The organism is Bacillus halotolerans (assembly GCF_001517105.1).
In the GTDB taxonomy this organism is placed as follows: Bacteria; Bacillota; Bacilli; order Bacillales; family Bacillaceae; genus Bacillus; species Bacillus halotolerans.
Genome location: NZ_LPVF01000010.1, coordinates 115,343 through 173,013, shown reverse-complemented (window position 1 = coordinate 173,013; position 57,671 = coordinate 115,343). Strand labels below are relative to the sequence as shown.

At 36.7% G+C, this 57,671-nt stretch carries 55 protein-coding genes and 15 pseudogenes (2 of these 70 running past the window's edge); 44 read left to right on the top strand and 26 right to left on the bottom strand.

The annotated features are described in order from the left end of the window. The 10 genes and pseudogenes from AU387_RS11520 to AU387_RS11480 form a co-directional block, all read left to right on the top strand. Positions 1-1,386 carry the 3' end of a phage tail tape measure protein gene (locus AU387_RS11520; RefSeq protein ID WP_059335731.1) on the top strand. 3,102 nt of this gene lie to the left of the window's left edge, so the window shows 1,386 of its 4,488 coding nt (coding positions 3,103-4,488); its start codon lies beyond the left edge, outside the window; the stop codon is at positions 1,384-1,386. Beyond that, complete coding sequence (locus tag AU387_RS11515) at positions 1,380-2,219, top strand: phage tail family protein (RefSeq protein ID WP_059335730.1); 840 nt, start codon at positions 1,380-1,382, stop codon at positions 2,217-2,219. Before AU387_RS11520 ends, AU387_RS11515 begins: the two co-directional genes overlap by 7 nt. A 14-nt stretch (positions 2,220-2,233) precedes the next feature. Beyond that, positions 2,234-3,934: a phage tail spike protein gene (locus tag AU387_RS11510; RefSeq protein WP_059335912.1), complete on the top strand. Its 1,701-nt coding sequence runs from the start codon at positions 2,234-2,236 to the stop codon at positions 3,932-3,934. Between the two features lie 51 nt (positions 3,935-3,985). Further along, positions 3,986-6,552 (top strand): annotated as a pseudogene (locus AU387_RS11505) (peptidase G2 autoproteolytic cleavage domain-containing protein). 12 nt (positions 6,553-6,564) lie between these two features. After that, positions 6,565-7,953, top strand: coding sequence for a phage baseplate upper protein (locus AU387_RS11500; protein WP_063623056.1), 1,389 nt, complete (start codon positions 6,565-6,567; stop codon positions 7,951-7,953). Next, complete coding sequence (locus AU387_RS11495) at positions 7,950-8,312, top strand: hypothetical protein (protein WP_059335729.1); 363 nt, start codon at positions 7,950-7,952, stop codon at positions 8,310-8,312. Before AU387_RS11500 ends, AU387_RS11495 begins: the two co-directional genes overlap by 4 nt. Further along, the gene (locus AU387_RS21270; protein WP_082687894.1) at positions 8,312-8,485 is read left to right on the top strand and encodes an XkdX family protein; all 174 of its coding nucleotides are present in this window, start codon (positions 8,312-8,314) and stop codon (positions 8,483-8,485) included. The genes AU387_RS11495 and AU387_RS21270 overlap by 1 nt, the downstream gene beginning before the upstream one ends. 51 nt (positions 8,486-8,536) lie before the next feature. Then, a complete protein-coding gene (locus AU387_RS11490) occupies positions 8,537-8,749 on the top strand; it encodes a BhlA/UviB family holin-like peptide (protein ID WP_031600555.1) in 213 nt (70 codons plus the stop codon). A 14-nt stretch (positions 8,750-8,763) separates the two neighbouring features. Then, entirely contained in the window at positions 8,764-9,027 is a 264-nt protein-coding gene (locus tag AU387_RS11485; RefSeq protein ID WP_059335728.1) for a phage holin, read from the top strand. A 55-nt stretch (positions 9,028-9,082) separates the two neighbouring features. Then, the gene (locus tag AU387_RS11480; protein WP_059335727.1) at positions 9,083-9,904 is read left to right on the top strand and encodes a peptidoglycan recognition protein family protein; all 822 of its coding nucleotides are present in this window, start codon (positions 9,083-9,085) and stop codon (positions 9,902-9,904) included. A gap of 680 nt (positions 9,905-10,584) precedes the next feature. On the opposite strand, the gene AU387_RS11475 is transcribed toward AU387_RS11480, so the two are convergent. Next, positions 10,585-11,043 carry an SMI1/KNR4 family protein gene (locus AU387_RS11475; RefSeq protein WP_059335726.1) on the bottom strand — a complete coding sequence of 153 codons (459 nt, stop codon included), beginning with the start codon at positions 11,041-11,043 and terminating at the stop codon, positions 10,585-10,587. A gap of 14 nt (positions 11,044-11,057) precedes the next feature. Continuing rightward, on the bottom strand, positions 11,058-12,827 hold the full coding sequence (locus AU387_RS11470; RefSeq protein WP_059335725.1) for a T7SS effector LXG polymorphic toxin: 1,770 nt from the start codon (positions 12,825-12,827) through the stop codon (positions 11,058-11,060). 247 nt (positions 12,828-13,074) lie between these two features. Between AU387_RS11470 and AU387_RS11465 the strand changes: the two genes are divergently transcribed. Beyond that, positions 13,075-13,746, top strand: a complete 672-nt coding sequence (locus AU387_RS11465; RefSeq protein ID WP_059335724.1) for a hypothetical protein — start codon at positions 13,075-13,077, stop codon at positions 13,744-13,746. A 354-nt stretch (positions 13,747-14,100) separates the two neighbouring features. On the opposite strand, the gene AU387_RS11460 is transcribed toward AU387_RS11465, so the two are convergent. Next, positions 14,101-14,838, bottom strand: a complete 738-nt coding sequence (locus AU387_RS11460; RefSeq protein WP_232460812.1) for a tyrosine-type recombinase/integrase — start codon at positions 14,836-14,838, stop codon at positions 14,101-14,103. 586 nt (positions 14,839-15,424) lie between these two features. On the opposite strand from AU387_RS11460, the gene AU387_RS11455 reads away from it, so the two are divergent. From AU387_RS11455 to AU387_RS22075, 6 genes are all read left to right on the top strand, one after another. Beyond that, a complete protein-coding gene (locus tag AU387_RS11455) occupies positions 15,425-15,790 on the top strand; it encodes a lactococcin 972 family bacteriocin (protein WP_059292721.1) in 366 nt (121 codons plus the stop codon). 91 nt (positions 15,791-15,881) lie between these two features. Next, positions 15,882-18,053 (top strand): DUF1430 domain-containing protein, encoded by a 2,172-nt coding sequence (locus AU387_RS11450; protein WP_059335723.1) that lies wholly within the window; start codon positions 15,882-15,884, stop codon positions 18,051-18,053. Beyond that, positions 18,050-18,670, top strand: coding sequence for an ATP-binding cassette domain-containing protein (locus tag AU387_RS11445; RefSeq protein ID WP_059335722.1), 621 nt, complete (start codon positions 18,050-18,052; stop codon positions 18,668-18,670). The genes AU387_RS11450 and AU387_RS11445 overlap by 4 nt, the downstream gene beginning before the upstream one ends. 13 nt (positions 18,671-18,683) lie before the next feature. Continuing rightward, positions 18,684-18,893: a bacteriocin-like WGxF protein gene (locus tag AU387_RS11440; protein WP_059335721.1), complete on the top strand. Its 210-nt coding sequence runs from the start codon at positions 18,684-18,686 to the stop codon at positions 18,891-18,893. A gap of 263 nt (positions 18,894-19,156) precedes the next feature. Continuing rightward, positions 19,157-19,993 carry an SMI1/KNR4 family protein gene (locus AU387_RS11435; protein WP_059335720.1) on the top strand — a complete coding sequence of 279 codons (837 nt, stop codon included), beginning with the start codon at positions 19,157-19,159 and terminating at the stop codon, positions 19,991-19,993. Positions 19,994-20,696: 703 nt separating this feature from the next. Next, positions 20,697-20,882, top strand: a complete 186-nt coding sequence (locus AU387_RS22075; RefSeq protein WP_232460811.1) for an HNH endonuclease — start codon at positions 20,697-20,699, stop codon at positions 20,880-20,882. A gap of 143 nt (positions 20,883-21,025) precedes the next feature. On the opposite strand, the pseudogene AU387_RS11425 reads toward AU387_RS22075, so the two are convergent. Then, positions 21,026-21,887 (bottom strand): annotated as a pseudogene (locus AU387_RS11425) (thermonuclease family protein). Positions 21,888-22,065: 178 nt separating this feature from the next. On the opposite strand from AU387_RS11425, the pseudogene AU387_RS11420 reads away from it, so the two are divergent. The 9 genes and pseudogenes from AU387_RS11420 to AU387_RS11380 all read left to right on the top strand — a co-directional run bounded on the left by AU387_RS11420 (position 22,066) and on the right by AU387_RS11380 (position 29,028). Then, positions 22,066-22,322: pseudogene (locus AU387_RS11420) on the top strand (SunI/YnzG family protein). Positions 22,323-22,388: 66 nt separating this feature from the next. Further along, positions 22,389-22,943 carry an SMI1/KNR4 family protein gene (locus AU387_RS11415; protein ID WP_059335719.1) on the top strand — a complete coding sequence of 185 codons (555 nt, stop codon included), beginning with the start codon at positions 22,389-22,391 and terminating at the stop codon, positions 22,941-22,943. 96 nt (positions 22,944-23,039) lie between these two features. Next, a complete protein-coding gene (locus AU387_RS11410; RefSeq protein ID WP_059335718.1) occupies positions 23,040-24,755 on the top strand; it encodes a ribonuclease YeeF family protein in 1,716 nt (571 codons plus the stop codon). Between the two features lie 8 nt (positions 24,756-24,763). Then, positions 24,764-25,261, top strand: coding sequence for an SMI1/KNR4 family protein (locus tag AU387_RS11405; RefSeq protein WP_059335717.1), 498 nt, complete (start codon positions 24,764-24,766; stop codon positions 25,259-25,261). Between the two features lie 63 nt (positions 25,262-25,324). Then, positions 25,325-25,903: an SMI1/KNR4 family protein gene (locus AU387_RS11400; RefSeq protein WP_059335716.1), complete on the top strand. Its 579-nt coding sequence runs from the start codon at positions 25,325-25,327 to the stop codon at positions 25,901-25,903. Positions 25,904-26,415: 512 nt separating this feature from the next. After that, the gene (locus AU387_RS11395; protein WP_059335715.1) at positions 26,416-26,967 is read left to right on the top strand and encodes an eIF2A family protein; all 552 of its coding nucleotides are present in this window, start codon (positions 26,416-26,418) and stop codon (positions 26,965-26,967) included. Between the two features lie 19 nt (positions 26,968-26,986). After that, positions 26,987-27,235, top strand: a complete 249-nt coding sequence (locus AU387_RS11390; RefSeq protein WP_232460785.1) for a DUF2651 family protein — start codon at positions 26,987-26,989, stop codon at positions 27,233-27,235. 222 nt (positions 27,236-27,457) lie between these two features. Next, positions 27,458-27,790: a YolD-like family protein gene (locus AU387_RS11385; RefSeq protein ID WP_059335714.1), complete on the top strand. Its 333-nt coding sequence runs from the start codon at positions 27,458-27,460 to the stop codon at positions 27,788-27,790. Beyond that, positions 27,783-29,028: pseudogene (locus tag AU387_RS11380) on the top strand (Y-family DNA polymerase). Before AU387_RS11385 ends, AU387_RS11380 begins: the two are co-directional and overlap by 8 nt. Before the next feature lie 43 nt (positions 29,029-29,071). On the opposite strand, the gene AU387_RS22070 reads toward AU387_RS11380, so the two are convergent. From AU387_RS22070 to AU387_RS22065, 6 genes and pseudogenes are all read right to left on the bottom strand, one after another. Beyond that, positions 29,072-29,539, bottom strand: a complete 468-nt coding sequence (locus AU387_RS22070; RefSeq protein ID WP_241495294.1) for a DUF2726 domain-containing protein — start codon at positions 29,537-29,539, stop codon at positions 29,072-29,074. A 455-nt stretch (positions 29,540-29,994) separates the two neighbouring features. After that, a pseudogene (locus AU387_RS11370) lies at positions 29,995-30,245 on the bottom strand (phage holin). Positions 30,246-30,265: 20 nt separating this feature from the next. Next, positions 30,266-30,658: a hypothetical protein gene (locus tag AU387_RS11365; RefSeq protein WP_059335713.1), complete on the bottom strand. Its 393-nt coding sequence runs from the start codon at positions 30,656-30,658 to the stop codon at positions 30,266-30,268. 114 nt (positions 30,659-30,772) lie between these two features. Beyond that, positions 30,773-31,876, bottom strand: a complete 1,104-nt coding sequence (blyA, locus tag AU387_RS11360) for an N-acetylmuramoyl-L-alanine amidase BlyA (RefSeq protein ID WP_059335712.1) — start codon at positions 31,874-31,876, stop codon at positions 30,773-30,775. Between the two features lie 927 nt (positions 31,877-32,803). Next, entirely contained in the window at positions 32,804-33,373 is a 570-nt protein-coding gene (locus AU387_RS11355) for a hypothetical protein (RefSeq protein WP_232460783.1), read from the bottom strand. Then, positions 33,354-33,530, bottom strand: a complete 177-nt coding sequence (locus tag AU387_RS22065) for a hypothetical protein (RefSeq protein ID WP_227492934.1) — start codon at positions 33,528-33,530, stop codon at positions 33,354-33,356. Before AU387_RS22065 ends, AU387_RS11355 begins: the two co-directional genes overlap by 20 nt. A 327-nt stretch (positions 33,531-33,857) precedes the next feature. Between AU387_RS22065 and AU387_RS22060 the strand changes: the two are divergent. The 5 genes and pseudogenes from AU387_RS22060 to AU387_RS21255 all read left to right on the top strand — a co-directional run. Continuing rightward, a pseudogene (locus AU387_RS22060) lies at positions 33,858-34,592 on the top strand (T7SS effector LXG polymorphic toxin). A 7-nt stretch (positions 34,593-34,599) separates the two neighbouring features. Next, positions 34,600-34,749: pseudogene (locus AU387_RS21260) on the top strand (GNAT family N-acetyltransferase); the annotation flags it as partial. A 215-nt stretch (positions 34,750-34,964) separates the two neighbouring features. Continuing rightward, positions 34,965-35,325: pseudogene (locus AU387_RS22055) on the top strand (hypothetical protein). Positions 35,326-35,776: 451 nt separating this feature from the next. Further along, positions 35,777-37,066, top strand: coding sequence for a Na+/H+ antiporter NhaC family protein (locus AU387_RS11340; RefSeq protein ID WP_059335711.1), 1,290 nt, complete (start codon positions 35,777-35,779; stop codon positions 37,064-37,066). A 174-nt stretch (positions 37,067-37,240) separates the two neighbouring features. Then, a pseudogene (locus AU387_RS21255) lies at positions 37,241-37,616 on the top strand (DinB/UmuC family translesion DNA polymerase); the annotation flags it as partial. 221 nt (positions 37,617-37,837) lie between these two features. Here the strand turns inward: AU387_RS21255 and bglS are convergent. Further along, positions 37,838-38,569: a beta-glucanase gene (bglS, locus tag AU387_RS11335; RefSeq protein WP_059335710.1), complete on the bottom strand. Its 732-nt coding sequence runs from the start codon at positions 38,567-38,569 to the stop codon at positions 37,838-37,840. Between the two features lie 113 nt (positions 38,570-38,682). Here bglS and AU387_RS22050 point away from each other — a divergent pair. After that, positions 38,683-38,877, top strand: a pseudogene (locus AU387_RS22050) (hypothetical protein); the annotation flags it as partial. A 49-nt stretch (positions 38,878-38,926) separates the two neighbouring features. Here the strand turns inward: AU387_RS22050 and phrK are convergent. The 4 genes and pseudogenes from phrK to AU387_RS11320 all read right to left on the bottom strand — a co-directional run bounded on the left by phrK (position 38,927) and on the right by AU387_RS11320 (position 41,598). Next, positions 38,927-39,049 (bottom strand): phosphatase RapK inhibitor PhrK, encoded by a 123-nt coding sequence (gene phrK, locus AU387_RS11330; protein ID WP_059335709.1) that lies wholly within the window; start codon positions 39,047-39,049, stop codon positions 38,927-38,929. Next, positions 39,046-40,161 carry a response regulator aspartate phosphatase RapK gene (gene rapK, locus AU387_RS11325; protein WP_044155774.1) on the bottom strand — a complete coding sequence of 372 codons (1,116 nt, stop codon included), beginning with the start codon at positions 40,159-40,161 and terminating at the stop codon, positions 39,046-39,048. The genes phrK and rapK overlap by 4 nt, the downstream gene beginning before the upstream one ends. Positions 40,162-40,313: 152 nt before the next feature. Next, positions 40,314-40,460 (bottom strand): annotated as a pseudogene (locus AU387_RS21250) (phage holin); the annotation flags it as partial. A gap of 856 nt (positions 40,461-41,316) precedes the next feature. Further along, a complete protein-coding gene (locus AU387_RS11320; RefSeq protein ID WP_059335708.1) occupies positions 41,317-41,598 on the bottom strand; it encodes an LCI fold-containing protein in 282 nt (93 codons plus the stop codon). Positions 41,599-41,982: 384 nt separating this feature from the next. Here AU387_RS11320 and AU387_RS22045 point away from each other — a divergent pair, with 384 nt between their 5' ends. Together AU387_RS22045 and AU387_RS22040 are read left to right on the top strand one after the other, a co-directional pair. Next, positions 41,983-42,189 carry a YopX family protein gene (locus AU387_RS22045; protein WP_024121544.1) on the top strand — a complete coding sequence of 69 codons (207 nt, stop codon included), beginning with the start codon at positions 41,983-41,985 and terminating at the stop codon, positions 42,187-42,189. Then, a complete protein-coding gene (locus tag AU387_RS22040) occupies positions 42,176-42,376 on the top strand; it encodes a hypothetical protein (protein ID WP_059335707.1) in 201 nt (66 codons plus the stop codon). Before AU387_RS22045 ends, AU387_RS22040 begins: the two co-directional genes overlap by 14 nt. Before the next feature lie 140 nt (positions 42,377-42,516). On the opposite strand, the gene AU387_RS11305 is transcribed toward AU387_RS22040, so the two are convergent. Both AU387_RS11305 and AU387_RS11300 read right to left on the bottom strand, forming a co-directional pair. Continuing rightward, on the bottom strand, positions 42,517-42,792 hold the full coding sequence (locus AU387_RS11305) for an LCI fold-containing protein (protein ID WP_024121546.1): 276 nt from the start codon (positions 42,790-42,792) through the stop codon (positions 42,517-42,519). 553 nt (positions 42,793-43,345) lie between these two features. Further along, on the bottom strand, positions 43,346-43,720 hold the full coding sequence (locus tag AU387_RS11300; protein ID WP_059335706.1) for a YoqO family protein: 375 nt from the start codon (positions 43,718-43,720) through the stop codon (positions 43,346-43,348). Positions 43,721-43,832: 112 nt separating this feature from the next. On the opposite strand from AU387_RS11300, the pseudogene AU387_RS22035 reads away from it, so the two are divergent. After that, positions 43,833-43,940: pseudogene (locus tag AU387_RS22035) on the top strand (hypothetical protein); the annotation flags it as partial. A gap of 161 nt (positions 43,941-44,101) precedes the next feature. Here AU387_RS22035 and AU387_RS21765 read toward each other — a convergent pair. Further along, positions 44,102-44,254 carry a hypothetical protein gene (locus AU387_RS21765; protein ID WP_044155769.1) on the bottom strand — a complete coding sequence of 51 codons (153 nt, stop codon included), beginning with the start codon at positions 44,252-44,254 and terminating at the stop codon, positions 44,102-44,104. Positions 44,255-44,384: 130 nt separating this feature from the next. On the opposite strand from AU387_RS21765, the pseudogene AU387_RS11295 reads away from it, so the two are divergent. Beyond that, a pseudogene (locus AU387_RS11295) lies at positions 44,385-44,759 on the top strand (hypothetical protein). Positions 44,760-44,861: 102 nt separating this feature from the next. Here the strand turns inward: AU387_RS11295 and AU387_RS11290 are convergent. Beyond that, a pseudogene (locus AU387_RS11290) lies at positions 44,862-45,485 on the bottom strand (ATP-dependent DNA ligase); the annotation flags it as partial. A gap of 293 nt (positions 45,486-45,778) precedes the next feature. On the opposite strand from AU387_RS11290, the gene AU387_RS11285 reads away from it, so the two are divergent. The 4 genes from AU387_RS11285 (at position 45,779) to AU387_RS11275 (ending at position 48,182) form a co-directional block, all read left to right on the top strand. Next, positions 45,779-46,420: a glycoside hydrolase family 11 protein gene (locus AU387_RS11285; protein WP_059335705.1), complete on the top strand. Its 642-nt coding sequence runs from the start codon at positions 45,779-45,781 to the stop codon at positions 46,418-46,420. A gap of 519 nt (positions 46,421-46,939) precedes the next feature. Then, complete coding sequence (locus AU387_RS22220) at positions 46,940-47,077, top strand: formylglycine-generating enzyme family protein (protein ID WP_254503620.1); 138 nt, start codon at positions 46,940-46,942, stop codon at positions 47,075-47,077. Between the two features lie 583 nt (positions 47,078-47,660). After that, complete coding sequence (locus tag AU387_RS22025) at positions 47,661-47,822, top strand: hypothetical protein (RefSeq protein ID WP_232460782.1); 162 nt, start codon at positions 47,661-47,663, stop codon at positions 47,820-47,822. Continuing rightward, positions 47,823-48,182 (top strand): hypothetical protein, encoded by a 360-nt coding sequence (locus AU387_RS11275; protein WP_232460781.1) that lies wholly within the window; start codon positions 47,823-47,825, stop codon positions 48,180-48,182. A 40-nt stretch (positions 48,183-48,222) separates the two neighbouring features. Here the strand turns inward: AU387_RS11275 and AU387_RS22020 are convergent, their stop codons facing one another. After that, positions 48,223-48,456: a hypothetical protein gene (locus AU387_RS22020; protein WP_081638311.1), complete on the bottom strand. Its 234-nt coding sequence runs from the start codon at positions 48,454-48,456 to the stop codon at positions 48,223-48,225. A gap of 72 nt (positions 48,457-48,528) precedes the next feature. On the opposite strand from AU387_RS22020, the pseudogene AU387_RS21820 reads away from it, so the two are divergent. From AU387_RS21820 to AU387_RS11260, 3 genes and pseudogenes are all read left to right on the top strand, one after another. Next, positions 48,529-48,904, top strand: a pseudogene (locus AU387_RS21820) (hypothetical protein); the annotation flags it as partial. Positions 48,905-49,213: 309 nt separating this feature from the next. Beyond that, positions 49,214-50,116: a CPBP family intramembrane glutamic endopeptidase gene (locus AU387_RS11265; RefSeq protein ID WP_059335704.1), complete on the top strand. Its 903-nt coding sequence runs from the start codon at positions 49,214-49,216 to the stop codon at positions 50,114-50,116. Between the two features lie 430 nt (positions 50,117-50,546). Continuing rightward, the gene (locus AU387_RS11260) at positions 50,547-50,930 is read left to right on the top strand and encodes a UPF0715 family protein (RefSeq protein WP_059335703.1); all 384 of its coding nucleotides are present in this window, start codon (positions 50,547-50,549) and stop codon (positions 50,928-50,930) included. Positions 50,931-51,128: 198 nt separating this feature from the next. On the opposite strand, the gene alr is transcribed toward AU387_RS11260, so the two are convergent. After that, positions 51,129-52,310, bottom strand: coding sequence for an alanine racemase (gene alr, locus AU387_RS11255; RefSeq protein ID WP_059335702.1), 1,182 nt, complete (start codon positions 52,308-52,310; stop codon positions 51,129-51,131). Positions 52,311-52,853: 543 nt separating this feature from the next. On the opposite strand from alr, the gene AU387_RS11250 reads away from it, so the two are divergent. Then, positions 52,854-53,765 (top strand): VanW family protein, encoded by a 912-nt coding sequence (locus AU387_RS11250; RefSeq protein WP_059335701.1) that lies wholly within the window; start codon positions 52,854-52,856, stop codon positions 53,763-53,765. 299 nt (positions 53,766-54,064) lie between these two features. Here the strand turns inward: AU387_RS11250 and AU387_RS11245 are convergent, their stop codons facing one another. From AU387_RS11245 to AU387_RS11225, 5 genes are all read right to left on the bottom strand, one after another. Beyond that, on the bottom strand, positions 54,065-54,856 hold the full coding sequence (locus AU387_RS11245) for a DUF817 domain-containing protein (RefSeq protein WP_059335700.1): 792 nt from the start codon (positions 54,854-54,856) through the stop codon (positions 54,065-54,067). Between the two features lie 133 nt (positions 54,857-54,989). Further along, positions 54,990-55,211 (bottom strand): helix-turn-helix domain-containing protein, encoded by a 222-nt coding sequence (locus AU387_RS11240; RefSeq protein ID WP_003181209.1) that lies wholly within the window; start codon positions 55,209-55,211, stop codon positions 54,990-54,992. A gap of 10 nt (positions 55,212-55,221) precedes the next feature. After that, on the bottom strand, positions 55,222-55,704 hold the full coding sequence (locus AU387_RS11235; RefSeq protein ID WP_044155761.1) for a DUF2975 domain-containing protein: 483 nt from the start codon (positions 55,702-55,704) through the stop codon (positions 55,222-55,224). A gap of 314 nt (positions 55,705-56,018) precedes the next feature. After that, on the bottom strand, positions 56,019-56,693 hold the full coding sequence (locus AU387_RS11230) for an SOS response-associated peptidase (RefSeq protein ID WP_059335699.1): 675 nt from the start codon (positions 56,691-56,693) through the stop codon (positions 56,019-56,021). 562 nt (positions 56,694-57,255) lie between these two features. Beyond that, positions 57,256-57,671: the end of a peptidase G2 autoproteolytic cleavage domain-containing protein gene (locus AU387_RS11225; protein ID WP_059291754.1), read on the bottom strand. It continues 2,005 nt past the right edge of the window; the window shows 416 of its 2,421 coding nt (coding positions 2,006-2,421); the start codon falls outside the window, past its right edge; it ends in the stop codon at positions 57,256-57,258.

Genomic DNA, 57,671 nt, shown 5'->3' with positions numbered 1-57,671 from the left:
ATTCCTGAATGGAAGCCTAAAGGGTACAGCGGCAACTCTGAAATGCAGGTAGCGCCAGGCCGGGCATATGCAAAAGGGACAGACTTTCACCCAGGCGGAAGGGCGTTAGTCGGTGAAGAAGGATTTGAGCTTGCTCATACACCAGGCATCGGAACGTATGTGGTTGGAATGGGCGGTCCGCAGGTTTGGGATTTACCGCGTGGTACATCGGTTCTCCCACATAGTCAGTCAAAAGAAGTTATGGCAACCGGTCTTCCTGGTTATGCAGGCGGTGTCGGCAGCTTCTTCAAAGACGCCCTTAATGGCTCAAAGAAGCTTGTAAAAGGAGCCATTTCAGCAGGGAAAGGCGTTGTCAATAAAGCGAAAGATGTTGCCTCGGGTGCTATGGAAATGATCCTGAATGGTCCTGAGAAAATGATTAAGAACTTGTTTAAAGGCTTTATTCCTTTTAAGTCAGGGAAAGGTGTGGACTCATTAGGAACTGGAATCCTCCAAACATTAAAAAATGGAGCTGGTCAGTTTTTAAAAAGCATTCTTCCGGATGCCGGGCTTTTCACAGCAGATGCTTATAAGGGAGCGACAGGGTCTGCCCAGGTTCAAAAATGGGTAGCGGAAGCTGTTGGCATTGCGGGCGTACCATTCTCATGGGTTCCTGGCTTAATCACCATTGCAATGAAGGAGTCTGGAGGAAATCCCAATGCAATAAACCTTACTGACTCAAATGCAAGAGCCGGTCATCCTTCTCGTGGGCTGATGCAGACAATTCCAAGTACGTTTTCATCCAATGCGTTTCCTGGACACAATAACATTTTGAATCCGGTAGATAACATTTTGGCTGCAATCAATTACATCAAAGGTCGCTATGGGGATATATCCAATCATCCAGGATTAAAATCAATGGCTCGCGGCGGCCCGTATGTGGGATATGCAAAAGGAGGGACCTCACCGGGGCACGGCGGCTCTAAATGGGCGATTCTAAACGAACGGGGCTTTGATGAAACCACGATTACAACAGACCCGACGTATCGCGAACGCAACATCGGTTTATGGGCGCGTGTAGGGCGTGAGCTTGGTGTTCTTCCATCACTTCAACAAGGGATGATTTCAAAGGCTCTTGTACTGCTTCAAAAAGCTTCAATGGCTAAAGCTGAGGCAGTGCCGCACCCCAATGTGAATGTTGACATGAGCCGTGTGGTTGAGAATCAAGAGAAGCAAATCAGCATGATGAGCCAGCAAATAGACGCTCTTCAGCAAAACATTCAGCTTTTGCAGCAGCTTGTTTTGAAAGATAATCACACGTATATAGACGGAACTAGAGTTGATCAAACCAGTGCGGACCGATATAACAAAAAACGTTACAGAAACGGGGGTAAGCCTGCATGGTAAAACTGTTTATTGATTTCAATAACGGACTAGGGGAGCAGAGCCTTGACAGCTTACTCCCTCAATTTGAAGTATTAAGCTTTTTGCCGGAAGCTCCAAAGATTAATCGGGAAACAATTACGATCCCTCGGCGGCACGGACTGATTTTGCCGCAGCATCCACGAGATGTGACTTACGGGGAAAGAAAAATAGATGTTGAAATTTATTTGAATGCTCGCATACATGAGAATTTTTATATGTATCGGCATCAGCTTTATGCACTGCTGGTTAAGCCGTTCCCTTATTATATTTCTTCTGATCTTTTGCCGAATCGCCGTTTCTTAGTTACCTGTGATGGTAATTTCAGTATTTCAAAAGAGAAGGAGAAAACTTATAACGATTTTTCTGTTGAATTTACTAATATCACAGGTATGGCAGAGTCGAAATATACAACAAAAACGGCTCAGAATCTTAACGGTGAAAATTGGAATCACGGGATGAATCTCCGATCGGATGATAACTTGGACTATTATTTTAAGAACAAAAAACGATTCTCTGTTTTTAATGCAGGAGACGTGCAAATCAATCCACTTGATCATGACTATAACGTTATCTTGAAAGCTGCAGGGAAAAATATCACTTTAATCAATCATACAAATGGTGAGAAATTAACGATTGAGCATGAAATCAAAAAGACACAAGAAGTCTCTTTCTTAAAACAGTACACCATAATCAATAACAAACCGGTTAAAACATCTGGCCGTCTGCCGAGTCTTGAAATTGGATGGAATGAGTTTGAAGTTCAAAATACAAATGACTTCAACATTCAATTTGATACTCGGCTTTATTATTTGTAAGGGATGGTGGTTTGGTGGCTAAAGAGGATTTCATAAAAGAAATAAGTGTCGATGCTCAAATCGTTTATAAAAATCATCATATCCTTGCATCGCTAATTATTGCGCAAGGGTGCCTTGAGAGCGCATGGGGAACAAGTGAACTTGCGACAAAAGGGCACAACCTATTTGGCATGAAGGGCGAATATAACGGACAATATGTCACTATGATGACATGGGAAGTGATCAATGGCGAAAATGTTCAAGTGCCAGCAAAATTCAGGAAGTACCCTTCATGGAAAGAGTCGATTGAAGACCTGGCTAACTTGTATCTCAATGGTGTAAGTTGGGATAAGGACCATTACAGGGCAGTTGTCGGAGAAACGGATTATCAAAAAGCTACGGCTGCACTCGTAAAAGCTGGTTATGCAACTGATCCAAATTATGCAACAAAGCTCAACAGCATTATTTTCACATACAAATTAACCCAATATGATACAACTGAGGGGGTGCCCAATAATCCGGATCCAAGTAATCCAGATCCGATCGTAGACCTGCCAAGTAAAGAGTTTGACGGAAAAGACATAACATTAAATATGAGCCTCCCTAAAGATGTATATTTTCCTCAGTTACATGTCGCAAGTCAGGATAATACACAAGCTATTGAAGTTATCGGAGCTGATCCGGACTTATTAGACGATACGACAGGGAAAAAGGATATTGAATTTACGATCACCCGGACAGCTGATAATGGCACCGAATATGACTTGCTTGTGAATGACAATATTCTTTATCTGGATGAGAAAAAATTCAATCATCAAAAGTATTTCATCACAGATATAGAGATTAACCAGGAAGGGACGCTCTCTAAAAAAGTAACAGCAAGCCACGTTTTTGTTGTAACGCTGAATAATCACTATGTAGAAGATACAATCAGTGGGACGTTTACCGTCAGGAAGATGCTTGATTTTGTTTTTAAAGGCACAAAATTAAGGTACATCTTTAAGGACAAAGAAAGTGAGTTCTCTAGCGTTGAACAGGACAATTTTGGAGATAGATTCGGAAATGAGCTAATGGATGAAATTGTCGAAGACTATGGTTTGGAGCTGGATGTTGATAATTATAAAGTCTATGTTTATAAGAAAATGGGAAAGCGAATAAATCATACACTTGATACTCGTTATAATATGCCTGGTATCACAATCAAAACCTCTTCTCAAGGGTGCTCTACCAGAGCGAGGGGTTATGGTGCAATTAAAGAAAACAGCAGCACCGACAGCAAAAAAACGCAGTATGTTTTTGACCCGGTATTGTACAAGCATCCAGATGAAGATAAATTTTTGATTGATGGTATGCCAAGATGGGCAGAACCATTGAGGGATGAAAAATATAAAAAAGAGTCCAGTATGTTGGCAGCTCTAAAAAAGTATGTTAACCCATATCCACAGACGGAAATAGAAGTGGATTATGAATATATCTACGAGCCGAAGCTATTGAAGATACAAGAAGATTTTTGGAAGGGAGACACGCTTCATATATTGGCTGATACCTCATATGGTGTCACCTACGAAGACGATGTCCGGCTTTTGTCGATTCAATATAAGCCGTTAAATCCTTATGCAAAACCTACATTGACTTTTGCCAACTTCCGAAAGGATATACAGGATATCCGGATGGAACAAGAAAAAAGATTAAAAGATCAAAAACGCTACATGCAAAAACTCAGAATGATGATCTAAGACACTCTTTCCAGAGTGTTTTTTGTTTTGTCTAGAAAGGAGAGTGATCTCATGGCATTCAGATTAATTAAAGATTATGACACAACCCGAAACGCAAGATATATCGCACAGCAAAGAGCAGACACAGAAACTATAGAAGATGGGTTGAACAGTCTTGATGATGCGATTAAAACGCATAAAACGTCTCAAACTGCTCATACTTCCGATCAAATTACCCATCAAGGTTTTTCTCTCCGAACTTATGTTGAAAGCCTTTATAATCGTATGCGTAATTTGATTCTTAATGCTGACGGAACAAATGTAAAAGAGGTCGTCGATGCCCGTGTTGATACTGACGGCAATATTGCGCCCTTATTAAAAGAACGGCTTGACCGTGATTACATGAGATTGAATAAGCGAATAAAACGTGTAGTTCATGTGGATGATTACGGAGCCGTTGCAGACGGAGCGACAGACAGTTCCGATGCAATCGTGAAGGCCATGGGTAACGGTAAAGTGAAAATTAAACTGGGGCCGGGCGTCTATGTTGTTCGCGGTGTAAAGCTAAGAAGCAACGTCATCTTTGAGGGTGACGGAATGGATATTACCACTCTTATTCTTCATGATGAGACACCATCAGATGAATGGGTGATTACGAACGCTGATCATCAGGGCGGTAACAAAAATATCGTAATTCGTGATATGACACTTGATTGGAATCGTGAACGGCAAAATGGAACCATGAAAGCCATAGGTGGAGTAAAATCCAGCTGCTTATTGTTAGCACAGGTAAAAAACGCTTGGGTTCAAAGAGTTCGAACTGTAAACCCGGCGTTACATGGAATCGATATTTCCGCACCTACTTACGATATTTCGGATAGTGACTACACTAAAAACGGTTGTGACTCAATTTGGATTGATGGATGTATTTGTGAAGGATACGGAGACGATGGAATTACAACTCATTACAGCAAAAATATCTTCATCACAAACAATAGGTGTTTATATCCTTCTGGAACAGCCCATGCCCTTGGTAAGCCAATTCAAATGGTATTGAAGTAGATGATGGCTCTAAAGACGTGTGGTTATTTAACAATTATACGGAAGGGAATGTCCGAGGGGTGGAAGTAAAGGCACATGCGAAGTGGCCGGCACCTTCTAATGTTCATGTTTACGGTCATCAATCATTCCGTGATGTGAGAGCGTATGATCTTCGTCATATCGGACATCATTATGCAAATGAGCCATGGAGTGAAACAGCAAGAGATGTCACTTTAGTAGACTGTACAGCTAAGGAGCCGATATTCAATGATTTGTACGCTGGGCTAGAGCCGAAAGCGCTTGTGATTTCTGCTTATCAGCGTGTTACAGTACTGGGCTTTACAGCACTTGGTGATCCTACCTATGACTATAAAGGGACCCCAGTTATCGCCTTCCAGTATAAAAGCCGCAAGATTAACATTAATGGTTTGAACATTTCTGGATTTGCGAAGGCGGGTTCGGATGTCCGTATCTATGGCGGTGATCAAAGAACGGACGATGTTCGTATTTCGAATTTTACTATCCATGATTCAGCACCAGAGGGAATTTCCATCGGCGGCGGGGTTTACTATGTCACTTTAATGAACGGTATCGCTCATACAAGAGGCGGAAGTATAGGGATTTCGTCACCAAACAATCAGGCTGATATAACAGCAGTTCGGGCTGTTGGCTATACTAATGCGGCAGTTTTAGCAGGTCAAAAATATAGTTCGGTACCTACAAACATAAAAGGCGGCTTCCGGGCTGCTGCCAGATCGGGCTCACCTCTAACGGATACAAGTGCAATCATAGCTGGATCGGGAACGATTATCGCGAAGGGCGAACGGAATTTCATTGCGGGTATTGCTGGCGGAGCGTCCACAGAAGGATCGCGCAATGGTGTTATGTTCTCCTATAACTCTCATACAAAAGGAGAAAGCGGTTCTTCGGTTGTTATGGCTTCTAAAAATGTAATAAATACCAAAGAATACAGCATCGCTTTAGGGCATGGTGACGGTAATCCATCAGAAGGAAACAAAAAGATCGAGTTAGATGCAATTGGCGGAAATGTTCGCGCTACAAACCGTGTGGAAAGCGTCTCTGACCTTAAAGACTTCGCAGAATACTTTGAGACAACTGACGGCCAGAAAATTGAAGCTTCCTATCTTGTAGCTTTGGAAGGCGAAAAGATTCGGAAAGCTGACGTTGGCGATAAGATTCTCGGTGTCGTATCGAAGACGGCCGGGCTTGTTCTCGGCGGTGCTGCTTTCGATTGGAAAGACCGGTACTTGAGGGATGAGTTTGGCGGCATTATTTATCGAGAGGTTTACGACGGTGAACGGGTTATAACGGTCCCGGCGGAAAATCCAGACTACGATCCTTCTGAGGAATATAAGCCTCGTGAAGAACGAGACGAGTGGCATGTTATCGGCCTTATCGGTCAGGTGTTTGTTCGTATTGACTCTACTGTCCGGGTAGGTGATAGCGTATCTGCCATGAATGGAATAGCGACAAAAGCTGAGTCCAATGGATACGGAACTGTTATGAAAATTGAAATGCCATACGACGAAGAAAAAGGCTACGGAGTAGCAAAGATGATCGTTACACCGCAGCATTAAGGAGGCTAAACCTTGATTTATAAAGACGCAAATGTGACTTATGATATCAATTCCCGCAAATCAGACGGGAGAGCAACAAACATCCAATTTATGACTCAAGACACGGGCAGCGCCAAGCTGTCCTTTTCTTTTACAAAAGACGGGGTACCACTTCCATTGTCTGCGGTCGATGCAAAAATCGTTTTACTTTATCCGGACGGCTCTTTCTATAAAAAGAGTCTTACTATCATAGACAAAGTGAACGGAAAAGCAGAGTATATTTTGTCTGATGCAGAATTAAAACATCCCGGTATTGTGAAGGCAGAATTAAAGCTTTACTACACAAATGGTCAGGCTCTGGCTACTTCCTTTTTTACGTTTACGATATCAAAGACATTGGAGGATCAGAATATTGTCCCGGTAGCGGAATATTACATTGATGATTTTGAGATGTTACGGGACGAGATCAGCCAAACTCTCGATGAGATAAAAGCGAAGTTCGATGAATTTGAAAACATTGAAACGAAAGCTGGCGCCCAAGAAAAAGTAGACAAGGCCGAAGCGAACGCAAAAGCTTACACGGATGTGCACGCGAATAATAAAACGATCCACATTACGGCAGATGAGAGAACAACCTGGAACGCAAAGGAAACGACATCGGGATCGAAAAGTAAAGCTGATAAAGCGTTAGTTGTCGCAAAAGCCTACACAGATGAACACACAGCGGACACTGTTAAGCACATTACTGCAGCTGAGCGTACGAAATGGAATGGTGCTCAATTATCAAAAATTACCGCAGATCATGGCGGTGTGTCAATCGCCGCGAATGAAGGAGAGGACATACTCAAAAAAATAGTTGATCAGGGCCGGACAATGGGTACTTTTTACGCGCACGGAAAAGCGATTAATGCTCCTTCAACAGTTTCAACAAGAGGAATATTTCATCTTACAGGCCTTGCTTCTGATGGGAAAGGTATGTATGGATGGGTTTACGCTACAGATTACAAGAATAATGTCTTTACAAACTACTATGACGGCAGCACAACGTATTGGCAGGGGTGGAAACGATCCTTAAACACAGATGACTTATTGTATTCGTACGCTAACATCACTTTAAAGAATGGTGCAACAGCCGGAACACGGACACCTATTTATGCAAAATGGGGACCTTTAACGTTATTACGTGGGCATGTGAAAACAGAACCAGAAATCATATTTGGCTCAATTCCTTCTTCATATGCTCCAATCGGTGGGGCAGTTGTAACAGTTCCACTTAGCGGAACAGGTGGGACGGCCAACCTCATTGTATATGAAAATGGAGATTTGAAAATCAAATATCCAGACCCTGCAGATTCAAGTAAGCTTGGCGGCGGATACTATATTGATGTCGTCATCGGGTTTCAAGAAGGAGGTACTGCATGATACAGGTTTACCGGTATGATGAGAACTTTATTTTTGTCGAGCCGATTCCAATTGAAGAGCCGGGGGAGGATGGAGAGTATGTAATTCCTGAAAATTGCACAACAATTCAGCCTCCATCTTTCATTAAACCTATGTTTCACCCCGAAGAGCAAAAATGGTCAGAAGTAGCAACTCAAGCAGAAAAAGATGAGATTTTAAAACAAGTTGAAAAAGGAAGAGTTCCGTCACCTTTAGATGAATTAAAGTTTCAAAACGCTCAAATCATGGTGCAGCTGGCTGAAGCCCAGAACTTGATAGAGTCTCAGTCGAAAATGATCGCGAACTTGTTATTAATGCTGGCTGAAGGAGGGAAAGCGTGATGGATTGGTTCAAAAATATCCAAACCATTTATGGATGGGGAAGACAGTATTACACAAATGCTGACGTCGCCCGTTTTGTTGTCTTAAATAGAATCACAGAAGAACAATATAAAGAAATTACTGGCTTGACCTATCCAGACACTGAGCCAGTTGTCATAGATTTAGGAAGTTAACAAACACCCATTGAGGTGTTTTTATTTTGCCATGAGGGAGGTGAGGGCTTTATGGAAATGGATATTACACAGTATTTAATCACTCAGGGGCCCTTTGCTGTGTTGTTTTGCTGGCTTCTATTCTATGTCATGAAAACGAGTAAAGAAAGGGAAGCAAAACTCTATAATCAAATTGATTCCCAAAATGAAGTCTTGGGGAAGTTCAGTGAAAAGTATGATGTTGTAATTGAAAAGCTAGACAAAATTGAAAGCAAAGTACAATAGGAGGAATAAACAATATGAAAAACTATGACAAAGGCACGGTCATTCGGACGGTGCTTCTTTTGATTGCACTTATTAACCAAACAATGCTGATGCTCGGAAAGTCACCTCTGGATATTACAGATGCACAGGTAAACCAACTGACGGATGCTTTGTATACTGCCGACTCTCTGATCTTCATGATCGGTACGACACTTGCTGCATGGTTTAAAAACAACTATGTGACAGCAAAAGGGCACCAACAAAAAGCAGTTCTTAAACAAAACAATCTAACAAAATGACGCTGCTGGATAAACCGGCGGCTTTTTCTATTATAAAATAAAGGAGAGAACACTTATGACAATCACAGTGAAAAAGAATCTTGTATCAGAAGCTAAATACGCTTTAAAATGCCCGAACTATATGGACGCTGAATACATCACCATCCACAATACAGCGAATGATGCGTCAGCTGCTAATGAGATCAGCTACATGATCGGAAATACTAGCTCGACAAGCTTTCATTTTGCAGTTGATGACAAAGAGGTTATTCAAGGGCTGCCGTTAAATCGTAACGCATGGCACACAGGAGACGGCACAAACGGCACCGGGAACCGTAAGTCTATTGGCGTTGAAATCTGCTACAGTAAGTCAGGAGGCCCTAAATACAAGGCAGCAGAAAAGCTGGCAATCAAGTTTGTGGCGCAGCTGCTTAAAGAACGAGGATGGGGTATTGATCGTGTGCGGAAGCATCAAGATTGGAGCGGAAAGTATTGCCCGCATCGTATCTTGTCAGAAGGGCGCTGGGATGAAGTCAAAGCTGCAATTGATGCTGAATTAAAAGCGCTTGGCGGCAAAACATCTAGCAAGAAAACAACTTCATCTAAGGCAGTTAAAAAATCAAGCTCAAGCAAAAAGAAATCGTCCTTTAATCTACCTTCCGGCATTTTCAAAGTGAAGAGCCCATTGATGCACAGCGATGCAGTTGAGCAAATTCAAACAGCGTTATCGGCATTGCATTTCTATCCGGATAAGAAAGCCAAAAACTTTGGGATCGATAGCTATTATGGACCGAAAACCGCCGATGCCGTAAGACGGTTCCAGCTAATGAATGGATTAAAAGCTGACGGTATTTATGGGCCGAAAACAAAGGCGGAAATTGAAAAGCTTTTAAAATAAGTTTGTGAATTGACGAGGTTGAAAAATCTCGTATTTTTGTACCAATAAGAATAAAAAGGATGATTTAAGCATAAAAATCAACCCTCGATGAATAAACCGGGGGTTTTTTTATGCAAAAAAAGAAAGCCTATTAGATCAGACTTTTGCAGTTTTCTAGTTAACATACTATAAGAAATTCTTAAAAAAATGTTATCTAAAAAAGTTTTTTATAGCCTCTAAACGTATGTTATGACTACATTCTTCACAAGTATATTTTCCTTTCATGTTTTCTTTAACTTGCTTATATTTCAATGTGCCTTCATATACTCTAAATCTTTTCCTGCAACTTATACAAATTACTTCATAATAAAAAATCACAAATCCCTCCTTTTCTCAAAATTAATATATACACAAAGGACTTAATAGGAGAATTTTCATTGGAACTTTGATCGACCTATTCAAGATGAACGTAATGCTTCTCCAAAGTAAAAAGACATTAAGTTGCACATACAGCCAGCAATAACTACTATATGTGTTCCATACTTCATTTTAAAACAAAATGAGTGCAGTTTTCTATTCTATACAGGGGCTTAGGCAGGACAATATTTACGGACCTAAGACTAAAGCGAAAATTGAAGCGAAATTGAAGTAATAAAAGAGCCTCTCATATAATGAGGGGCTCTAAATTGCAATCTTTTGACTTAATCGTTCCAGTCTTCATCATCAATCCAGTCGTCTTTCGCTTCTTCAAGCTCTTCTATTAAAAACTCTAGGAATGTGCTACCAACTTGTTTACCATATCCCTCTTGGTTATCCCAAAGGATGACAGGGCATTCTCCTTCTTTCATCTTGTTAGTGTCAAGACAATAAGAAAATTCATCAACATATTCGATCACTACAAGACCATCGAAAAGGTTATAATATTTTTTATATTCATTGGTCTGTTCGACAACTTCAGCACCGTGAGAGTCATATCCGAGTATCATTGTCCCGTATGCTCCCCCTGAACCATACTCAGTTAAAAACCATTTATAGCTGTCTGGAAGGGTTACATTAAGATCCTCTTCTATTTCTCTAACCTGATCTTCAGTGACTCCCCCGGTGAGAATTGAATTTTCTTTATTTTCATCAAAGAAAGTTTTCACTTTTGAATAATCCATTAAACTTTCACCTCTTATTCTTGGTTCTCAAATTGCTGAGCTCTCCATCTCCAATACCTTCTCCTAAAGCTTTTATATTGTTTATCAAGTACTGGATCGTTTCTAAAACTTTGTCCATTCTCTTTTAATCCATGCAAAACATCACTGTACTTATTGTGCCAGCTTTCAGGTATCTCGAGCATATTGCCAGGCTCTTCTTGAATCAAATGATGCAAATTAATTTGGGTACCATCTTTTGCAAAAGGAGCATTACCATTTTTCATTAGTTGAAGATTCGTAAGGCCTTTCCGATTTTTTTGATTAAGATCAATATCTTTCATTGTATAGACTCTACGGCTTACATCTCTAGGTTGCCCTTTAACTTTTACCTTGCCGCCTATTTCGTATGCTTCATATTTTTCTTTATTTAACCAAGGGACATTTACTTTCTGACCTGTAAATGGCTTTCTTGTTTCATCTAATTTTTTAGCAAGCTGAAGCAGCCTGTCTTTTGCGCTCACATCATTGATGACATTATAAGGCATGCCGCCTGCTACAACAACATCTTCTCGCATGACAAACGGTTTGATTGCTGTTAGTGGATCAGGAGTTTCATCCAGTTTTTTAGACACTTTTTTAACTGCTGCTTTTCCGGCTGTTTTCACTCCAATTTTAGCAACTGAACCAGCACCTTTTAAACCAAAGATGTTTACTGCTACATATGTAAACCAGTGAGCCTTTGATTCTGTGTCTCCGTTCTTTACATCTCTAACATAGGAGGTTATTATTGCATCTTTAATTGAATTAAACGTGGAATCATAGTGATAAACTGCAACTGCAGAATTAATAAACATGTCGACAGGATGATTGTGTGCCATATAGTCTAATGTTTCAGCTGTCATATCATAAAGAGCTGTAACAGTACCTTTGGCTCCAGCCATTAGCTCACGTGTGTTTTCAATCTGTGTGAAATATCTTTGTTGTTCTGCAGTCAGATTTTCATATCCTATTGTTTTGGCCATTGAATAGAATTCATCGGCATCTGCATAATCGTAATTCTTTAGTCTTTCTTTCAGTTTTTCAATCTCCCGTTCTTTTTCTTCCTTCTTCTTAATCGTCAAATAACCTTCAGTACGTTTTTCAATATCGCCTTTTTTCTTATGTATGTCACTTTCACGGTACGCCTTGGCGTTGTAGTGAATAGGTGTAGCATTTTTGCCCTTGCCTGTGGATTCCTCAAGCTTTTGGAAGTCTTGCTTGATGAATTGCTCGTTAGGCTCTGACTGGGCATATTCAGTAACAAGTGCTTCGTCCACACTACCTAGTTTGTCGACTGTTTTTTTGCGTTTGTCCTCCGCATCGGCGAGTTCGTCTTTAAAGTCCTCAGTTGAAAACAGATCAAGCGGAATGATATCGTCGATATCATTTAAGATATCTTTCATGGCTTTCTTTTGTTCAGACATAATAGATTTTGATTTTGTGTAGGCGTTAGCCAGCTCGTGTTCTAAGAAGGATTCTTCTATATAAGCATCAGATAAGCTGGCGTCCTCTAGAGTGCCTGAAATGCTTGTCAAGAAAGCAATTTTCATATCAAGTAAGTCAATCCAATTGTCTGCTACACCTGCATGGTCTTGATAAAATGCTTTAATGTTGTCGGCGCCTTTGCCGGAAAACTCACTGTCATCTAAATCAGCTACAGCTTTAAAAGCCTTTTTTAGATTGACCATCTGGCTTCTTAATTCCTTGTATTCTTTTGCACGTTTATCTGCTTCTGAAAGTAGTGTTTTGGCTTCAAATACCTTCATGATCATATCCCTTCTAATTAAATTCTAATATCAAAATTTTACCACATGAAAGGGATATGATGAAGATAAAAAGGAAATGTAAAATGAGTCGCCTTAGCAATGTTTCTAATCCTTAATACGATGTATCAGTACAGAAAGAAAACAAAACTTTAATTTAACATAATTAGAAAAATAAGGATGAAGTCAAGTTTCCAAAATAAACTTTTTGCTTATAATGTTTTTGCAGAAATCAAAAGGAGTGTTTTTTATGATTGACCTAAAATATGGTGAAGGAAATGTATTAATCCCTAAAAATATCTCAGATTCATCTAATGAAATTCCTCTTCTTTCCAATGAAGATAGAGAATGTACGGTGACAGATAAACTAGTTAAGTTTTGCTGTACAATAGACATACCAAAATGCTTTGAATTTAAAAAAAATGAACCAATCAAGTTTTTTTATGATCCAACTTGTTTAAAACCGGTAATACAGTCACAATTAGAATGTATTCCATCAAAATGTGGGCCAGTTTGGGCAAATTGTTATTGTGCACAGATAATAGGTTGTATTCCTTATCTGGTCAATGTTCCTGTTGCAGTTAAAGAGTGCGGAGTGGATGTTGTTACAAATGAAGCTAATTGTAATGTGACTCAAATAAAGAATAATAAAATAGGATATATCTGTTGCAAGGGTGATCTTTGTGTGGATGAAACACTTGGAAAAAGTACTACTCCGCCTACAATTCCTAATCTAAACTGTGATAGTGTTAAGTTAATAGAGTTAGGTTATAATGATACACCTGTTACTGTTTGTAATAATAATTGTAGAACTTTAATTGTAAGTGGGACATTGCAATTACCAGACGCTATAATCAATAAACAAGAGTGTCCACCAGAACAGCCACAAACAACTCCTTCAAATTGTTGTGCCTATAATTAAAGTTGTAAATATATTAAAGCATGCTTAAATTATTTTTGACCAAAATCATGACCAAAATTTGACCAAAAAATGTTGAGAACTGTAGACATTCTATTTCAAATTTTAAATAATGAAGCACTGAAAAAGCCTTTGTTTTCAAGGGTTTTCAGTGCTCTACATTATTTATTTAAATTGAAAATTATGTTCCGCACACAAGTTCATCCTTGGGAACGCGAACAGTATATGTCCCAGTATTAATCAGATAAACCTTGATTTATTAGGGTTTTAGATTAGTATCTTGGTGGTCAAAATAAGTGAGAAACTGGAAGTAACTAGTTTGACCACTTTTTGACCACTAAAAATATTTTTAAAAAATTAAGACTTAAGTGAATTCATGTATTCTTCATAACCATCCACTGATGTATTTTCAAGCTTCTCAGATATATGAGAGTATACGTCCGATGTGATGGTTATATTTTTATGTCCGAGTCTTTCTTGAACAAACTTCATACTTGCACCTGATTCTAGAAGAAGGACAGCATGAGTATGTCTTAAACCATGAATTGGCATTTTTTCTAATCCAGCTTTCTTCAGAATGCGATTGAGTGCATTGAAGAGGGTAATATCATCTGACTTAATGTATTCTAACTTTTCTTTTTTCTTAGATTTAGCCCTTGGAATGGTTACCCCTTCACATGGGTTTTCTTCAATTTTTTTAAGAGGTTTTACTGCAGTAGCTAAAGCGTTGAACATTGTCCCGTGAATGATTTCAATTGTTCTTTTGCTGTATCCTTGGTCTGCTAAATAGCTAATGAATTTTTGATAACGTAAGGGTTTAATATCTTTTAGTTTAATCTTTAAAATAGGGAGAATTTTTGTATTAACATTTCGTTCGTGAAGAATGTAAATGTTTTTTCTAACATTTTCTTGTTTATATTGAGCGAGCCAATCTTTAAGATAATGCTTTAAAAGGATTTCTCCTCCGTTAATTTCTAAATCACCTATCAATCTTTGCTCTTCTTGTCTTGCAGCTAACTGTGCCTCTTTTTTTGTTTTAAATCCACTTTTGGAGACTTCGATTTGCTCTAGTGTTAAAGGGTCTTTATGTTTTATTCTGTATTGCTATGTAGTTCCTCTTTTTCTGAAACTAGCCATACTATTCCACCTTTCTTAGTAACATATCCCATTTTAGTACTTAGTTTGTCGAGGGACAATCAAAAAATTCAGACAAGTAAGTTTCTAGCATGTTGGAATAAATTTCTCCTCCTGACTCTAAATAAAATCCCCATTTTAAAGAGTTTTATATAGAACACATTCATAAAGTCACTCTGTTAATCAAGAGTGGCTTTTTTCTTTTCCTCTATAACTAGATGATGCATATCTATCCCTGATTTAAGCGAAAAGTACTCAACTTTCCACGCTTACATCACCTTATGTCTTCACTTACGAATCTCATAGGAAATTTGAACTTGAAAAAGATTAAAAGTCATTAAATGATCAAATAAACCCAATAATTCCTTATATTGGGTTTATGGAAAGGGGGGATATGGTAACATAATCAGTTTTTTGTCGTGGTTCGTCATGTTGGTATTGAAGGTCTTTTCAACACGAAGTGACATAATTTTTTAAGTGTAATACTCATACTTGACAAGAAAGAATGCAGCATATTTTCTTGTGAAAACAAAAAGGAGAGGTTATATTGAAAAAGAAGGTTTTTGCTTCAATGGTGTTGGGAGCTACTTTACTAGTATCATCTTCTGTCGTTTTTGCTAGTTCTTCAGATGAGGCTACACACGGAGAAGTAAACTTGGATGAAACAAGGGATTTAATGCAAGTCATGAAATTGACTAAAGAAAAAGCGGGTGGCGGTACTTGGTATCATGGTTTCGAAGGTGGGCAAACTAAATCCAATTACAATCATACTAAAAAGACTCACAAATCAAGTGCAGCGGCTGGCGGAGAAAGGTACTTTTCATCTAAATGGAAGAAAAAAGATGAAGGGTATACCTACGCTTCAGTGTATACAACACTTTGGGGAAATAGGGCTTTTTGGGATACGAAATAAAACAGACAATAACAAAGAGATCTCTAATCTATCTTCCGGTGCCGTCAAAACTTGAATATAAGGCACCGGATTTTTTTATGGAGGCTATCCAATGAAGAAAACGATCTATATATTGTTCATTCTATTTTTACTCTCAATGAACATATCCAGCTATCACTATACTCTGAATAAGCAAGTTTTTTATACTTTATTCTCTAATAAACAAACGTTAATTATTAATTACAACAAAGCACACTTTAAAAGTGATGATTTCATTAATAAAATAGCTGAATTTTCAAAAAATGAGAACGTGAATATTACTCAATACAATTTTTTAGACGAGAAGACCTTAAATATCTACGCTTCAAACCTTAAGAATGAACCTTCAATCAAAATAGGAGATAGGTTTATATCTAATTTCAATAAAAGAGCAAATAAATCAGATAAAAATTTGATTGGTACTATTGATTTCCCTTTATCAACATGGAAAATTAGATACTTCAATTTAAACCAAATAAACAACGTAGGGTTAGGAAATAGATTTTATATTTCATCCGAGGATGAAGATGTGATTGAACAAGCTAAAAAGCTATTCTCAGACTATGGCGATGTCAGTATAGAAGAAAACATCAGTTTAAATGACTCTGCTGTGTTCAGCACCGCATTACTCTTGTTAGCTTTGCTTTCCATGCTTATCTTATTTATTGGCATCCTTTATTTCGCAATTAAGAATCGCAAGCAACTTCTCTTACAGAAGCTATGGGGATATTCAAAAACCAAATCGCTGTTAACTTTCCCAAAAATGTTCTTAAAACCACTTGTTATGATTATAATTTGCGGTGCCCTTCTCATTGTAATTCTGGCTTTAATATTCAACCTAAACGACTGGTTATCAGTGTACGTTAAAATGTACATGCGAAATGCACTGATTGTGACATTCTCAATGATGATATACACAATTATTGTTACTATGATTTTATATAACAACAGCAATATAAACGCCACGATAAAAGGCGGCATACCATTTAAAAAGTTTCAATGGCTGTCATTGGTTTTTAAGTTAATTATAACAATCCTACTTTTTAATATTTTTGCTTCATCCCTCTCTAATTTGTTAGATTTAAAACAACGGCTAGACAATCAATCTTATTGGAATAAGACACAAACAGTTTATAAAACCAGTTTTGCTAATACAGGTTTAAACTACAGTGACTTAAAAATTGATAGAGAAAAAAACGAGAAGGTACGAAAGCTTTATCATGAATTAGAAAGACATAAAGATGCGTTTATAATGGATGCTCAAAACTATGGAATACTGAAAATGAATGGGAAAACTCCAGTTTATTTCTATACATTGAATACTACCAAAGAAAATGAAATTTATTCACCATCCGGAAGAAGTGTAACGATCAGTCCTAATTATTTAAAAGTAAACACCATTAAAGGAGTTAACGGAAAAACGATTACTGAAAAACAATTAACTCTCGATCAAAACACATTGAATTTACTTGTTCCAAAAAAATATGCTAAGTATAAAGAAAAAATCCTCAAAGCTTACAAAGATCAATTTTTCTTTGATAAGGTTGAAGTAGACAATATGTATAACAAAGAAATTCAGCATCCATTAAATACGCTGGAAAAAGATCAGTTGAAAATCAATATAATATTTACACAAAATAATCAAGAATACTTCACTTATAATAGTACGCTCGGCAACAATAAAAACAATATTGTTGATCCAATTGCAACTGTATTCACTGATAATGTTGATTCATCAGTTATAGGTGCATATGCAACCTCAAGTTTATTCTTTTCTGATGCCTCAAAAGGTATGGCATATGACCACATCATCCCTTACTTAGATAAAACAGATACAAAAGAGCTGATTGGTTCTGCGATATCAGTCTATCAAGAATTAAGCGACCAAATAGCACGAATTCAAAATCAGTTCATCCAGAATCTAATTGGATTAACAATAACACTCATATTGTCAGTAGCCTTCCTTATCTCTTATATATGGTCATACTACAGCGCAAATGCTTATCGACTTTACCTTAAAGAGATATTTGGATATTCATACTGGGCTAGAAATAAGAGCTTAATCATATTGTCGACTGTGTCTAACTGTCTGATAGGAATTTGCTTTAGTATTTATTATAAAATCTATGAATTAATTGGCTTGATTGTATTGTTCATTGGAATTGAGATGATTATTCTGTATTTCCTAAGCCTTTATTTGAACAGGAAAAACATGAATAAGATTTTAAAAGGAGACAGATTATGATCGAACTTAAAAGCATATCCAAAAGTTTTGATGGAAAATCAGTTCTTTCTAACTTTTCGATTCACATAGAGGAAAATGAATTTGTTTCTATTGTTGGCAAGAGCGGTTCTGGCAAAACCACTCTTCTAAATATAATCAGCCTCTTAGATTATCCAGATGAAGGCGAAGTTGTGATTTTAGGCTATGAAAATCCTAAATCTAAAGAGGTGATGAAGTTAAGGAGAGAGAATTTAGGATATATCTTTCAAAACTATGTGCTCATGGATAATGAAACTGTATTAACGAATTTATTGCTTTCCACAGCATACGCAAAAGACTTTGACAAAAACAAGCTATCTGAAGCTCTAGAGATGGTAGGCTTAGATAAAAGCTTTTTAAAGAAAAAGGTATACCAGTTGAGCGGTGGTGAGCAACAGCGTGTAGCAATAGCCAGGATTATTCTAAAACCCTGCGATATCATTCTGGCCGATGAACCGACAGGAAACCTCGATGAGTACAATAAGAACATTATTCTTTCTATTTTCCATCAGTTGAAAGAAATGGGGAAAACAATCATATGTGTAACGCATGATCCAGAAATAGCTAACTGCTCTGATAGAGTAATAAATCTTTCGTAAGGAGTTGTTCTTGATGAAACATATTACTTTTGCAATTTCTTCAAGTATCCTAATTATTATTACCGGTATTGTTCACAGGATTATTTTTAGACTATTTGGATTTTCATTTGATGAAGCGCTTGTCTTCTGGGGCGGGTTTGTAGTTGTTTATTTTGTTTTAGCTTTGATTGCTTCCTTACTCTTTAGAAATGTTGGTTCTAGTAGCAGGAGATATCAGGCGTAACTCAAACTGGTCATTAAACATATATACCTTATCTTGAATACATCCTACATATAAAGGATCCTGTATATGTATCATAGTTGGTATATCAGCCACTATAGGCCAGAGAGTTCCCTCACATACTCTCTGGCTTTTCTTCTAAGACAAACCTCAAGTGAAAAACATCACCGCCTGTTTTATTTTCCATCACAACTTTGATGAAACTTTCCGAATTTAAAAGCGTATAGTCTTGGAGAATCATTACATAGCCCATAGGAGGTAATACAATGAGTGAGTTTTGGGAGAGCAGTGAATATGATCCTTTTAGGTTAAAAGACATCAGTGATAATGAAATAAAGAATGTTGAAAAAAAGTTAAACTTAACTTTGCCTGATCAATATAAGAAATTGATCATTCAACAAAATGGTGGATTGATTAATTTTAATGCATTCCCAACAGATCAGGAAACATCTTGGGCTGACGACCACATTGAAGTTGATCATATAAGAGGAATAGGAAAGGATTTAGGTATATTAGAGAGTGAATACCTAATAAAAGAGTGGGGTTTACCACAAAGATTATTATTAATACAAGGGGATGGACACAATTGGGTTGCATTAGATTATCGCCTAACTAATGAAAATCCACCTGTTCATTACTTTGACCTTGAATTAAATAATGACTTTAAGATTGCAGTTTCATTTGATGAATTTTTATCAAAGCTATACACACATGATTATGAAGAAGTTCAAGACGAAAATTTAGATTTTGATAAAATTCCTAGCATTGATCCAAATGATCCAGATGCTATTCAGAAGGAAGAAGTCGAAAAAATTCTTGCTAATAAGAACCCTATGGAGATTCATAGGATTTCTCTTTTTCCAATCCAAAGTGTTGAAGACCTAGAATGGTTGCTGAACATTATTAAACATAATTCCTTAGGGGCACAAGGTGACATGGCTTTTGAATTGGCTGACGTATTGATGTCAGTTGTTTCATCATACTCACACCAAATAAAGTCAAATAATTTAAAAACTGTCGTACAAGAAGCTGCTCAAGAGTTAATAAAGTCTAAAAATGAAGATACTGAGATTATACTAGATCAACTTAAAGGATTTTTGTAAAATAAGTATCATTTTCCTATTATTGTTTATTTTAACGTCGTTTGTACTGGAATGGAAGTGTGTTAAAAATCCTAAAGAAAAGAGGGATTTAATGAAAAGCTATCAGAAGATTTTTGAGTTGCTTCTGCTGCTAACTTTTGTATTGCCGAACTTTACTGAAGCGCAGTCAATTGAACAGCCGGTTTAACCTGGAACAGAAGTTCAAGGATCAGATGAAAATCCGGTTGATTCCGAGTATGAAGAGTATGAGGATGACTTTAACTACGAAGAGGATACATACGAAGATTACTCTGATGTTTCGGAAGATTCGTATTATGATAATTTAGCAGATGCTCTTGTTTATGAAGATTTATTAGAGGACGGAGCTACGTAAGAAGAAATCATTGAAGACGAAAATGTTCCTGATAGTGATTTTGAAGAGAATGTTGTAACTCCGACTGAAAGCGCCACTGAACCAGAAACTGATGATGTAGGGGAAGACGAATCTTATCATGCTCAATGGGCTTGGTTAATTCCACCTGCAATTGCTGTTGTCAGTCGGGTCGGAGGTAAGCTTCTAGTTAAGCAAACGTTAAAGTCAACTACAAAGAAAATTGCAGTCAGAAATGGTAAGCTTGCAGGAAAGAAGCACTCTAAGACTGGTGTGAAATTTAATTATAAAGGCTTTCCTGTTTTCGCATTAAAATACAATTATAATCTCCCTATGAGTCTAATTAAATCTTCAAATGGTACACAATTTAAGAATGCAAACGCATCTTTGAAGAAGGCAATTAATACTTGGGAGCATGCGGAAAAATTCAATAAGTATCAGATTCAAGACATTAAAAATGGGAAAACTCCACGAGGGTATATATGGCACCACACGAAAATACAGGCAGATTGCAATTAGTAAATAGAACTATACATGAAAAAACCTGACATACAGATGGTAAATCTATCTGGGGTTTTCTGTAAATTATTCCTCTCCTCTATTTAGAGGAGGGGTTTTTTATATCACATGCTAAAAAAGAAAGCCACAAGGGGCTTTCAAAATTAACGTTTACAAGCATAGTTGTCATGATCCCTGTCCATTTTAGATTGGTAAGCAGGGTGCGAGCTAGGTACTCCATTCGGATATTTCTTTCTTAACTCTGTACAATTTTTAAACGTTTCTGTTTCTCCAGTTGACGCTGAAGATGCTTCGTTTTCAGTAGTAGTCGAAGTTTCACTTGATGCCTTTGGAGTAGTAGACTGTTTAGCTGCCGGTTTAGATGTTGTTTCTTTTTTAACTGCAGTGTTTTTCTCTTTCACACAGTCATTAAATCCTCGGTCAGTCACAAAACTATTCTTGCTCCAGATTGAAAGTTTCTCTGATTTGCCTCTTGCTCATCTTTCCTGAATTGGTCTATGTATTTCGTATTTGGCTCATAAACATATGCAACTCTCCTTCTTTCAATAATGTCTCTTGAACAGACTTGCCATCGACATAAACTAAGCTAACAGTCTTCCGTATTTATCTCGGTGGTCACCTTTATCAAATTCCATCCGTCGCTAACTAATTCTTTGTTTCGTTTAGATGCATCCTCGCCATATGGTTGAACACAAGAATCTGGCTTTTTACTCTCAGGAGTGTCTACGAGTAAGTAACGTACTGTATCAACGTTCCCGTTGTATTTAACCTTAATCGTATCTCCATCAACAACCTTGTCTAAGGTTACATCCACTAATTCCTTTTTGTCTTTAGAATCGGATTTGTCAGCTGTTTTTTCTTTAGTAGCTTCCTTTTGTTTAGCATCCTAAGAAACTTGTTGTGTTTCTTTAGATTCGTACTACTTTTTTCAGTATCATTTGAGCCGCAGACAGCCAATGATAAACTCAAAGTGAATGTAGCAAAGCCTAATATTACTTTCTTCAGCTTCATTTCCTCTTTAGAATTTTTGTTCTCTATCTATATCGGTAGAACATGAATAATTACAATCCGGGATCCAATTATTGTGAATTTAATTTTTCCTTAACATGTTCTTTTTTCAGTCTATGTTTGATCAGGTCATGTTAAAATTTTACTGAATTTATAGTCAAAGGGGAACGTGCTTATGATAGGAGTTAAAGTTGAAAAATCAAAAGAAAACTTAGTAATCAATTGGCAATTATCCAAAATTGAAATTCCAATCAAAGAAATTAACGAGATGTATTCCTTGATCCAAACTATGGGGGAGAGGAAAAAAGTGCGGTAAGGATTGGGTTTCCTTATGGCTCTACGGATAGGGTAGTGATTAAAACAGCAAATAACACTTATATTTTGTTCACTACTAACGCTGCTTCAATCATGAATAAAATTGTTAATGCTTAAAGTATTTAAGTATCGTTTACCATGTATTCTGCGATAATAATATCATTTATATATGGGGTGATTTATTTGACTAACTTTGTTCATAAGACTGTAAACGGTTTGAAAAGTCTCTTAGATGAAAAAGGAGCCATTAAATTATTTTGTCCTGAAGGATATATCATGGAGTTCCTCGTTACATTTTCACAGGACAAAGCAACCCAGAATGACATTCAAAGCTTTGCGGCTAAACACCAGCTTACCCTTCCAGATGATTATCAGAAGTTTATTACATTACATAATGGTGCGAAAATTTTTCAGATACTTGCTGATGGGGAGAATATAGGTGGAGGACTTTATTTATTTAGCCTTGAAGAGATTGAAGAAGAATTAAAATATGAGGATTTGTTTGAAGGCATAAATGGCATCCCAATTGGTCACTTATTAGAAGGTTGCCATTTGATGATTGACAAAGATATATTGGATAAAGGTGATCCCAACTATCTCTTTATATTTCAAATGGGTGAGTATACACCTTTAAATTTAAACTTTGAGATATTTCTAGATCGGTATATACTCTCCAATGGGGAAGCTTTTTGGGAATGGCGCTACTATACCGCAGAAAATTATTATAGAACAAGATAGCACTATGTATAAGGCAGTCAACTTTAGCTGTCATTTCTGTTATTGAAATAGATTTGTGGTAAAATTTACATAGAATGAGCTAGGAAGGAGAATGATATGAAGGTTTTTGAAGCTGAATCTTTACTCTCTGAAGCGGATAAAAGAACCAAAGAGTACAAGGAACTAAGGTCACAAATGGTGAAGCTCAGAAAAGCGTTTAAAGACGTAGCTGACCTGGATGACAGCGAGTTTTCAGGTAAGGGTGCTGACAACATTAAAGCATTTTATCATGATCATGCCGGCGTAACAGACCAATGGATTGATTTAATTGACATGAAAATTGCTTTCTTAAGCAGCGTTTCTGCAAAGCTTGAAGACGCCAAGATGTCTGATGCTTACATAGAAGAATCTTTTTTAGAACATGAGCTAGTGAATGCATACACAAAATCAAAATCTATTATGTCTGAACAGAAAAAAGCAATGAAAGAAATATTAAACGACATCAATGACATCCTTCCTCTTGAAATATTCTCAACAGAAGACTTCAAAGACAAACTTTCTTCTACAGATGACAAACGTGAAAAAACAATCGATAAGCTAAACAAACTTGATGAGGATTTAAAAACTGAGTACGCTGAGACTGAGCCAAACGAACAATTTATTCAGCAAGATTTTAAAAAGATGCAGGAATCAACAGGGAAAGGGAAAAACGCTACTCCGATTCACTATAATGCAAAAGCATATAGAGAAAGTGACATACATAAGAAAAAAGGTGATATTGAGAAGCATTCTGAATCTTACTTAAGTGTTAAGAACGAAGAAGCAAAAGAACGTGAAATCAAGGAATTAAAGAAAAAACTTAATGACGGTGTGTCTGATCCTGATGAATACTTAGAGATTGCTAAGAAAGTAGGCTACGAGAATTTGGAGCCGGCTCAAGTTCAGCTTGCAGTGCAAATTGAACAAGCAAAGCAGCTAGAAGGAACAGGAGAAATCACCTGGGACATCGTAAAAGGTGTAGGAGTAGGCTTATATGATGTTGGCAAAGACACTGTAACCGGCATATGGGATTTCATCACCGATCCGGGAGAAACACTCTCAGCACTGGGGAATGCAGTTATTCATCCAGTGAAAACATATGACGCTATTTCAGCAGCAATAGAAGAGTCATATCAAAAAGATATGGTGAATGGGGATGCCTATTCTAGATCAAGGTGGGTAACCTATGCTGTTGGTTCAGTGGCTGTAGCTGTTTTTGGAACCAAAGGTGCAGGAGCCATTAACAAAGCTGATGCAGCAGGCAAGGTAATAAATAAAGCTAGTCAAGCAGGGAAGAAAATGAAGGACGTCAAGATTCCAGATTTGCTGCCTTATAACCCTAAGTACGATCTTGCTATGGCAGGGGACGTGCCATACAATGTAGTGGATGGAGAAAACTTAAAAAATCAGCTAATGAGTTTTGCTAAAGGGTCAGATAAAGAAGTAAAACCTTTCGATGTCGTTGATTATAGACCAAGTAACAGTCCTTTAGAGAATCATCATGGTGTAATGGATGTATGGGCCAAACATAATGTTCCGAATTATGTGAGTAGAGGTAGTAATACGCCAACAGTAGCTTTAACTAAGGAGCAGCACAATGCTACCAAGAAAGTTTATAGAGAATGGTTGTACGAAAAAACAGGGAAAAAGGTTGGCGGTAAAGTAAATTGGAAAGAAGTATCACCTAGGGAAATACAAGAACTTACTGAGAAGATGTTTGATGCTGCTAATGTTCCTAAAGAAGCGAGACAGCAATATTATAACGCATTTAATCAATACAACTTTAGAAAGTAGGTGCGGACTTGAGCATTGATATGTTAATCAAGAAGATTGCTTCCACATCAGACTGTCGGCTGTTTGAAGCTGATGGTCTCCCAGTAATAGACGAGAAGCATCAACTACCAAAAGATATTAGTGGATTTTATGAACAATGTGGTGGAGCAGTTTTATATGAAAATGCAGATTACCCAATATACATAGTACGACCAGCTGAGTTTGAATTGGCTAATCCCATTATTGTTGGGGAGCTCTGTGAAGAAGACATTTCATCCGAGTGGTATATTGTTTGCACTGATGGAAAAGGTGAATACCTAACAATTGACTTAAACGAAGAGCGCAAAGGAAAATGCTATGACAGCTTTTTTGATCGACACGGAATAGTCGGCGAAACACAAGTGATAGCAAGTTCATTTACTGATTTAATACAACGACTGCTTGAGAATAAGGGTAAACATTGGTATTGGTTAAGGGATGATTATATATCACTAGGCGATGCATATGATGGCGTAGAAATTGAATAATCTATTAAACAAAAGTATTGCAATTGTTCATTGCTAAAGATGTGCAATGCGGAGGGTATTAAAATGAGCTTCACTAAGATCGAACAAAAGTTGAAAGAGTTTACGATAGATGCTGAAACAAACCCTAGCATTAATACAAATGAACAACTTAAAGAGCTTGAAAAAAATATAGGCAATCAATTACCTTCAGATTATAAGGACTTTTTGAAGAAATATGGAGGATGTTATCTAGGAAGTAAAAAAACAACAGATGAGATTGAGTATGACGTTTGCTATAAACCTATAGAGAAAGACCCTTGGATGGGTAAGGACGTTAATACACAATTGTTAGAAGGTTTTTATGATTTAGCGAACGATCATAACAGTCTTCAGAAAGCAATCGATACATATTCTGATCGCTTTCCTAGAAATATTATTCCTATTGCAAGTTCCGCAGGTGGGAATGAAATATGCATGGATATCGATAATGAAATGATATTGTTTTGGGATCATGAATTAAGTTATCCCAATAAAGACTTTTTCCTGATTGCCAATTCGTTTGAGGAGTTTATCTTAAGTTTAGTTGATGAACCAATTGAATCTGATAAAGAAGATGATGGAATTCTCTACGTTAAATTAGATGATGATTTATTAAACTGTTAAGTAAAAGTATTGCAAATAAGACCGAAACTTATTGAATCTGAGCTCATATGATATACATTAAGGTATCAAGGTTATTGATGGGGATGATACTGAAAAGGAGTGAGATTCATGGGAGGATTTTATTTCTTTGGTGGTTTGATTTTAGCTTTTCTAATAGGTGTTGGTTTATTATCTCTTGGTGCTTATATGCTTTGGATACTTATAAAGATACGCTAGGTTTGATGGAAGCTGGGATCTGATTTTTAAAAAAGCTATTTGCTTAACCTCACTTTTTGTAAGTTGGAAATATTCTTATTCTTGAGAAGCTGTACTGTAGGCTTAGTTGAAGATAGGGCTGCTGATACGATTAACACAATAGCAAAGTATTGTTGCTTGTCGAACCAATATCCTCAATCTAAATAAAATAATGGTTTTATCCATAAAACAAAAGTCTGGAAATTAGGGATGGAGAGATTGTTTCAGCACAAGCCCTAGATAATAAAATTTACGCAATTACGAGTGATGAAGAGAATATGTCCATCATCTCAATTAATCCAAAAACGAACAAGCAGGAAAAGAAGGCCTCCATTCCAAATAAGACTGTTTATTTCACAGATGCTAAAGATGCATTCCAAACTTTTGATAAAAGAACATTTATGTTAATTATTAATGATAATGTAAATGAAAAAGAAGCTTCAAAAATACTATTGATTGATAAGGAGACATTAAAAACAAAAAAAGAAGTTATAATGGAGAATGGATTCATCCCAACAAAATTAAAAAGAATAAATGATGAGATCGTTGCTGTCTCATACAATGGAAAAGTTAGCTTTTTTGATGAAAATCTAAATAAGAAAAAATCTTTCGAATTCTATGCAGGCAATAATGAAATGTTATTGAATGATATTAAATTTGATGATAGTAACATGTACGTCCTTATCAAAGGGTTTGACATGCAAAAAGAGAATGTCTTAGGGGAAATAACCTCCTATGACTTAAAATCAGGGAAAAAGGTTAACACAACACCATTAAAAGCGAAAAAAGAATGGGAAATTGCACGTTTTGAATTATTGCATAATGAATAAGATTAGGAGGATATCTCATTTGGGTGGTCCTGCATTTTTAATACTACTAGTACTGCCGGCTGTATCATTTATCTTAGGGATAATAGGATACTTTATTTTCAAAAGAGTATGGGTAACAACCTTGATTATATTTGTACTTTCTTTAGTTTTTATGCTAATTGAAATAGGGTTAGAGCCGACTTTTTTAATCTGGGTGACTATCATGACAGTTGTATGTTTTATATCTGGAATTCTAACTAAATCCATTGCAACTTTAATTAGAGGATGATAGCAGAAGCGAAGCGTTGCGATAACTTTGACAGCATATTTGTCGTACATTTCTTTCGTTGAAACCCTAAGTAATATGGCAACTTGATTTGCTCCTAATTAACCCCCTTTTATAAGGGGGTTTTATTTATTACCAACATTCACATCGAACTCTTGTTCCTATTTATATTGAATAAGGAACATTTGTTCTGTTAATATTAGATCGATAAAGGAGTGAGTCGATATGCTTAGAGATCGAGGAACAATTAAATATACGTCAAATATGCTTCCAGAACATTTAACACAGCTTAAACAAGATTTGATTGATACATCAAAAATTGGAAAGCCATCCTTAGATGACCAACAAATTGAAGAGATAGATCTTCTCGTCTCTGAGGCACTTGAATTTAATAAAGAGTTGAAATTCAAACTCTTTAACAATGGATTCGTTGAAAATGTCACCGGCAGAGTCCGTTACATTAATTTTGAACAACACAGGCTTCATGTAAAAGACCAGAATGACAATACAGTTTATATCAACATGAATAACATCATAGGAGTTACATACAATGATTGATTACTCACAATTTTCACGAAAGAATATACTTTGTGTCGATATGAAATCGTTTTATGCTTCTGTATAGGCTGTAACAATGGGGCTTAATCCTTTAACATGTTATCTTGCCGTTGTAGGGAATACGGAGAGACAGGGAAGTGTAGTATTAGCTGCATCTCCTGCACTTAAAAAAGATTTTGGAATCAAAACAGGATCGAGACTATTTGAGATACCTGAAGATCCAAGAATACACATTGTAAATCCGCAAATGAAGCTTTTCATCAGAGTTTCAACTGAGATTACAAAGCTGTTTTACAGATTTGTGCCAGAAAAATGTGTTCATACGTATTCAATTGATGAATCTTTTTTAGATGCAGGAAAAGAAGATCCTGAAGAAATGGCCAAAGCAATTCAAAGCAGTATGTGGAGAGAGTTCGGTTTGATGTGTACTGTAGGCATTGGAGACAATATGTTGCTAAGTAAGCTTGCGCTTGACCTGGAAAGTAAGAAAACGAAGAGTGGTATTGCACGTTGGAGATATGAAGATGTGCCAAATAAACTCTGGAATGTTCATCCGTTGTCAAAAATGTGGTGGATAGGAGGGAGGATGGAAAGAAATTTGAATCGGATGGGAATATCAACAGTAGGTCAGTTAGCCAAATTTCCTTTAGAGTTGCTTGAAAAGAAGTTCGGAATAATGAGAAACCAGTTGTATTATCATGCACATGGAATCGATTTATCTGAAATAGGAGCTCCATTGATGCAAGGTCAGATTAGTTTTGGTAAGAGTCAGATTTTACTGAGGGATTATACAAGAACAGAAGAGATTAAGGCTGTTCTTCTGGAGATTTGTGAGGAAGTCGCGAGGAGGGCACGTACACATAATAAAGTTGGTCGGACAATCAGCCTGGGAATTGGTTACAGTAAAGATGAGCTTGGTGGTGGATTTACCGAGCCAAAACAATTGATTTTCCCACAAATATCACGATGTATATTTATAGATGCTGCTTGATGCTTTTTAGTTCTATACAGGCAGAACAGTGAGAAGCATTTCAGTTACTTTATCCAATATTGAGGAGGATGTTATCAGCAGTTAAGCCTGTTTGAAAAAGACAATGAAAAAAATGAGAAAGCTTGGATTTGTAATGGATGGGATAAGAAGTAAGTACGGTTCAAAGACCATATTAAGGGCTGTTTCTTATACGCCTGCAGGGACGGCATTATATAGAGATGGCCTTACTGGTGGGCATAAGTCATAACAAAAAGCGACTAAAAATATAATCGCTTTTTGTTATCATTTAGTTAAGAAACTAATTCATATAAATTTAAAAAGTATAGAATTGTTTCTCTAATTTGCTCCTCAGTTTCACTATAGGGAATGTCAACAACTGGTAATCCTATTTTCCAACAATGTGTTCTTTTAATCCAATCTCGTTTTTTTCTAACTTTAAAACCTTTATAACCACCAAAGAATTCTGACCTCAAGGGTCTATAATGTTGAATGCCATTAAACTCAATTACAAATAAAGGATAGTTGTTCTGCAAAATAACAAAATCTAATCGTAAATCTTGCTTGTGCCCAAAACGTTTAAGAGACAATTCCCTTATAAATTCAATTTTGAGTGAGGATAGCAATTCCGTGATATATTTCTCTCCGTTGGAGCCGTTTTTATTTTCACATCTAGGGCATGTTTCTCCATTTTTAACCTTTATTGGCTGAATAAACCATTCGTGGCCTTTGTGACATAGGTGCATCCCTCTTGTCCTCATACTCTTATATGGACCAATAAACGTAACATCTGGTCTGTTATCAGTAAGATATGTAATATACTTTTGATGATTACGGGATATTTCGGTATTTAAATCTTCTCGCCAAATATAAGAACTCCAAATATACTCTTTACTGTTATCTTTATTAATAATGTATGCTTTTTAGAAACCTTCGGCCCAATTTTTTCTTTATAAGATCAATCTGATTTATATAACTTTTTAATTCAAATGCTCCGGTAGAGTTTTTTTTGAAGAATCCTAAAGAGTCATAGTGGTCTTTGTATAGAATTATAACTTGTCCATGAAATTTCATATAAATCGCCCTATTTAAGTATATCAAGAATCTTAATACTGTGGAAAGTGGTGGAAATAAAAAAGCCCTTTTCTTTAGTTCTTAATTTAAGAAGTGGAGAACGAAAAAAATACCCTCCTCAATTAAGAGGAGGGTAGGGGTTTTATCTCGGTGAATCATAATCCATTGCTTGTTCACTATCAGAAATTCCTTGAGTTTTGGGTCAATCACAATTCCCATTGCAGTTAAAAAAGTTAGAAGTGCATTAAATTTCTCTGTCAAATTGTCACCAAATACCATCAAGTCGTATCCAAATGCAGAGGCAATTGCTTGTACGAATAAAAGCGTTGCAGAGAAAATCGTAACAAGAAATGTTTTCTTTTTAAGTCTTACTTTCCAGTTAATTTTAGTCATTAAATCGTCTCCTGTTCATTTTATTTGAGGCCAAAATGTATGAGTAACCATGCACCGATAATAGTGGCAATTACACTTGGTAGCACCTTGAATACAAGGTCTTTAGTAAACTGTGAGGGATCAATTTTACAAGTAGAATCAGAGCGTTCCAATATTTCAACTCGATTGTCCAGTTTTTCATACGATTTGCTTAGATTTTTTAAACTGTTACTCATTTCGTTAAGAGTACTAAACTGTTCTCTTGATTGTGCTTGAGAGTCTTTATTAATTTCGACTTGTTGCTCAACCAGTGTAGCAATACGACCGATAACATTTGTTCTTTCTTCAAGGGAGTCAACCTTGTTATCAGTGTGTTTAGCTTTTTCTTCTAGCGCACTTAGTCTTGAAATAGTGCTTTGCTCAAAGTTATCCATTTGTCACCAACCTTTAATGAATATAGAAAGGTGACATTACATCACCTCCTAAATTAAGAGGATATTCGATGATATGTATAGATCAGCAACATTCTCCGAGATAATTGAATATAATTAGATTTTTGATCCGAACTGTCCTGAGATGTATCCACGTTTACCTCTATAGATAACTTCCCAATAACCTTTTGAGTTGTTTTTACCTTTAACTGAACCAGAGATTAAAATAGTGCTTCCAAGCTTGACTGTACCAATATTTTTAGAGCTATTTCGATCAGGCTTGTCCATTACAATTGCTGCACTTGATACACCAACAATTTTGATTTTTCCCACGGATTTAATAGATGAGGAACTTGAAGAAGTTGATGTTGTTTTAGGGGAAGGTGAAGAGGTTTTAACTGATCCTGTAACATCAACATATTTGTCAGAAGCAGTGATGTAATATGTAGCACCTTTAGAGTTCTTAACTTTGTATTGATACGCTGATCCAACTTTAACTTTCTCTACAATTGTAGGGAATCCAATACCTTTATTTACTGTGCCGACAACATCTTTATCTTCCCAAGATGGTTTTGAATAGAAACGAAGACCGTTAACTTTTGATTTAAGTGAACCACTTGCTGCTGATGAAGAGGAAGGGGAGGGGGTTGTTGGTTTAGTTGGAGAAGCTTTTGAAACAGATTTGCCTGACATTTTTGCCTTTACTCGATTTTTAAAGTCTGCAAATTTTTGGCCGTTAGATACCCATGGTGCAGGGCAATTCTTATGAGTGATGTCATAATGACGAACAATATCAATAATAGGATCTAAACCAAACTTATTACATAATTCAACGAATACATCCTCAGTTCTTTCAACTGTATCTGAATGGAATGAACCGTCTTTTTCAAGGCACATTTCAACTCCAATAGATAAAAAGTTAGCGTTAGGTTTCAGCGCAGCAACTCCTCGATAAGGATTTCCGGCACTATCTCTTTGCTGAATATCATTTGCATGGTAAGCTACTTCATTTAACGGAATGATACAAATTGCTTCTGTTTTATCAACGAAAATGTGAGCTGACGCATAAACTTGTGCATTGCTGAAGTATCTTCGATGATTATCTGCGCCGGCGCCCGGATTGGCTGTGTAATGAACAACTAATTTCTTAACACCATTTAACTTTAAACCAGGTCGAGTATACTTGTTTACTGGAATATAATTATTTGTATAAGTTGGCAAAAAACATCTCTCTTTTGTAAAATTTGAACAAAAAAAGAGAGAAGGGGATTGACCCAATCTCTCATTTAGAAAACTTTCTATATTCGATTTAAATACATAAAAACACATTGCTGTTTAAATAAATTCCGTAGTATAATTTTACCATCACGCCACGGAGGTAAGGGGAATGGACTTTGTAAGAGTAGAGGTTGAGCGAAGACGGATGACTCCAAAACGATGGATTCCTCGTTTGTTTATGTTTACTGTTGGTTTAGTGATTTTTTAATAAGTTTTATCTTAATTATCTCTATAATCGGTATCCTGCCGGGATTGGGTCTGGGTTCACTCAGCGTCTTTCTTATCTTTGGAGCCTTTTTTGGAGGAGAGCGTCTAGAGTGTCCGCAATGTGAATTTAAAAACAACTTTGTAATGTACGGAAAACACAATGTAACTTGTCGTAAATGTAAGCAGAATATAGCGATAGATTGGAAGAAGCCTCGTTCTTAGCGGATGAGGTTTTATTTTATTCGTAATAAAACCTTAGAAATACTAAACGCATGTTCTTGTTATCTATGTCTTTCAAGTATGTATTTTGATAAAATCTATATTTTATCTAGGACATAAACACCTCCTTAATATCGAAATACTAGTTGCATATTCGTTTCAGACTTAGCATTAGTTACACCTTGTTGACTAATATCTTCATTACTGTTATGTGAGGTACTCTTTCTTAGTTCCAGTAAAGATTCAGTGAGAGTTTGTAGCTGTTAACAAAAAAGATAGAAGGTGGAACCTCCTATCTTTTTATCCTCGCTATTCTTACGAACTCGCCAATTAAAGAGCCAACAATGAAAATAGCCAGTGGAATCACAGTAAACTTCTTCCCCAGTACCCCCATGTAAACGAAATAGCACGCACATAAAACAAGGAACAAAAGGATATATCTTTTTATTGGCCTATTAATAACTGTTGTTTTTTCTTGTTGCATATTTTCACCTCGTTTTTATGTCCGACAACTTGCCGGATTGGTCTGCTTCCAAAGAATTTAGCGCTGTCTGCTGTTCTTAGGATTTTCTTTCTTGACGAGTCTTCATAGAATTTTGTTCTATTGACATAAGAATATGCATTACATTTAAAGGCATAACGATACTGGAATACCGTATAATATGCAGTTGTTTGTGTACCTGCTAAAAATGATACAATACTTAGTATGACATTGTAAGGTGCTTTTGAGACTGCGGCGATTGCTGTGGTAGCAACACCAATTGAAACTCCCTTCAAATTGTATTTACCCATGTATTTTCCACCTTGTGGAATCATCATAGTTGATGCATTTGAGGGTGATAAAATTCCATCTTCTTGCTTGATCAGATTAAAATCAAGTTCATTGTTCTTATATAGAGTATTCGTCTCAGTGTGATATACAAATTTTGTTTTCGCACCATTTTCATCAGTAACATCAACCTTGTTCACTGCAGGATCAGTGAAGTCGTAAGAACTACGTGTACTTTTCTCCATTAATTTCAAGCTCTTCTTTACCCTCAATATCACTTGATACTTGAGCAGATGTATCCAACATTTCATTACTTACTGCTTTGGCTTTAAATTCTGGCATAACACCTACAACTAAAGCGCTAATCAGAAACAATAGTAAAGTAGCCCTCAATTTCTTCAAATAATCACACTTCCTATTATATTATTTAATTCACATTAAAAACAAAAAGAAAACGCTTTCACATTATATTATTTAATTCACATTAAAAACAAAAAGAAAACGCTTTCATATTCAATATTTATTTCATTATATTATAAAGAATGGGATTTAATATCTCTGTGTCTTTTGCGTACTATTCTCTTTTTTCTAAACTTAAAGAAGGAAAAATCCTTTTCTTCATAAAGATTGAGCGAGTAATTAAGACTATTTCTTTAGAAATAATTCTGATACTTGAAACATTTTAGTTTTATGGAATCTCCCAAACTATGGTAAAATTCTGTGTGTTGAATGCAGAAAAAGGAGAATGACATGAGGTATTTGAAGCTGATTCTTTGCTCTCTGAAGCGGATAAAAGAACCAAGGAGTACAAGGGAACTAAGGTCACAAGTGGATAAGCTCAGAAAAGCATTTAAAGCAGTAGCTGATCCGGATGACAGCGAGTTTTCTGGTAAAGGTGCTGATAACATCAAAGCCTTCTATCACGACCATGTAGGCGTCACTGACCAATGGATGATCTAATTGATATGAAAATTGCGTTATTAAGCAGCGTATCTGCAAAACTTGAAGAGGCAAAGATGTCTGATGCTTACATTGAAGAATCTTTTTAAGAACATGAACTGAACCAACGCCTATAAATCAAAATCCATTATGTCTGAAAAAAAGAAGGCCATGAAAGATATTCTGAATGACATCTTATCTCTTGAAATTTACTCAACAGAAGATTTCAAAGGCAAACTTTCTTCTGCAGATGACAAACGTAAAAAAACAATTGATAAGCTGAACAAGCTTGATGAGGATTTAATAACAGAATACGTTGAAACAGAGCCTAACGAACAATTCATTCAGCAAGATTTTATAAAGCTGCAGAATCAACAGGGAAAGGGAAAAACGCCACTCCGATTCGCTATAATGCAAAAGCATAAAGTGACATACATAAGAAAAAAGGTGATATTGAAAAGCATTCTGAATCTTACTTTAGCGTTAAGAAAGAAGAAGCAAAAGAACGTGAAATCAAAGAATTAAATAAAAAACTTATAATAATCCATCCATACGATTACATGAAAAATTAGGTTTCATGAAAGAGGGACAACTAAGAAAGATCATTTTCACTAAAGGTGCCTATTATGATGGTATTTGCTTTGGGATGACAAGAGAAGAATTTAAACTGAATCATGGATAATATCACTTGTACATCGATAAAGTTCTGCGTTCCAATAAAATAATGGTGTTATCCATAAAACAAAAGTTTGCAAATTAGGGAGAGAACATGCTTAATGCAGGTTCTTTTTTTATTTAATTATCAAATCATTTGAATAATTGTCGATATTTAACATGTGTAAAGACGGAAAGGGTGCTCTAAGATTATAAAAAGTTCTGAAAGGATTGTGGTTATCAGTGGTAAATGTAAACTCAAGTGATCTTATTTATGATCCAAAATTCTTAGCATTTTGCAGTTTGGCTACTGAAGGGTATGGAGGGAATAATCCAACTCCTTCATCCATTAGTTTTAGTGAATTCTGTGAAAAATGAGGTCGTTGAACCTGAGAATAAAAAAAGCTCACTTGACATAAATAAGTCTTTAGATTATTGGAAATCAATTTTATGGTGGAGGTAGTCTTTCTGCAAAGGATTTCTTTCTGCAATGGATTTGAAGGTATTAGATATTATTAAAAAAGCTTACAACTTAGGCATGGTTAACAAAGATAACATGTTACTACGTAACGAAGCAATTAGTGCTTACAAGAACTCAATTTGAATATGAAAATAGTGCTCTTTTAATTATTGAATTTATTTTCTTGTAAATGCTCCTCATGTTCTCTGATGTTTGCTATTTCTTGTTTGAATACCAATTGCTATGACCGCAGATTGAGCTGGTGTATAAAGAGGAAGAAGGGTATGAACTCTTTCCTTTTTATATTGTATTATTGATAATAGCTAAAACAGTTTTTATGCCAGTATCGTTGCGTGTTGCCCCCTCAAACACTCCTCATCAAACAGTTGTATTTGTATATGGAACTTCCCAAATAATCTGTTGATGAAAGTGTTATTTCCTCTTCTTGAAAAACCCTTCTTTCTTTTCTGTTTTTAATTTAATAATTACTATACTATTTTTCCGCTTGACTTTTTTACTGTAGCCTTTTAAAGTATGGAATGTTGTTTAGACTATATTTTACGACTTGATACTGAAATTAAAGGTGGCTACTTAGATGAAACAAAATGGAAATCCTTGGGCGCTATTGCCGCTAGTCTTATTTGTAGGCCTTTTTGTCGGCTCTGGTGTATTGACTGGAGATTTCTATAAATTGCCGATATTGATTGCGGCAATTATAGCATCAGCTTTCGCGCTTTCATTTAACCAGAAGCAATCTCTCAATCAGAAAATAGAATGGTTTGCTTCCGGGGCGGGACATCCTGATATTATTATTATGGTTATCATTTTTATATTAGCGGGTGCTTTTGCTTCTGCAGCTGAGACGATGGGAGCGGTACACTCAACCGTCAACCTTGCTTTGAGCATTATTCCGAAGCAGTTTATACTGCCAGGGCTTTTTATCATTGCTTGTTTTATTTCTGTTTCGATGGGAACATCGATGGGGACGATTGCCGCAGTTGCTCCAATTAGCGCCGGTTTGAGCGGAGAACTTGGCTTGCCTACTGCAATCGCTATTGCAGCTGTTGTCGGCGGAGCTATGTTTGGAGATAATCTTTCTTTTATTTCGGACACCACCATCGCGGCAGTACGGTCACAAAAAACACAAATGATGGATAAATTTAAAACGAATTTTTTGATCGTTTTGCCTGCTGCTATCATAACTATCATTTTATTATTTTTTATCCCGACAGGACACGTAGGACATACCGGGGCTGAATCTTACAGCTGGTTTAAAGTACTTCCTTATGTTGCCGTGTTAGTCTTTGCGTTAATTGGTTTTAATGTGGTGGCTGTCATTTTTGGGGGATTGATCTTAACAGGAATTATAGGGTTTGCAAGCGGCAGCTTGACGCTTGAGTCTTATTTTAAAGCAATTACGGATGGAATTGCCGGAATGTCTGATCTTATCATCCTTTCAATGTTAATTGGCGGAATGGTCGGCGTCATGAAACAAAACGGAGGGATTGACTTTTTGGTGGGATTCATTTCCAAAAAGATCAATTCGAAAAAAGGTGCTGAAGCCGGTATTGCCGGATTGGTCAGTGTTACTAACCTAGCTACTGCCAATAATACGATTGCTATTATTGCAGCCGGACCGATAGCCAAAAATATCTCTGATGAATTTAAAATCGACAATAGAAAGTCGGCAAGTATCTTAGATATCTTTTCCTGCGTGGTACAAGGCTTAATTCCTTATGGCGCGCAGATGTTATCGGCCGGGAAGTTTGGGAATATTTCACCTGTCAGCATCTTGCATTACTCTTTCTATCCTGTTTTAATCGGGATCTGCGGCATCATAGCAATTATATTCGGACTGCCAAAATTCACAAGAAATGAGGAATGAATATAAAAAAAGGTACCAAACGGTACCTTTTTATTTTTTACCAAAATTTGCAAAAGAATATAGAAATGATAAAAAAGGAAGATAGAGAGTGTAATGAAACCAAGCTTTCACAAGGGTCTTAATGCCCTTGTTATTTTTTATGTCTTCTAATTTTTAGAGGTTTATTTATTTGGAGACGTGAAAGCTGTTCTCTTGGAGATTTGCAGGAAGGGCACGTACACATAACAAAGTTGGTCGAACAATAAGCTTGGGGATTGGTTACAGTAAGGATGAGCTTGGGGGGGGATTTCATCGAGCAAAAACAATTGATCTTCCCACAAATATCACGATGGATATTTATAGATGCTGCTTGATGCTCTTTCATAAGTTTTACTCGGGTAAGAGAGAAGTATCTCGGTTACGTTATCAAATATTGAAGATGAAGTTAATCAACAGTTGAGTTTATTTGAAGTGGATAATGAAAAGAGAAGAAAGCCTGGATTCGTTATGGATGGAATTAGAAGCATACGGATTAAAAGCGATTCTGAGAGCAGTTTCTTATACACCTTGAGGAACTGCGCTTTACATAGTTGGGCTTACTGGTGGGCATAAGCCATAACAAAAAGCGACTAAAAATAAACTCGCTTTTTGTTATCATTTAGTTAAGAAACTAAACTCATATAAATTTAAACTTCTATTTGCTCTTCAGTTTCACTATAGGGAACGCCAACAATTTTCTCATTACAATCATAAGAGCCTGCTATATTGCAGCAGGCTCTTTCACATTTGGCATTATTTTTTTGTATAGCGCACCCAGTCATAATGAGCGTATAGCGGATTTACACCATTGTAAGAGCCAAGCCATTCATCGACACCCGTACCATTCCACAAGTTCATCATGATCTTTCCTGGTGTTGTCGGAATTTGGCTTGTCGCAGTATGTTTTAATTGCCCATCGACATACCATTTAATAGAGTTTGGCTGCCAATCGAACGCATACGTATGATTGGCATTGGCTGCATCAAATCCAAGATCCACAATCTTCTCATGGTTTCCTACACCATTTGTATAATAGTTAAATTGAACCTTTGTTGTGTCTTTTCCTAAAAATTCGATATCAATCTCATCCCAAGGAGTTCCATCCGTTGGGCCTGTGTAGGTGAAGAACGATGAAACGATCCCTGCGTTTTTAGCTGGTTTCATTCTGACTTCATAAAGTCCATAGCCATATGTTTGAACAGAGCGGTTTTCCCCGCAGTCAAACTTGTTATAAGATGGACTTGTTAGCGCCAAACGCATTTCACCTATTGACGTCACTGAGACGTTATTTGCACGCCAAGTGCAGTTGAACATATTTCCATTCGAATAACCATTTGCTTTTTGCCATAATCCGGAGTTATAGCTGTTAAAAGGGTCAAAAAACGATCCGCCGGTTTGAGCCGAGGCAGTAGAAGTGACTGCAGACAAACTCATAAACAATCCAGTTACAAAAAGCAAAAACACTCGTTTCATACGATTAGACATGTTGGTATCCCCTTTCTTTGAAAACGTTTTCTATATCGATCATACATGATTCTTTTAAAGGGAACATCAGTCAAAATAATGATAATAACAATCTTCTTACTAGAATCATGAAAGTACGAAGTATCTCAGTTATTCTGTCTAATATTGAAGATAACTCTAATCAGCAAATAAGACTATTTGATAGAAGAAAGCTCGGGTTTGTAATGGATGGTAAAGAAACAAATACGAATCGAAAGCGATCCTGAGAGCAGTTTCTTATACACCTGCAGGAACATCGAGCTGGGCTAATTGGTGGACATAAATCATAAAATAAAAAGCCCACTCATCATGAGTAGGGCTAAATTAATTAGTCTTTCATTATCCTCCGACTGGCCTTTCAGCTACTTGGATGTTAGATGGTGAATCTGTACTAAATTGCGTTAAAGCTACCCCACTTAAAATTACAGCTAAAATAGATACGCAAAGCACAAGTTTTTTCATAAGATTCCCTCCACCTGGTTCATTTTCTGTTCAGCCCAAATTTTCGCATTGAAAAAGCTTGTTGCTTCTTCAAAAGCACCTATTGATTCAAACCTTTTTGCAGCTATGTAGGACAATTCATCTACACTTTCCAGTTCATTTTGTTGTTTTAAAAACTCAATATTACTAATACAGTTATTGAAATTATTTTTTAATTCCCCACAATAAAGGTTGTATAAGATGCTAATTTTGGCTTCGTATACTTTATTCTCCATTAATATGAGTCTTTCCTGTGCTTTATTGTAAAAATTAATGGCTTTCATTTTTTCGTTAATTTTAAAGAGTTCTTTAATCATCATGAATAAAGAATTTATATAATAAATCGAATGTAACCAAGCTTCATTTCCTATTGCTTTTTCAAGAGATTTAATGCATTTATCAGGTTTGTTCCAATCAGAATAAACGATACTAAGATTGTGAAATAATTGAGCTTTTAAAAATTCATCTTTTGTTTCTTTTGCAATATCAATTGCTTCTAAGTAATATTTTTCTGCTTCCTCAAATCGTTTCATATCAGCATAGTTTGCAGCTGCAATCATTGTTGAAGTAGCTAGTTTGCATTTATAATCAGGGTGTCGCTTATATATTGAAATTGCATTTTTTATATAGTGTTGTGCCACAATGCTTTGTTTAACAAGAGTGTATAAGTAAGAGACTTTAGAGTAAAATTCAGCTGCTTCAATTTCATCTGGAATTTCTGCAAGCTTTTTCTCAGCTAATCCATATAGGTTGATTGCTCGATCATAGTTTTTGTTGTATGCCTCATACATTGCTTCAAATAAATAAAAGTTGTATTCTAATTTATCATTTGTTTTTTTAATGAAGTTTTGATTGTCTTCAGTAAAATAGGTGTGCTTTTGCAAAGGTTCTCCTCGTGAGGAATGCAGCAACATTTTATGTCTTTCTTCTAAAAGACTATAATACGCAAGAACTTCTTGGTCTTCTTCCATTTCATCAAAAAGTTTTTTTATCTCTGAATAATATTTAATTGATTCATCAACCTTTTGTTTTTTTATAGCAATGTACCAGTCATTCAGTGTAGTAGCGACAACTTCAGAAGCGATCTTACTCATTCAAACCCCTCTTTCTGAAAATTTCAAAAATCTCTCGAAAATAATCATAACATAGTCATTGAAAAAATTGTAAAAGGATGTAAAGTTTTCGGCGGTTTTTTCATTTGAAAAAACGAAAAAAATACCCTCCTCATTAATAGAAGGATAGGGGTTTATTGTAGAGCTTCGTAATCCATTGCTTGTTCACTGTCAGAAATGCCTTGAGTTGTGGGGTCAACCACAATTCCTATTGCAATTAAAAAAGTTAGAAGTGCATTAAATTTCTCTGTCAAATTGTCAACAAATACAATCAAGTCATATATCGAACGCGAATAACATGCTTATCGTAAAATAAAAAGGCGATAAACATATGGATATTGACTAATTTGATTGATGAATAGGGATTAAACGATCGTAAAACGTAAGAGGGAGTAGAGGGAAGTGGCTGCTTTAAGTAAGTATTGAAGAAAAAGGGGGAATTATAAGAGAGAAAAACATTGGTACTATACGGTTTTACGATAGCGTTTACGATGTAAAATAAGGTGATTTTGAGTCGTATTTAGGAAAATGAAAATTTGGGTAGGGTGTGGAATGAAAGTACTATAGGTACGTTTGTTTTTGAGTATTTAGATGTAAATATGCCCCCATATATTTGGTAGTTAAATCTCCATATAATAGCTCTTATACCGGCATTTTAGTTATATATAATGGATATGATCTAATATTTTATGAGTGCTTATATAAATGTGAAAATCAAGAATGTTTTTTAAAAAAACAAAATGATTTCTGGCTTGAGTAGAGTTTTCGTAACAGGAAAGGTGCAAAACGAACACTTATTTATTCTTTTATAAGAAATAGTTGTTCTGATGAAGCACTGCATATATTCAATCTTGTCTTTAATAATGAAGATGGAGAGTCCATCGTTTTTCATATATTGAGGCTTGTATTTTAAAGACGAACCTTATACAGCAATCACATCAATGGTATGATCAATTACTTATATTGCAGCTAAGGGTGAATCAGTCGAGACCATTGAGGATCTCAGCGAGTATCAGAAAAGAAGGAATTAGGGAAAGTTGATATTGCATTTGATTTCATACTTATGAGACCACATAGTGGAAAATTTTTTCTTTTAAATAAGAATGATAGAAGGGAGCAAAGCTCCCTCTCTAATGGCTAAAGTTTACGACCTTCATAATATGCTGTCCAAGTTCCATCGCTGTTTTTATTGATTCTTTTCAGGAACCAAGTGATTCCTTCCGCATCGGTATGCGTATTAATAAAGATGCCGGAGTCATTTGTTTCTTCTTTTGTATAAAGTTTAGCTTTGAAATCACTTGAAGCAACACTATTATTTTCAGAATGTGAACCATCTGGACTAGCAGCAAAAGCAGGGACAGCTGATACCAGCAAAGAAAGGGATAAAGCAGAACCAGCTAAAACTTTTTTCATTCTCATTTTAAACACTCCTTTTGTTTTTTAATACACTTGTATTATTACATGTAATACAAAAATATCCAAGGAATTTTTTGTTAACGTTTGGTGAACTTCGTTTAAATATATAAATCCGCCCAGATGCCTGCTGCTCTAAATGCGGCTGCAGCAAGGGTGTTAAGGAGGAAATAGCGTGAAAATGGGAGGATCTCATCAACAGAAAGTAAACCATGTGCTTTATGCTTTAGAAAACCGGCACATACAAAATCTATGAACAATCCACCATAGCTATAAAAATTCCTCTGTGCGATACAGAAGATAGAAAGTGTTTTCACAAAGTAGATATGAAAAACACGGCTTCATTCGCTTTAAAAACGATCAAAAGATATATATATAGGAGGATGCGCAATGAACACAGAATTCAGAGTATGGGACGGCGAGCAGATGCATTATCGGGATGATAAAGGAAGGAGCCTAACCATCGATGGTGATTGGGTATTGCGTCGTCAGTGTAATGGTGTTTTGGTTTGTGTCACCGACAGCTCCACAGCGGCACTTATGACGGAAACTGATCAAAGAGAAATATGCAATCAGGAAAATAATGTATGCGGGTGAAATCGTCAAGCAGAAGGAAACGGAGCTATGGTTTCCATACAGGGCGGGAACATTCATCGGAGAAGTAAGAATACGGGAAGGCTCATGGTACATCTTTAACGAGAAAAAGAAAGAAGCACGTCCGTTATTTACGAAGACGGCAACAAACAAAATGATCGGCGATATTATCAAAATCCTGAGTTATTGAAGGGCGCGGGTCGAAGATATTATTTGTCCTAGCTTCGGCGAAAGTGAATTAGAACTATGGGCATATGGATATTTACAAATGATCTGAATGCGGAAGACGATGAAGTTAAAAAAGGGAGCCAGAAGCCCCCAATTACGATTTTATATTCGTACACCTTCGTAGTGGCCAATCCAATATCCTTCCGAGACTTTTGTAATACTTTTTAAATACCAGCGGATTCCGTCTTGTTCAAATGTGTTGGCAAAAATACCTGTAGTGCTAGGCAGATCCCATGTGATAGCTTGAGCTTTAAAATCATCACTTGCAACATTTGCTACTACCTGATCCGGGCTTGTACTTGCAGCGAACGCTGGAGATGCTGAAACAAGTAAACCTACAGATAATGCAACACCTGTTAATGCTTTTTTGTAACTCATGTAAAATCCCCCATTTCCATAATTTTCTTCTTGCAATCACATTATATGGTTTTGTGGATTAGGGAAATAGTGATATTAATACCATACATATGGAAATTGTGTGTCGGTTAATGTCATTTAAATACGGATATTAAGATGTTTTTATTACTATTGAAATCTGTAAGGGGAGGTTAATGATGATTACAGTATGAATAATAAGAAGCTATAGCGATTTTGATTTTCACTTTGAATCACGTGGTCAACAGATAGAGGAAGTACTGTTCCTTAAAGACAATCCTTATTTCAGCTGAGAATAGAATACATATAAACCAATAAAGAATAAAAATAAAATAAGTGGATGGTACAGAAGTGATAAAGACGAATCTGCATAGCAACTACGTAGTGAATATTACGCTGCTAAAGAATATTCAGTCCAGAGCATGGATCGTCAGGAAAATGGCCAACTAGCAGCGAGAAACAGAGGAAATGGAACCTGAGAAAGTTGATCATTGCATTTGATTTCATACATAAGAGACCAATAGAAAGGGGCACTTAGTATAAAAAAGGAAAAGAGTTAAAACTCTTTTCCATGAGGTGTTTTCCTTAACCGATTCGCAATAAGCTTCATTAAGTTTACTGCAATAGATACCAAAACAATGATCAAAGCAATTTCAAGTAAGATGATAAGTCCAATATTTAAGTTGAGCCTATTAAAGTAATCACCGATAAAGGAAAGGAGTTGATAAATACCTAGCATTAGAGCTATAAAGATTGCTCCTAACACAATTAGAGATTTTTTAGAGAAATCCTTAGTATGTTCAAAATTATAAATGATTAAGAATACAAATAGACAAGCCATAGCAATCTCATGAGTCAACGAATCACTTGCTGAAAACCCTTGCACAATTAAGGAAACAATTAATCCAATTATTCCGATTATTTTATTCAAGACATCACCTGCTTTGTATGATCCTAGGTGTCAGCTTACCAATTAAAGGGGAATTTCTCAAGACGATGTACTTTAAAGTTAACTAAAATCATGATCCGAAGGAGTGAAAATACTGAACGCTTATGTAGTTGATGACAGCAAGTATAAATGTATTTATGTAAAAACTGAATAGGCAGCTGCTTTAAATAATGAATTTGAAAACGAAACAAGAGTAAGGGTTTGATTCGAAGGCAATCACATAAAAACATTTGAGAAAGAACTGTTAAATACTATACGACAAACTGAACAAGTCTAAATAAAAGATAGTTTTTTAACTAAACATATAAGCATGGATCGTTATCGGAAAAACACACGTATCGATAAAAATCATAGAAGGATGATTTAGTTTCTATGGCGGCGTCTTTCTTCGAAGTGATCATGATACTCAGTCTGTTTTGATTTGGACTTGAATACAAACCAAATTACAGCAGCTATTGTATAATCCATGACTTTATCAAAAGTCCAAATCGCAAAAAAATCCTGAAGAAATCTCATTACATTTCACCTCCGAGACAAAATGTAAAAGAAATATGGGAAACTAAAAAGGAATTTAAAAAATTACATTAGAATCAAAATAAAATATTTATTTTATCGAAAGAGGGTAAGGGAAGGACAAATTAAACGCATGAATGATATTAATGACCTGAAAAAGCTTATCGCAAGCATTGAGCGTCGAACTTTCTATGGCAAAGAAAACATCTCAGGACAATCCAATCAAAAAGCGTATGTCAAATTCAGAACACAGCTATTCTTTGTTGATAATTACACGGGGAAAGACGTTTATCCGTATGAATTACGCCACGATCCAAACGGCTTTTCACACGGAGGTAACGTGTGGCAGATGATCAATAGTTTTAGAGAATTCATCATAACAGGGAACTGTGGCGAGCTGAGGGATTCTAAAGAAATATGGGCGTACAGCTATGAGGAATGAATGAAAATTCGCAATAAGGGAAAGGAGATTGGATTTGTAGAAAGTATCGTTTACCCTTATTGCTGAATAGATGAAAATTAAATAAACTAATTAAACCATGTACTAAATTTTCATTAAGCTTTATAGGGCTTGGCACTAAGAAGTTATGTAACGGAGAGTTTATACTCTTCAGGATTCGAAGGAAGGCATGTGGAGTTTACCGTGTTTAGTCTTAAATCTGTGATTAACCTTACATTAAATGGGCTCAATAAATACATATTCATCAGATTCAGACTTTACTTGTTTCATAGAGTGGAACTTACTTCGTTCTGCACGTGGCATGAATTCCATAAATCCAGCTGAAGTTCCATCGGGATAGGATGAAGGAATTTTATATCCTTCTTAGTGTAGCCGTTATGAGAACTTCAGTGTAATCATAATTGATCACTTTCAGCCGATTGTGTGAACGTTTTTGATTTCATAAGGGGAGTCAGCTTTCTTGAGCACGATTCCCTCTAATTTTTTTATTTGGCCAAGGTAAAGTAAGTTAGTTAGTCCGTTACCTTGAATTCCTTCATTGATAACAAAGACATTAGGATGATTCAGTTCAAGTGGATTCAAAACTGTCTTACGCACAGTGAGCGGCTTAGAGGCAATTGACTGACCGTCTTTGCAGATAGCATTGAAGACACAGTAAACAATCTTATGAGCTGATTTTTTGGATATGAAATGTTCCATTACAGCTTCAAAGTCAGGAGCACCACCCGGGGCAGCTACAATGACTTCACAATCTCTAGTGTATTTTTCCTTTATAGGAAATGGTTCGAATAGGAGTTAATTACAGATATTACTCCATCAGATTTAGTAACAAGATTTGTGATTCTGCGAAAAAAGGATCAGGCTATGGCGGAACAAGACCACTTATAATATAATTTTTTAGGTATTTGTAATTAAATTACAAATGTTCTTAATATTTACTCGTGAATTCGTGATATTATATTGAAGGGAACGATCAAAAGCTTTGGCGTTAGTAATGAACAATGTTTTAAATATATACGAGTGCTACCTCATGTCAAAGTCAGAAATAATATTATAGGAGGTAACATATGTTTAAATTTAAAAAGAATTTCTTAGTTGGATTAACGGCAGCTTTAATGAGTATCAGCATGTTTTCGGCAACCGCCTTTGCAGCTGGCACAGATTACTGGCAAAATTGGACTGATGGGGGCGGAACAGTAAACGCAGTCAATGGATCTGGCGGGAATTACAGTGTGAATTGGTCTAATACCGGAAATTTCGTTGTTGGTAAAGGCTGGACTATAGGCTCGCCATTTAGAACAATAAACTATAATGCCGGAGTTTGGGCGCCGAATGGCAATGGATATTTGACTTTATATGGTTGGACGAGAGCACCTCTCATTGAATATTATGTAGTGGATTCATGGGGTACTTATAGACCTACTGGAACGTATAAAGGTACGGTTTACAGTGATGGGGGTACATATGACGTGTACACAACTACACGTTATGATGCACCTTCCATTGATGGCGATAAAACTACTTTTACGCAGTACTGGAGTGTTCGCCAGTCGAAGAGACCAACTGGAAGCAACGCTACAATCACTTTCAGCAATCACGTTAACGCATGGAAGAGATATGGGATGAATCTGGGCAGTAATTGGTCTTACCAAGTCTTAGCGACAGAGGGATATAAAAGTAGTGGAAGTTCTAACGTAACAGTGTGGTAACAGATTATCTTTAATTAAGGGTAGCTAACGGGCTGCTGATCGTTCCTTGAGAAAGTTTATAATCGTTGTTATTGTGAGTTTACTAAGAGGCGACGGTCTTTTAGTTGGATTCTCATTATATGCCTCGGGAGTAATCGTTAAAGGTCCTTTCTACGAGGCGAACGGCCTTGGCATATTCTCCATCAGGTTTTATAACTTTCCCTATAAGTGTAATGGAATAGTATTAATTTTTTTGTTTAATAGGATATTTTTTGTAGTCAGCACTTGCTCACAACAGACACCTTCACATAACCCCTTCTTCATCAAACATAAGCCTTAAGCAAAACAAAAATATCTCGGTAGTTGAACCAGATCCTCAAAATTTTATACTAGTTAAAGGTGAGACTGTTAAGATCAAAAAGTCTAACTTTTATGGAATAGGCGTAAAAATATCGAGCTTTTCGGCAAAAATGAGGTAACTCAGAAAGAGTGGACAGAAGTAACCCCTCACCATCCAAAAGCGACAAATTGCCGGTAGAAATGGTAAGTTGGTATGATGCTCTTGAATACTGTAATAAACGCAGTATCCAAGAGGGCTTAAAACCCTATTACAATATAATCAAGAATAAGAAAGACTTCAATAAGCAAATGAACAATCACGATCAATTCAGGATCTAAGGGATACCGATTGCCGACAGAAATAGAGTGGGAATATGCCTGTAAGTGGAGGACAGATGAGCAAGAGTTACACATACAGCGGCAGCAATGAGGTAAATGAAGTAGCATGGTATTGGACGAACTCTGGAGATAAATAAGTACCTATCAGGCAATTGGAACGGCCTGCAATAGAAAATAACCATGGTAAACCAAAAACTGTGGGTCAAAAAAACCCCGCTATGTCTGGTAATGTAAGGGAATGGTGCTGGAATTGGTACGGAGATTCGAAAAGTGGTTCATGGCGGGTTACTAAAAGAGGCGGTTGGGTTGGCGGAGTCACCAGCATCCAGATAGATTTTTCAGGAAAGTTTGATCCAAATGGCATTGGCCCAGCCAAGGTTTTCGTATAGTTCGAAGAAGTCTGGATATGAATACTCAAACCATTTTTGTAAATAGTCTATAATCTTGAACAGAGGTTATCCCAACAATATAACTTTTGGGGACTCCTTCATTTTTATTTGTCTAAAACAATATTGTGGTTTAAATGGATAAAAATGGGGTAATTGCCGAATGTACACAATTTTACATTTGGAGGAGGATTACCTTGAACTCTACAATTTGTAAGGTAGGTATTGTTGGAACATTGGTCATTGGTGGGTTGCTTTCACCTTTTGCGGATGGGGCGGAAGCTAAAGAAGAAGCCAGAAACAACCAAACAACTCCATTAAGTGTTAATCAACCAGTTAATGTACTTAAAACAGCCTGAGTGTTTAACAGTCAAAACATTAAAATAGCTGCTGATGACTGGGAATCAGCAGGAACCGAGTATGGAAGCACAAAGTTTGAAAAATATTCTTTGGCTGCAGTTGTTCAGACACTAGGATTTGCATTAAACCTTCCTTCAGGTGGATGGTCATCGTATTTAGCAGGATTGGCAAATATGATTATTCTAGGTGAATATCCTGTTGTTTATTTTAAAGATCGTAAAGAGTTTAAAATGGCCGGGGCGACACTAATGACACGCCACAATGTTACAATTTATGAAGACAAAGATCGCAAGAAAAAAATTGGGTCAGATAGCTTTATCATTACAGATAAAGGTGGCCCAAAAGCTGCTGATAAATAAGTTTAAACAAAAAAATCCTCCCGGAAAGGGAGGATTAATATTACATATTAACTAAAGTGTAAGTCAATGAAACGATGAATAAAAAATACGAAATATAAGAAATTGCTTTTGAAGAACTTGTTTTATGTCTTTGGAATGTATAGATAAGTGCAAAACCCAGGAAGAAAACTGTTACAAACCAAGAAGTGTATTGTGGAAAGATGGCGACTAGCAATACCATGATTGTTGAAAAAATAAATGAAGAGTAATGAGTAACTTTATGGTCATTATTCAAAGAAATCACCTCTACAAATTTTTACCCAATTTAGTGTGTATTAAAACATTATATAAAAAGGAGATTAGAAAAATGCCAAACATTATTTCTAAGAACAAGATGAAGCAATTAAATACTTTAGAAATAAATTAAATTTATCAGATAAAGATTTATACAAACCGTTGATTAATTTCGAATTGCTTAAATACAAAAATGAACAATATGCCAATGTTCTTTATAAGCTGTAAGAAGATGATTCTTATTTGTTTATTAGGGCTTAAAAAAGAAGGATATGCCGTTAATCAACCAATTGAATTTGATGAGGCCATTGTACGTTTCGTTAATGGAGAAGAACAGGCTATAGTACATAAAACAACCGGCTAGAGGTTCGATGATTGTGAAAATGAAGAATTTTCCTGATGGATTTACTATACAGACAATGGGTATGTGGTTGTGGAGTGAAATTGTTGAATGCACACAGCTCTTAGTTTTTGATCAGTTAGAAGCTTATTTAAAGAAAGAGTCAGCAACTTCAGAAGATATAGTTTGAAAATTCAGATAACTATGAAATGTCGTTATGTGTTCATATATTAAGAAAGTAAGCGTACCGGCAACTGAAGCTAGGACGCTTTTTTTGTGATGGCACCTCAATAAAACAACAATTTTAATCAGAAGGGAAGTGGGATATGCAGTAATTTGAAACAATAACAGTTATGGAACGTATAGTGACTGTAGAGGTTATAGTGCTTCATATGAATATTGTGAAAGGGGTAACCAAATGCAATTTCATCTTACCAAAAGTGGAAATCAAAACAATCATCCAAAATGGTTGATAACTATCTTGCTAAGCTGGGGAACGTTCGTATTTGCTTTGTTTTTTGCTACTTTAATCGGTTCAATAGCCCGCCAAGCAGGAGCTTCTAAACTCTTACAGCAAGGTATCCAATCAGGCTTAGTAACATTAATTACTGTTCCATTACTCTACTTTTTTCTCAAACGGACGTCTAGTAGGCCATTCTGCTCTATCGGACTGTCTGGGTGGAGGCAAGCCGTTCTGAAAGCCATTATGGGTGCAATGTACGTCATTATTCTATCCGGATCTGGATTCACAATCGCCCATTTATTGGGCTGGGTCAAAATTACACAATTTCATTTCTCTATTCATTTAGTTACAGTATTGCTCTTAAATATGATTATCGCTTTCTTTTATGAAGCTTTTCCAGAGGAATTAACTTTTCGTGGGGCGGTGTACTATGCTCTAAACAGGCGATTTAACTGTTTCATGGCCTTGCTCCTGCAGCCGATTCTGTTTGTGCTTGCACCCATAGCTGTAAGTGGTTTGCAATATATAGCTGGAATTGAGTCACCTGCTATCACTTTAGATTACATCGTTTTATTGTTGTCTTTTGGATTCATCCTTCAACTCCTGCGTATTGTAACAGGAAGCTTATGGACATCAATCGCTTTTCATCTAGTCTTTCTCGAAAATTCTCGGTTCTTCGTCCTGCAGGGAGAGGAACGCTTTATTACCTATGAAGAAATTGTTCCGGGAACAGGTGCGTTGTTTGTGATCTTTTTTATGTTGCTTATTGTCGGTACTCTGCTATTAATACCTGTTGCAATAACTCGCCGAAATGCTATTCAATGGTTTAAGAATAAGAAAGACACCCAAGATGTTTGATATCTGAATAAAACAGCAGTTTTAATGAGACATAATGGCCCAATAAAGGAAATAGTGCGGAAGGATTGCCATAAAATCTTAAACTTTAAATTTGATAATTCTTTCTTTTAAGTACATGCAGCGTTTACTGCTAATGTGGCTTTTCCAACTGATTAAGATATTCAGATGGATATGCTCATGATGAGTAAAGCGATACTCAAGACAGCTGGCTACACAAATTTCTTCATCCGGGATACATACTTTATAGATAGAGATCACAATTCAGTTTTTGTTCTTGTCACTTTGAAGAAACAAAGTAAATCTATTTGTAAAGTTCGGACGTGACGGAGCTTTAGTCTAGTCTAGATTTAATTCAGGAAGTAGGTATGTCAGTTTTAACAATAATTGAGATCATCATAGTGATGCTTACATTATGAAAGGGGGTTTAAACATGCAAGTTTTAAGAATCATATTTGTTCATGTCTTGTCTGCATTATCAGCTGCTGTTGTTTATGTTTTTGGCATTGATTATGATGGCTACATTCCATACTTCTTCATAAGTGTTATTCTGTTTATCTTTTATGTAATCTTTGCTGCACCTGTTCAATATTTCGTAAATCGCAATCCAAAGAGGTTTAACCCGAAATATTTACTCATATACATATTCTTTTCCTTCTTAGTATGGTTATTCTTCGCTGTAATTACTGATCCAAAGAACACCTTAGACTTTCTAATGGAATACGAAGTTTACTTATTTAGTATATCATTTGCTGTAATCTTTTGGATCTGGGACTCTGTTTTTCTGCAAAACGAGAAAAAGGCAGCGACTAAGTAGCTTAAGTATTCACAATACTTCTTCTTAATTAATCGAGAAATAATACCTAAAATTCCTATTTGATATTGTGATCCTCTTTCTAAAATTGCAGCGATAGGGGGGATAAGTGTGTAAAACTGAATCCCTCTTATGATAGGATCTTAAATCAGCATAAAAGAGGGATTGGCCTCACATTTGCAAAAAAATGAAAGAAAAAATCTACACGTACATTACTGGAGTTGATATCTTAAAAATCTCGCCATCTCTTATATAAAAACGGGGGATGCGGCGGCTTAATGTAGATACCACTTCATAGTTAATCGTATTAAGCATTTCAGCAACTTCATCAACTGGAATCTCAGCTCCCTTTTGGTGACCGTAAATCACAACTTCCTCTCCTTGTTTGCCTTCACTCTCTCCTAAACTAACCATGATCATATCCATTGTCACTCTTCCCGCCACCGGCACTCGTTTTCCGCGATGAAGAACAAACCCGCGATTGGAAAGTGCGCGAGAATAACCGTCAGCATATCCGATCGGGAGTGTAGCAATGACTTCACCGGGATTTGCGATGTATGTAGCACCATAACTAATAGTACGGGGTTCTGTCAGCATGGTTTTCACATAAGCGATACGCGCCTTTAAACTTAGTGCAGGTTCAAGCTTAACGAGATGTAGTTGTTTTATATATGCTGAAGGATATAATCCATATAAGCCTATACCTAAACGAATCATATCAGCGCTAAATTCCGGAAAAGCGATAGCCGCAGCCGTGTTGCTCATATGCACGGTGGGCAGCTCAATGTCTTGGTTTTTTAAAAAACGGAGAAAACGGAGAAATTGATCGTGCTGCAGTCTGGTTAGAGTGGTGTCTTCTTCATCGGCTGTTGAAAAATGTGTAAAGATACCTTCCCATCTTAGGAGTTTACTTGCTGTTAATGCATTCACTACTGCTAAAAGTTCTTCTTTTGTACGTACACCTAGTCGGCCCATACCAGTATCCACATTAATATGAATACCCAATCGGTTAGTACCCGCTTCACTTTCCAATATATTGTTAGCCTTTTTGATCCATTCAACCTGAAATGCTGATAACTCTATATTCCAAGCTGCTGATTTTTTCACACAACTAAGGGATGTAAAACCAAGCACAAGGATAGGCGCTGTAATTCCCGCTTTTCGTAAAACGATTCCTTCCTCCACGCTGGCAACAGCGAGCTCACTAGCCCCGTGTTCCAGTGCATGGCGCGCTACTTCTACAGACCCATGACCATAACCGTTCGCTTTTACGACAGCCATAATTTTGGTCTTTTTTGGTATATGATGGCGTATTGCTCGCAAATTTTTTTTTATGGCATCAAGATTTACTTCAATCCAAACTTCTCGGCAGAGCTTTGTCATCGACGCTTCCTTCCTTCTTATAGAATAGTGTAAAGCGCATTTAGCCGTTAATAAATCCTGTAACATTGATGGTTGGATGCTTTCAATCTGATTTTATTCAACCTTAACTGAAATCATTCAACAGCAAACTCTTGATCTAACGAGAAGATGCTAACCGATGGCCGGAGTCGACAGCACTTTTATTTTTTTATATTAGCTGATTAGTTCAATATTGATTTTCTTCACTTAGGTGAAGATTGATACGATGACCGAGGATCAGATAGTACATCTAAACAAAAATAGCTGCCTATGGCAGTAACTTCATTTACTATTTAATTCAACGATTGCTTGACAACATTGGTATTGGTTAAGACATGATTTCTTAACACTAGGTGATATGAATGCTGAAGTAGACATGGACTAATCACATAAGTCAAAGCTCTCTTAGCGAGGGCTCACGTTGGGTTCAAACAAAGACCAGACGCTTAAGAACGATATGATAAGACGAGATACATCAAAGGATAAGCTCCTGTTCATACTAATTGTCGGGAGGTATGCCGACTTATGATACATATTTGGATCACTGGCCTTTTATTATTGGCTCAGCCCAGCGAGCCATCTGACAGTTTAGCGATCACACAACAAGGACGGACGATTGCTACTGTTCACCGCGAAGATTTTATGATGCCTCTTCCCGGTACCCCAATGATTGATCATGAAAAATACCGTAAGTTTATCAAACAGCTTGATCAACAAATTTACCAGGAGCCCATAAACGCCAAGCTTAACGATCAAGGAATCATCATCCCGGGGAAAATGGGTTACAGACTTTATCAACAGGCGTTTAAGGAGAAATTTTATGCCTATTTCTTTGGTCATGGCCCATCCAAAATAGAAGTGCCGGAATTGAACATTTATCCGAAAGTTGACAGCGAGTTGCTTGCTCACATCAGTACGCAGCAGTTAGGCCAGTATGTAACTTATTTTAATTCAAGCAATAAAAGCCGTTCACACAATATTTCTCTTTCTGCAAAAGCAATTGACAATCATGTTGTTTTTCCAAATGAGACGTTTTCATTTAATCAAGTAGTTGGGATGAGAACTCAGGACAAAGGATACATGCGGGCACCTATTATCGTAAAAGGTGAGTTGTCTGAAGGTGTAGGCGGGGGAATTTGTCAGGTGTCATCAACATTATTTAATGCTGTCGATCGTGCAGGGCTGCAAATCGTTCAGCGCTATTCTCACACAAGAAGCGTACCATATGTGCCGTCCGGACGTGATGCAACCGTAAGCTGGGGAGGCCCTGACTTTCGCTTTCATAATCAATATAACCAACCGGTCCTAATCCGGGCCAAACGATATGAGGGAAGTATGATTGTTACGCTTTATTCCTCTGATGTCATCAATATCAAACTGCGAAAAGTTCCCAAAGCGCCATCACAGCTACCAAAAGAAATAAATGCCGAGCGATAAATGACATAAGCTATTCATTCACCTTATGCAACCTGACGACTTCTTTTATGGGAGGGTGAATTAGAGAGACATAAGGTTGAGTCCACATGACTGAGCTCTCTAAACGAAAGCTGATTTTGATTAAAGCATTACTTCCTGGTCGAAATCTTACTGAAATAACCCTCTATAATTCCGGCAGCTATTTATAAAGAAAAAAGCAACAATTCAAACGTTGCTTTTTCCACTTTATCTTATTCAGAATGTTGTACGCCATCCTTACTATGTGGGATTCGACTTTTATTAAAAAAGATTCTTAACGATTATAAAAATGGACTAGTATCTATCCTGGTGGAATTTTTCCCCTTAACTTGTTTTAACGTCGCTACTATAAGAAAGCTGACAATCACTAACAAGAGCCATGAACTCACTTTTCCTAAATGAACGAGACTCCATGTATCGGTTTGGTTTGGGTATTCCCAAGCCCCAAAAAACGTTGCGATATTTTCGGCTATCCATATAAAAAACCCGATGAGCATAAATGATAGGGCGAGCGGCATACGGTAACGAGTCCCGTTCACCTCGTATGTAACCCATGATTGCCAAAAGACGATCAAGACAAGTCCAGATAACCAAAAGCGGACGTCAATCCAAAAATGGTGGATGAAAAAATTCAAATAAATCGCAGCGGCGAGAGGTACAACGGCCCAAAACGGCGGCCACTTAACCAATTCAACCTTAAGCCTCCTCCATGCCTGGCAAAGATAACTGGCTACACTTGCGTACATGAAGCCGCTATACAAAGGCACTCCAAAAATTTTGGAATATCCCTCCTCAGGATAAGACCAAGAGCCCATATGTACCTTGAAAAGTTCAAGAGCAAGTCCAATAAGGTGGAACATTGTGATCACCTTTAGTTCATCCCGTGTTTCAAGCCCTGAATACACCATCCACCATTGCATGAGAAGGCAGATGATGAGCAGCCAGTCATACCGTGGCAGGAGGGGAAGCGGCATGATTTGTGTAATTGCCAAAGAGGCAAAAATAACGACAGGAAACAGACATGATAGGGCCTGCTCCCAGCCAAAACAAACGAGCTGTTTAAATGCTTTCATGAATTTTGCCTCCAAAGGTTTTTTTGATTATATGGAAGGCCTGTTTAGTATAGTCGCTAAATAGACATCGGGTTATGTCCATAGAATCACCGCCGAGTAACTATCTTTTCCTTGCATGATTATTCCTGACTTATTAATCTTGGGTGTCTTCATCACTTCGGTATTCCAAAATATCTCCGGGTTGACATTCTAAAGCCTTACAAATCGCCTCTAAAGTTGATAATCGAATGGCCTTTGCCTTTCCATTTTTTAATATAGAAAGATTAGCCATCGTGATTCCAACCTTCTCCGACAGTTCCGTTACGCTCATTTTTCTTTTAGCCAGCATCACATCAATATTGATTATAATTGCCATTGTTTTCACCTCAGACTGTTAAATCATTTTCTGATTTTATATCTATAGCTTCTTGCAAAAGCCTTTGGAGAACAGCAGCAAAGACTGCGATAACCATTGAGGCAAAAATAAGGACCAATCCGATTAGTATAATACCTGGAGCATCGTCCATCTCCGCGATGAGATAGAAGAGTGGCATGCCTGCCGCAAGTAAAAGACTGATGGTGATTGCACAGTATTTTATTTTCTTTAAAGCTCTTACTGATAATTCTGAGAAAGCTTTATTCCGGTCAATATAGCTTAAAAGTGTAAAGGCTTGATACAGAGCGAAATAAAAAGGTATCGCCGCTGCATACAAATCGATATAAACAAGATATTTCAGATAAGAAATATCTGGATACAATTCCGCTGCAAAGTTCGCTATCTCCGGCACTAAAAATATGCACAAAGCAAGAACTGGAATTCCAATAAGAATAACAGCTATCTTTAAAAAGAGTGTTGATCCTCGTTTCATAAAAAGCACCTCACCTAATAATGTCGATTTGAATTTAACATATTATTTATCGTTTTACAATAAAAAAATATTGAAAAAGATTATTTCCTTGTTGTTTTAGAGCTGTCTTTTTTCACTTTGGACAAGAAAAAAGCATCCCTCATTACAGAGAAACGCTCTATATCTTTAATCGATTCAATTTAAAAATTGGGCAGCTGACTGAATCATTAGGTTTAAAAATAACGCGTGGCACATAAGGGGGTGTTTTTGAATCTGTACACGTTCGTTTATTTTGCTTAGGCGAAGGTGATATATAAAGCAATCTGGCAGGGTACTTAATGGGCTTCAATAAGCTCAGGTGAATTGTTCTTAGGTGAGTTAACTAATGATGAAACCTGGTATGCTTCCATGTCATCAGCATCATAAGGCAAAAGCAAGCTTTTGAGATAATCGGGATCTGTATTTTTAGGGTTCAGCCATTCTTTTTCATATTCGTAATTCAATATAACCGGCATTCGATCATGGATATTTTCCATAAGCGCATTAGGTTTTGTCGTAATGATTGTGCAAGTGTAGAGCGGGTAACCTTCAGGTGTATTCCACTTTTCGTATAAGCCGGCAAAAGCGAACAGATTGGATGATTTCAGCTTGATTCTCATAGGAATCTTAGTTTTTGGATCAAGGCGTTTCCATTCATAAAAACTGTCGGCCGGAATGATGCGGCGTTTGCTGACAAGCGGTTTTCGAAAGCTGGGTTTCTCGGCCAATGTTTCAGCACGAGCATTGATCATTTTATAACCGATCTTTTCATCTTTAGCCCAAGGAGGAATGAGACCCCATCTTAATTTTCCAAGACGGTTGCTTGATCCATCATTAATAATGGTAAGGATGTTTTGTGCTGGCGCGACATTATAGCTGGGGTGATATTCGTCTTCAGGCAAGAAGTGATCTATGTTGAATTGCTCAATGATGTCGTCAAATTCTGAGAATAAAGTGAATCTGCCACACATGTTCATCATCCTTTTGTTTTTTTGAATATTGTACAGGGTTGGTATCTGAAAATCAAAAAGGGGAGTATGATGCAGCAAGTGAAGAATGAATTATTTGAATAAAAAAATGAGGGAAAATCAAAGATGCGGAAACATTTAACGTTATGCGTAGCAAGAAAGTTTTAAGGCTACAGATATAAAAGCCGTTCCAAAGATTTAAGAGTTATAAAATGAAATGTATAAAAAAGGTGAGGAATAGTATTAGCACCTTAATTGGAATGCACGGAATTTTTAAATACTGATGTAAAAATGCAATGTTGGTTAATGTTAACCTTCCTTCCCCGGAAATGTGAAGAAGGGAATAGGGATCAAAACAAGGATGTTTATAAAAATATTGTGATTTAGGTTTGTTACGTATTTTTGATTTCTAATGAAGTGGTCATGAAGCCCAAGTTTCAAGAAAATGAGCCTGAATCTTGGGCTATTATAGCTTGAGATATCTTGATATTAAACCAACAGGAAATAAAAAAAACTGATATCATTTAATCTTTCATCAGTATAAAGAACTTGTTCCAGACTCTCACTATCTAATGACGGTGAGTGCGATGCCGTACCCTTTTTCCGGAGTGTAAATGGTAGTGATTTTCATTACTTTCCAGGTTCCTTCAGATGCTTTTGTTCCTATCCCATTATGCGCAGTAAGGTAGTCTCCTTGTCCCACAGTTTCGTCAATACGTACATAATGCTGTCCCGCCAGTCCAACCACATGCCATTCGTCCCTTACAGCCCGTGAATGATAAGCGGTCTCCAGCGCTGCATCATAGTCTGGATTTTGTTTTGGCACACGTATCAATTCACCGGTTTCCTTGTCGATCAGATCCTCATAAATGAATCCGCCAAACTCATTAGTCAAATAGCGGTCCTGCCAGACGAAGCTGGATGCTCCTGAAATGAAAGCTGCTGTTTCCGAAATAACTCCAAGCATATAATCTCCCACGT

What these genes read in the sequence shown, in the direction of transcription:
- AU387_RS11395 (WP_059335715.1), top strand. Translation starts at nt 26,416, where the DNA reads ATGTCCATCATCTCAATTAATCCAAAAACGAACAAGCAGGAAAAGAAG.
- AU387_RS11465 (WP_059335724.1), top strand. Translation starts at nt 13,075, where the DNA reads ATGATTGACCTAAAATATGGTGAAGGAAATGTATTAATCCCTAAAAAT.
- AU387_RS22045 (WP_024121544.1), top strand. Translation starts at nt 41,983, where the DNA reads ATGAACACAGAATTCAGAGTATGGGACGGCGAGCAGATGCATTATCGG.
- AU387_RS11475 (WP_059335726.1), bottom strand. Translation starts at nt 11,043, where the DNA reads ATGGATTATTCAAAAGTGAAAACTTTCTTTGATGAAAATAAAGAAAAT.
- AU387_RS21270 (WP_082687894.1), top strand. Translation starts at nt 8,312, where the DNA reads ATGGATTGGTTCAAAAATATCCAAACCATTTATGGATGGGGAAGACAG.
- AU387_RS11245 (WP_059335700.1), bottom strand. Translation starts at nt 54,856, where the DNA reads ATGAAAGCATTTAAACAGCTCGTTTGTTTTGGCTGGGAGCAGGCCCTA.
- AU387_RS11450 (WP_059335723.1), top strand. Translation starts at nt 15,882, where the DNA reads ATGAAGAAAACGATCTATATATTGTTCATTCTATTTTTACTCTCAATG.
- AU387_RS11400 (WP_059335716.1), top strand. Translation starts at nt 25,325, where the DNA reads ATGAGCTTCACTAAGATCGAACAAAAGTTGAAAGAGTTTACGATAGAT.
- AU387_RS11385 (WP_059335714.1), top strand. Translation starts at nt 27,458, where the DNA reads ATGCTTAGAGATCGAGGAACAATTAAATATACGTCAAATATGCTTCCA.
- AU387_RS11240 (WP_003181209.1), bottom strand. Translation starts at nt 55,211, where the DNA reads ATGGCAATTATAATCAATATTGATGTGATGCTGGCTAAAAGAAAAATG.
- AU387_RS11440 (WP_059335721.1), top strand. Translation starts at nt 18,684, where the DNA reads ATGAAACATATTACTTTTGCAATTTCTTCAAGTATCCTAATTATTATT.
- AU387_RS11265 (WP_059335704.1), top strand. Translation starts at nt 49,214, where the DNA reads ATGCAATTTCATCTTACCAAAAGTGGAAATCAAAACAATCATCCAAAA.
- AU387_RS11250 (WP_059335701.1), top strand. Translation starts at nt 52,854, where the DNA reads ATGATACATATTTGGATCACTGGCCTTTTATTATTGGCTCAGCCCAGC.
- AU387_RS11435 (WP_059335720.1), top strand. Translation starts at nt 19,157, where the DNA reads ATGAGTGAGTTTTGGGAGAGCAGTGAATATGATCCTTTTAGGTTAAAA.
- rapK (WP_044155774.1), bottom strand. Translation starts at nt 40,161, where the DNA reads ATGAGTAAGATCGCTTCTGAAGTTGTCGCTACTACACTGAATGACTGG.
- AU387_RS11230 (WP_059335699.1), bottom strand. Translation starts at nt 56,693, where the DNA reads ATGTGTGGCAGATTCACTTTATTCTCAGAATTTGACGACATCATTGAG.
- AU387_RS11355 (WP_232460783.1), bottom strand. Translation starts at nt 33,373, where the DNA reads ATGGAGAAAAGTACACGTAGTTCTTACGACTTCACTGATCCTGCAGTG.
- AU387_RS22075 (WP_232460811.1), top strand. Translation starts at nt 20,697, where the DNA reads ATGAGTCTAATTAAATCTTCAAATGGTACACAATTTAAGAATGCAAAC.
- alr (WP_059335702.1), bottom strand. Translation starts at nt 52,310, where the DNA reads ATGACAAAGCTCTGCCGAGAAGTTTGGATTGAAGTAAATCTTGATGCC.
- AU387_RS11470 (WP_059335725.1), bottom strand. Translation starts at nt 12,827, where the DNA reads ATGAAGGTATTTGAAGCCAAAACACTACTTTCAGAAGCAGATAAACGT.
- AU387_RS11340 (WP_059335711.1), top strand. Translation starts at nt 35,777, where the DNA reads ATGAAACAAAATGGAAATCCTTGGGCGCTATTGCCGCTAGTCTTATTT.
- AU387_RS11365 (WP_059335713.1), bottom strand. Translation starts at nt 30,658, where the DNA reads ATGGATAACTTTGAGCAAAGCACTATTTCAAGACTAAGTGCGCTAGAA.
- AU387_RS11490 (WP_031600555.1), top strand. Translation starts at nt 8,537, where the DNA reads ATGGAAATGGATATTACACAGTATTTAATCACTCAGGGGCCCTTTGCT.
- AU387_RS11320 (WP_059335708.1), bottom strand. Translation starts at nt 41,598, where the DNA reads ATGAGAATGAAAAAAGTTTTAGCTGGTTCTGCTTTATCCCTTTCTTTG.
- AU387_RS11260 (WP_059335703.1), top strand. Translation starts at nt 50,547, where the DNA reads ATGCAAGTTTTAAGAATCATATTTGTTCATGTCTTGTCTGCATTATCA.
- AU387_RS11285 (WP_059335705.1), top strand. Translation starts at nt 45,779, where the DNA reads ATGTTTAAATTTAAAAAGAATTTCTTAGTTGGATTAACGGCAGCTTTA.
- bglS (WP_059335710.1), bottom strand. Translation starts at nt 38,569, where the DNA reads ATGTCTAATCGTATGAAACGAGTGTTTTTGCTTTTTGTAACTGGATTG.
- AU387_RS11410 (WP_059335718.1), top strand. Translation starts at nt 23,040, where the DNA reads ATGAAGGTTTTTGAAGCTGAATCTTTACTCTCTGAAGCGGATAAAAGA.
- AU387_RS22220 (WP_254503620.1), top strand. Translation starts at nt 46,940, where the DNA reads ATGGTAAGTTGGTATGATGCTCTTGAATACTGTAATAAACGCAGTATC.
- AU387_RS22070 (WP_241495294.1), bottom strand. Translation starts at nt 29,539, where the DNA reads ATGAGGACAAGAGGGATGCACCTATGTCACAAAGGCCACGAATGGTTT.
- AU387_RS11305 (WP_024121546.1), bottom strand. Translation starts at nt 42,792, where the DNA reads ATGAGTTACAAAAAAGCATTAACAGGTGTTGCATTATCTGTAGGTTTA.
- AU387_RS22040 (WP_059335707.1), top strand. Translation starts at nt 42,176, where the DNA reads ATGTATGCGGGTGAAATCGTCAAGCAGAAGGAAACGGAGCTATGGTTT.
- AU387_RS11445 (WP_059335722.1), top strand. Translation starts at nt 18,050, where the DNA reads ATGATCGAACTTAAAAGCATATCCAAAAGTTTTGATGGAAAATCAGTT.
- AU387_RS11235 (WP_044155761.1), bottom strand. Translation starts at nt 55,704, where the DNA reads ATGAAACGAGGATCAACACTCTTTTTAAAGATAGCTGTTATTCTTATT.
- AU387_RS11485 (WP_059335728.1), top strand. Translation starts at nt 8,764, where the DNA reads ATGAAAAACTATGACAAAGGCACGGTCATTCGGACGGTGCTTCTTTTG.
- AU387_RS21765 (WP_044155769.1), bottom strand. Translation starts at nt 44,254, where the DNA reads ATGAGATTTCTTCAGGATTTTTTTGCGATTTGGACTTTTGATAAAGTC.
- AU387_RS11495 (WP_059335729.1), top strand. Translation starts at nt 7,950, where the DNA reads ATGATACAGGTTTACCGGTATGATGAGAACTTTATTTTTGTCGAGCCG.
- AU387_RS11515 (WP_059335730.1), top strand. Translation starts at nt 1,380, where the DNA reads ATGGTAAAACTGTTTATTGATTTCAATAACGGACTAGGGGAGCAGAGC.
- AU387_RS11480 (WP_059335727.1), top strand. Translation starts at nt 9,083, where the DNA reads ATGACAATCACAGTGAAAAAGAATCTTGTATCAGAAGCTAAATACGCT.
- phrK (WP_059335709.1), bottom strand. Translation starts at nt 39,049, where the DNA reads ATGAAAAAACTTGTGCTTTGCGTATCTATTTTAGCTGTAATTTTAAGT.